Below are 56,718 nucleotides of genomic sequence, written 5' to 3'. Positions count from 1 at the left end.
CCAGTGGGAACGTTGGAAAAGTGGACCGGAATGGAACGCTGACAGCAGGGAGCAGTGTGACATCTGGTAAAGTGACCGCGGTGTTTGGGAAAGCAAAGGCCGATGCAGCTGTCAATATTGGTAAACCTCCAGTCATCATCGAAGGCTTTGAGGATGTGAATTCCCTAACTGGTTCAGCAGTTAAAGCAAAGCCTGCCATTCTGGCTTTATCAAGCAGGCCGAATCCGGTCCGCGAAGGTACGCATGCCCTGTCACTCTCCTATGATTTTACTGGAATGAGCGGCACTTCCACTGCTTACGTGAATTTCAAGGATCAATACGGAAAAGCCGGCAGGACGATCAGCGGCAAGCCGATCAAGCTTGGGCTGTGGGTGTATGGTGATTCCGGAAAACACTGGCTCAGGGCTTCATTTACCGATGGGAAAGGAAAATCATTTGTTACTGATTTTACAGCCCAGGGAAAACTTGATTGGAAGGGCTGGAAGTACGTATACGCAAATATTCCTGCCAGCTCCCCTGGTCCAATCAAATTGAATCAGATTTATGCCGCAGAAACCAATGGCAAAAATAAAAATAAAGGCACGCTGTATTTTGACCAGCTTTCTGCCGTTTACACAAATATCAAGTAGATGTCACGGTCTTGCGGGCATATGGGCCGCAGGCTGAATAAAGGCAATATCCATACAGCCGTATCTGCAGGCACTGTGCAAGTTATACATCCTCCTTTCTTCAATGAAGAGGGGGAAGCAAAAAGCCAAGTCTCATGGAAGACTTGGCTTTTCATTCAATGGATGATCTAAAAATAGCCGGGATGAAGGAAATCTTCACCGGGGATGGGAGAGTAGGATGAAAAAATTATCGGCAAAAGAGGAATTGGGAATCCTTCCATTAAAAGAGAGAGAGGCACTCAAGGATAAATGGCTGGACATTAGACTATCCAGACTGATTCCGGAACTGATGGCCAAGCATAAAGTAGATATGTGGATAATGGGTGGAAGGGAATATAATGAAGATCCCCTTTTAGAAACGTTTTTCCCATCATCGATTGACAGTTCAAGAAGACTGACCCTTATCGTATTCAGCCTGCAGAAGGGGAAGGAAGCTGAGAGGCTGGTCATCCATCAAAATCCGGAATTCAAGCCCTTTTATCACCCTGTCTGGAATATACAGAACGAGGATCAATGGCAGTGCTTAGAAAGAATCATTAAGGAACGGAATCCGGAAAGGATCGCCTTAAATGTATCAGGCACCCATGCTGTCTGTGATGGATTAAGTCATTCGCTTTTTGAAAAAATCAGGCATTATATCCATGAAGCGGGAAGTCCGGAAATCGTTTCTGCAGAAGCCATTGCAGTGGAATGGCTTGAAACGAGACTTTCTGAGGAGCTGGAAACATACGGGGAGATAGCAGAAATGACCCGCAGGATTGCGGCTGAAAGCTTTACAGCCATAATCCCTGGAATCACCAGCACCAGAGATGCAGTGGATTGGATACGCCAAAGAGTTCTGGATCTTGGTCTTAAGACATCATTTTATCCAACCGTGGATGTTCAAAGGAAGGGGAGCATGAACAGCCGGATGAGCGATACGATCATCCGGGAGGGGGACATCGTCCATCTGGACTTTGGAATCCACTATCTTGGTTTTTCTACCGATACACAGCTTCTTGCCTATGCTGCCTCTGAGGGAATCGTCCCTCGCGAGCTTCAGGGTTTGATGGAGAAAGCAAACCGGCTGGAAGACATCATTGGCGAGCAATTTATTTTAGGCAGAACAGGAAATCAAATCTTCGAACATTCTCTGGAACAGGCTAAAAAAGAAGGACTGCAGGCAATGATTTATTCTCATCCGCTGGGATATCAATGCCATGGGGCGGGACCGATTATCGGCCTTTATGATCAGCAGGGGCCGGTCCCGATCCGCGGGGAGTATCCTTTAAGAGATCATACCTGCTTCGCCCTAGAGTTTAATTTGACTCAATTTATAGAAGGGTGGGGTCAGGATGTGATTATGTATATGGAAGAATCCGCGGCCTTTATGAATGGGAAGCTGACATATTTAACTCGGAGGCAGAAGGAATTCTACCTCATCCCAGGAAAATTTTAAAGCTCTGCCTTCTGTCTGAGCAGTTAATTCCGCCTCTTTTTAGGGTATAAAAGTGTTGACAGATCTTTTAAGACAGAAGGGAAATAGTATGAAGAAATTTAATCTGATTATCCTTCCTATATTGCTTGTAATAGCTTGTTTGGCCGCATATATTTTCAACAGGCCGGAGGATGAAAAAGGGAAAAGAGTCATCACGGCATTAGGGGATTCCCTGACTTATGGGCTGGGTGATTCAAAGGGAACCGGCTATGTTAGTTCCCTGGAGAATAAATTGAATCAAAAAAATTCTAAGGTTACATATGACGCCAAGAGCTTTGGGGTCATCGGCCAAAAATCCGGGGCGCTTCTTTTGAGGCTTGCCGAGCCAAAAATGATCAGACAGGTTGAGAATTCAGATTATATTATTCTCTATATTGGCACAAATGATTTAGTGAAGAATTCCCGGAACGATAATCTCAGCGGACTGCCGCCTAAACAGCTGGCACTTGCGAAAAAGGAATACCTTCACAACTTAACTATGATTACAGAGGCGATTCATGTCATGAACCATGATGCCCCCATCATTGTGCTGGGACTTTACAATCCATATCCGAATACAGGAAAGCAGATTGAAACCTATATCGATAATTGGAATGAATCTGTTCAAGGGATGACAAAAGACAAGCAGTATATGACGTTTATCCCTACGAATCAGCTGTTTAAGGGAAAACGGAAAAGAGACTATTTCTATGATTCCTTGCATGTTAATGATAAGGGATATGACCTGCTGGCCGATCATATTTTGAAAAGCTATCATTTCTAAAGGACGAATTGGATTGCTGCATCCAGATATTTAATAGCATATGTGAGGCATGAGCATATCAATTTACAGATTGATATGCTTTTTTGCTGATCCATGAGCATATCCCGCAAGTCCGCGGGAGAACACTTTCCTTTAGAACATGATAGAATAATAGATAGGCAGTCAACTAGAAAGGAACGTTACAGATGAGAAAACCCAAGCCTTTGTTTTTTCTGATGCTCATCATTTTACTGAGTTTTGTGTTTATATATACCGTGAACCAGCATCCTCAAACCTCTTCCTCGATAAAAAAAGAACCTTTGCCTGAGGCGCTGAATCCAAAGGTTGACAAGAAAAAAGATCAGCTGGTCAAGCTGGCTGCAGAAAAAGGAATCTCTGTAGTAATTACGGATGGCTTTCGGAGTGCCGAAGAACAAGACAAGCTCTATAAACAAGGCCGCACGGATTCCGGAAGGATTGTGACCAACCTGAGAGGCGGGGACTCTTACCATAATTTTGGACTGGCCTTTGATTATGCACTGAAAGATAAATCAGGAAATATTATATGGGATATTGAGTATGATGGAAATAATAATGGGAAGGCAGACTGGATGGAGGTTGCCCGTATTGGAAAAAGCCTTGGATTTGAATGGGGAGGGGACTGGAAGAACTTCAAGGATTATCCGCATCTTCAGATGACGTTCGGACTTACCATTCATGATCTGAAAAATGGTGAGCGCCCGGAGTCTGTATAAAAAAAGGCTGTTTCTAAAGAATAGCCTTCTTAAAGAAACAGCCTCTTAGCATTCTGATTTTCGAGTGTCATTCTACAGCTCAAGCGTCTGCGGAGAATTTTCCTTGGCGTTCATAAGCCTTACAGCAGAAGGTGTTATTTCTAATACAATATAATCAGGATCGTCCTTGCCCTTAAACCATGGCTTCATGTGGTCATTCCACAGCTTGTCCTTTATCTCCTGATCCTCCCGGATATAGGCTTTTCCTTCCACCTCCACATAGGAATCTCCGTAGCCGTCACCCTGGTATCCAAGTAAAATATGGACATATGGATTCTTTTCGATTTCTTCTGCCTTATGGGTATCCTTATCTGTTGCTGTATAAAGCTTCAGATTTTCATTAAAAAAAGTCATATAACGGGAATGGGGCTTGTCGTTTTTAACAGTGGCAAGAGTCCCTACCTTGTTATTTTCCAGTATTTCAATGACAGTGGATTTTAATTCTTCCTGACTCAAAAGATCATCTCCTCACTTGATATTCTCTTTATATATTCCATACTTTCACCGAGTCTAAACAATAAAACGATCAATCCCCTGGTTAAAGATTGAGATAATTGGCCATTTTGAGTTATGAAGTCACACAATAAGAAGGTTTATCAGCTGTTCATTTAGAAGATAGAGGGTAAAGAAAATAGCTTGAAGCAGGAGGAATGAAGAAGATGAATGGACATAAGCCAGTTATAGGAATCACCGCTACAACTTTATTTGCGGAAGGGTTCGACTCAGTCTATCTGCATTACAGCTATGTAGAGTCCATCCGGAAGGCAGGGGGCGTTCCAATCGTCCTGCCCACAGGAAGCACTGAAGAGGCCAGGAGCTGGGTAAATCTCTGCGATGGAATCCTGCTGAGCGGAGGGGAGGATTTAAATCCCTTCTATTTCGGTGAAGAGCCTCATCCGAAACTTGGAAGAGTCCAGGCTGAACGGGATGAGACCGAGCTTGACATCATTCTTTATGCATCGAGGCAGAAAAAGCCCATTCTTGGCTTATGCAGGGGAATTCAAGTGCTGAATGCTGCATTTGGGGGGACAATCATTCAGGATATCGAGAGTGAGGTGCCAGGATGCATCAAGCACACCCAGCTTGCGGCTAGAAAAACGGCAACCCATTCCATAACTATTGAAAAGAGCAGTCTCCTTTATGAAATTGCAGGGGAAGAGCGTCTGCTTGTGAACAGTTTCCATCATCAGGCAGTGGGCAGAGTGGCAGATAAACTGAAGGTCACTTCTGTTTCTTCTGATGGGGTCATCGAATCCGTGGAAGCCAAACATCCATCGGAAGGATGGATGCTAGCTGTCCAATGGCATCCTGAGGAAATGATAGGGGAGTCTCCAGTGATGCAGCAGCTCTTTACCGAATTCATCAAGGCGGCATCAAAAAATAACTGAAGCTGGAAAAAATAACAGTTATCGGGAAGTTCAAATACTTCTCATTGGAGAAACAGGTGTTTGAACACATCTAAAAGGGGGGATTAAATAAACAACTTCGGAAAAGGAGATGTTTATTAATGACAAACTTAAATGGAAGCAGCGCAGAAGGCAAGGTAGAAGAAAAAATTCAAAATATGGGTGAAGATAAAAAAGACCAGATTATGTCCAGCTTTGATGAGTTTAAATCCTATCTAAGCGACAAAGTATCCAAAGGAGAAAGCTTAGGCCTTGGAGAAGAACAGTTGGCAAAACTCACAGAAAAAGTAGCAGGATATTTGGCAAAGCATGAGGATCCGCGCAATAGTGAAGAATATCTTCTTCAGCAGTTATGGCAGGCAGGCAATGACGAGGAGCGTCATAAGCTTGCACATATGCTGATTAAGCTTGTGCAGCAATAAGGATTCCTATCCCAAAAGGGAACGGCGGATGCCGGTCCCTTTTTTATAGTCTTCCAGTCAGCTTATATTTTGCAATGGCCAGGTATTCCCTAAGATACGATTTCGGAATGGTGCTGAAAGGGGTACGGGCGGAGAGGCCGTGAACCTTCAGTCCCAGTTTTTCAGCCATCTTTACAGCGCGGTATACATGAAATCCATTCGTCACACACACTACTGTGCTGTTTTTGGGAACGAGTTTCTTTGAAAATTTGATATTTTGGTAGGTTGTCCTGGATCTCGTCTCCAGAAGGATCCGGTCTTTTTCAATTCCTTCACTGACCAGGCCCTTCTTCATGGCTTTGGCTTCAGATATTGGTTCATCCTCCCCTTTTCCTCCCGATACGATCGCTATGGTTTGGGGACTGCTCTTCATGTAGCGTGCAGCAGCATCGATCCTATTTTGCAGAGAAGGCGAGGGCTTTGTCGCTTTAACTTTTGCCCCTAAAACCTAAAACAAGAACGAAATCAGCGCCGTCTGGAACCTTTTTATGTGAATACCGATAAATCATGAATTGAGCCCAGCTGCAGTATATAAACACTATGACAGCTCCAGTAAGAACGATTCTCTTGATCAGGCTCGATTTTGTCTTTTTCATCTGTAAATCGTCCAATGGCCTATATCCGCGAACCCCAGTCTATGATAAATGCTTCCTGCCTTAGGATTGTCATAAAATAAGCATAAGGATTTTTTGTCTTTTCCAAGCACTTCCTGAACAAGGGCTTTAAGGGTATCTGATGCATAGCCTTTATTACGGAAATCAGGATGCGTACATACGCCTACCACCATTGCAGAAATGGAGTTTTCGGCAGAGGTGGAAGAACTGGCCGCCATCTTTCCATTTCGTTCAATATAAAAGGTTCTCCCGGTTCCTTCTTCCATAGCCTGGACCAGGAGCTTGCGGCTTGCTTCTGTTACTCTGAATTCAGAGATGGAAGAACGAAGATCTATGATTCTATCAATATCTTCAAGGGAAGCAATCTTAACCTCGTTATCCAGGTTTCCCGCTTCTTCTGTTTCTTCTGTGCACTCTGCAAAAAAGAATGTACGCTTTTCCCCCAGTTTAAGCTGGGATTTTCCCTCAAAGAGCTCCACTACCTCGGCTTTGCCGGAAAGAGCCACTTTTTCGTTTTTGGGCAGAAGCTCTGTAAATCCATCTACATCAAACTCAGCTATGGCAGACATGATGTAGGAGTCATGGAATCTGAGTAGGACCGCTTTAAGATCTTCAGAATCCCATTCGCCCCACAACTTCTGAAAATCTGTCTTATAGCCGAAGGCTTCAATATCTCCGAGGATAAACAGATTAAAAGATGGATCTTTTTTTAGGAAACACAGAACCTTTTCGTGATCATGCTCTGTCAATTGTCTAATCATCAGCAAAAACTCCCATTTTGTTTTCACTAATCTTATAGAAAATGATGGAAAAAATCAACCGCTTATTGTGTCATATTCCAGGCGCTTCACTATAAGGAAGTTATGCTTAGTTTGGTGCTGACCGCGGCTGTTGCCACGTGGGTTATGATCTGAAAAACAGAATTAATGATTCTTTCAATGAATGATCCTAACTCAACCATTAATGATCCAAAGGGAATATGGGAGGCGTGCCGGGGAATGGAATGGTCCAGTTTAGGTGGAATTGATCAGAAAATCTCAGAAATGATCCGCATATCCCCTTAATCATCGGAAAACTGCCTAAATAATCCGCCGGCCAAATATTGTAAGAGATAATCCGATAAGCCTATTAAAACCAAAACGATTATTGTTTTTACATGAGCCTTATGGGGAAACACTATGAATAGATGAGATAAAAAAATTTTTCCAGTATAATTCTACTGTATCCAATGAGAAATTTTTTTCTTATAATTATGGAGGAAAAACCTTTCAAAAAGATCACACAGCGGGGGTAGACGTAAGATTGAAAGAAATTATTTTGATACTAGTATTGCAGCTTATTTATGTACCCATTTTAACACTTCGTACCATTTTTTTGGTTAAAGGCAAGACGCTCTTTGCAGCCTTTTTTGGCATGGTAGAGAATCTGATTTATGTATTCGGCCTTTCACTGGTATTTTCAGGGAAACAAAGCGGTTTGGCGATGATTGTATATGCCGTTGGATTCGGGCTTGGGATCCTGATCGGGGGCTATGTAGAATCCCTGCTGGCAATCGGTTATACAAATTTAAATGTTAAGCTGGCCAACTATAACTCTGAATTGATTCGAAAATTGCGGGAACTTGGGTTTGGTGTAACAGTGTTTGAGGGTGAGGGCAGAGACGGAAAACGGTACCAGCTCGATATCCTGACCCGCAGGGACCGCGAAAAAGAGCTTATGGGCATCATTGAGGAGCATGAGCCGCGGGCCTTTATCATCTCCTACGAACCAAGAAAATTTAAGGGAGGTTTTCTCTTAAAGGGTATGAAAAAGGGCTGGCATAAAAAGAAATAACGAAAAAGAGGCGGACTCTTAGGTCGAACAAATATGTCCTAAGAGTCCGCCTCTTTTGGTTATTTTTGGGATCTACTGAACACTGATCAGCCGGTTAAACCTTGTGGAAAGCTTTCTCCAGTACTCAGGGTAATGAAAAATGAAATCCTCAATCACACCTTGTGAATGAATTAATAGAAAATCGCAATACAGATCCTTATTCTGCAGATCAAAAAGCAGTGCATGGAGAATGGTATAGTAATCATGAAGCTGATAAGGGTTGATCGTTATGATATGTAAGGAATGGGTGGATATGTATTGTCTGGTGCTCTTGATTTGAATTTCGATGCTTCTTTGTCTGTTCCTTTCCTCCAATTCTATTCTGTTATTAATAAAATAAAGACCCTCCACCATGAATCCTCCTTTAAGAGTTTACGGTGTTAAGATCTTTGACCATTTTATTGCAGGATATACAGAAGGAGTGAAATTAAGCTCATGGGAGTCAGATGTTTAGGAATAAATCGGGATAATCTGTGATGATAATATCAATAGGAAGACCTTTTACTTTTTCGGCGGTGCGTCTGTCATTTACCGGCCATATCATAATGCCCAAGTTGTATGCTTTTATTTTACGTACTGCCGAAGCATTTATAAGAGTCACTTTTGGGCAGATATAAGAGGCATATTTGCTGAGATTTATTAGATTTCTATGCCTAAGGCCAGGAGGAAACCGCCGGATTAATACACCGATCGGAATCTCTGGGCACAATTCATGGAATGTTTTTAGAGATTTCGTATCAAAAGAAAGCACAGTAATGGAAGTTTCCGCTTTGCTGACTCTTGATTGGATCACTTCGGCCAGCTTTTTCTCGATACCGGGATATAGAGATGGCTTTTTCAGCTCAATCAAAAAGCCGGCTTTGCCCAGATACTTGTCCAAAACAGCTTCAAGGCTCTGGATTCTTTCCTTTTTGTATTGCCCGGCCATCCAGCTTCCTGCATCCAGCGAAGAGAGCTGCTCCCAGGTGTGATCCTTTACACGACCCCTCCCGTTCGAGGTGCGTTCAAGAGTTGTGTCATGAATGACTGCGAGTTTTCCATCCTTTGACATCTGTATGTCTAATTCTATCATCTCTGCACCCAGATCGATTCCCTTATCAAAAGCAGCCATTGTATTTTCCGGTCTGTGGCCAGACGCTCCCCTATGGGCGGCAATCCGCGGTTTGATGACCTCAGCAGGAACTATCCTTCTCCTGGAAAAGATTCGTGAGTAGATATTTTTGAAATAGCTTACTAAATTTCCGGCCATCGGCATATCTCCTTTCCCCGTAAAGAAACCAGCCTTATTGTCTAATTTTAGTGAAAAAACAGGAAAAAATGCATTTGCTTTTTCCAATTTAGAGGCATATAATTCTACTTATTAAATAGGAATAAATCAAGTAATTTGCCAATCCAGCCATGGAAAGAGAAGGGTTTGAACATGCCTAATATGAATGAGTTAGTCACGGCTTTATTAAAAAAAGGAATAAAAGCCGAAAAGGTAATATCCAGGAAAAAACTATTTGCAAACCTTCTATCTCCAACGGAGTATAATCTTCTTGCAGATAAAGGGAAGAATAAGCTTAACTAAGAGAATACAGAGAGTATAAGAGGGGCTTGTCCCGTATTGCTGATCCCACGGATCCTACATTCAGCAATGCGGGTCAGGCTCCTTTCATTTAATCTGCATAAATAATTTTCATATTGATGCCCCTTTTATTCTCCAACTCTTTATATAGAGAGTGAAAGGGGGTGAGACAAGATGGCGAATCAAACATTAGTTTCTTCTACATTGCAGTACTCAGTTCAAACCGGGTTAAATGATAAGAACGAACCTGTTCTAAAAAAGAAGACCCTTCCTAATGTTAAGCCGGCAGCTACACCTGATCAGCTGTATCAAACGGCTTCTGCACTTGCCGGGCTCAGCAGATATCCGCTGGCTGATGTCAGCAGGGGAGATCTTCAAAGCGTAAATGCGTAAGCACCACTAAAAAATATGGTAAAAAAGGAGGGAAAGTAGATGAGTAAGACATTAGAACTGATTTTTACAACCTCAGAAGGCAAAAATGCCAGCATATCCATTGCAGATCCTAAGGAGCCCGTTGATATCAATGAGGTGAAGCAGGCGATGGACGCCATTACTTCAGCAAACATTTTTATGACAGGTTCTGGGGATCTGGCTGCCAGAAAAGGTGCACGTTTAATTGACCGGAGCGTAGAGGAATACGAGTTCAACTAAACAGCTGAAAGCCTGCCCCTAAAAAGATCTTCTTGTTAGCGGGCAGGCTTTATACCCTTATACCATGCAGGAGGAATGATGATGGATGTTCTGTTCAGTTTTATAAGCGAGGTAGGCTTTCCCATAGCAGTTTCCATTTATCTGCTGTACCGGATTGAATCCAAGCTGGATGTCTTGATAAAGTCAATCCAGGACCTTCCCGTCCTTTTGAAGCCTGAGGCATAGAATCCGAACCGCCAGCCGGCTGGGTGCAGACCCATGCCGGTTTTTTCTTCGTTAATTTTTTTGTAAAGAATGGTAAAGCAAGCGAGTTTAAGAAGGAATTGCTGGATGGGCATGGAATACAAGTAGGGTGCATGCAATAAATTGGTAGAAAGGGGGAGGAGGGATGGAAATAAAACTCAAAGATGAAGCGAAGGCAGACAAGCGAAGTACCATCAGCTTGTTTTTCACGCTGCCAATTATCTCATGGGCCTTATACGATTTTGCCAATACCATTTTTTCGTCCAATATTAATACAATCTTTTTTCCATTTTACATGAAAGAGCAAATTGGAAGCAATGAGGTGCTGAACCAGCTGGCGAGTACCTTCATCTCCTATGCAAATGCGGCAGCGAGCTTCTTTCTTGTCATTTTTTCACCGCTTTTTGGTGTGATAATGGATAAAAGCGGTCTAAAAAAGAGATATTTAATTCCCTTTACGTTGCTGGCAGTCAGCTGTACGTTTTTGATGGGAGTCTTTGGAAAATGGGAATTATCCACCCAATATGGAGGCCTTCCTGCATCTCTGATTCTGGTCGTTGTTTTCTTTGTTGCAGCAAAGTTCTTTTATAATTCCGGTCTCGTTTTTTATGATGCCATGCTTAGCGATCTTGCAAAAAAGGGCGAATTGCCCCTGATATCTGGATTTGGTGTTGCTGTTGGCTATATTGGGACCTTGGTTGGACTTACTGTGTACCCTCTGGCCAAGGGGGGAAGCGAGAATGCCTTCATTCCTTCCGCTCTTTTATTTCTTATATTCTCCCTGCCATTATTTTTCTTTGTAAAGGAACAGAAAAGGACAGAGAATGGGAAGGCATCTTTTTTCTCGGGATATAAAGAAGTGATCCAGACGTTTAGAGAAGTAAAGAGCTACAAAAATATCTTCACGTTTATGATTGCTTATTTTTTCCTCAATGATGCCATTTCGACAACCATTGCCATGATGGCCGTATATGCAGGAACAGTTATAGGATTTTCCTCGGGAAGCTTTATCCTGTTGTATTTAGTCTCCACCGTTTCCAGTATTGTGGGTTCGTTCATCTTTGGCTATATTACAAAAGCGGCAGGAGCCCGAAAATCGATCATCTATGTGGCCCTCCTTCTCCTGATTGCCCTTCTGATCGCAGTGTTTGCCCTGAGTTCTCTATGGTTCTGGATAGCCGGGAGTTTATTTGGCATATCCCTTGGATCCATGTGGGTGGCGTCAAGGACGTACATCATTGAATTGACACCCGAACATAAGCGGGGACAGTTCTTTGGACTGTTTGCTTTCTCGGGAAAAGTATCCTCGATTGTGGGACCTGTTCTCTATGGCAGCATCACCCTGCTGTTTGCCTCTTATGGGACACTGGCCAGCAGGCTCGCCCTCGGGTCGCTAATGCTGTTGACTTTTGTGGGACTCTTGATCCTGTTTAGATTAAAGGATGAAAGCGTATAGGCAAAAAACAAAGGATGCTGCCAGAAAGGCCGCATCCTGATTCATGATTTTATATAATGGGAGATTATAGCTTTACAACGTTTTTAGCTTGTGGGCCGCGGTTTCCTTCTTCGATTTCGAATTCTACTTCCTGACCTTCGTCAAGTGTTTTGAAGCCTTCGCCTTGGATAGCAGAAAAGTGAACGAATACGTCATTTCCGCCTGGTACTTCGATAAATCCAAATCCTTTTTCGCTGTTGAACCATTTTACTTTGCCTGTTACTGTCATTTTAAAAAATCCTCCTAAAAATAAAAGAAAAATTTTAATATGCTTTTTTTATTTTGAAATAAAATAAAAATTCACACATTATCAAACACAGCCGCCCCTTTAGAAATCTGCCGCACTGTTTGATAATATGCAAATTTCTTAATATGGTATGTTTAGATACTTTTTGGGAAGTGGTTTTAATGGTTTTGAATCATAAAAACAGAGAGTTATATTAACTAAATTATATAATAATTCCTTGAAAATAACAAGGAGATAAAAAGGTTTTCAGTTCGATCGCAGAGGCATTTAAAGCGGTTTCGATATATCTCTTTTTTCGACAAAAATAAACAAAGCTTGACTTTTTAATAATAGTTTTATATGATTTATCTTGTATTCGAGATATTTCTATTTAGAATATAATGAACAATAATTTGAAGAGGTGACATCATGTCTAAAATATTATATGTAAAAGCAAATCCAAAAGAAGACCAGCTTTCTTTTTCTGCACGAGTGGCTAATGATTTTATTGCTGCTTACAAAGAAGCTAACACGGGTGACGAAATTGAAGTTCTAGATTTATATGATACGAATCTGCCATTAATTGATAGAGACGTATTAAATGCATGGGGCAAGCTAGCAGCTGGACAGGAAGTGACAGCAACTGAAGGAGCCAAAGTAAGCAGGCTGGTAGAGTTAGTGGATCAATTCCTTTCAGCTGACAAAATAGTATTCTCCGCACCAATGTGGAACTTTGGATATCCGCCGCTTATGAAAGCATATCTTGATTCATTATGTGTAGCAGGCAAAACCTTCAAGTATACTGAGAATGGACCTGTTGGGCTTGCGGGAGATAAATCTGTTGCATTGATCGAAGCGCGCGGCGGCATTTATTCTGAAGGACCTGCCATGGAAGTGGAACACACTGAGAGCTTCTTTAAAACCATCATGGGCTTCATTGGAATCAACAATGTACAGACTGTACTGGTTGAAGGTGTTGCTGTAGATCCATCAAAAGCTGAAGAAATCGTAAGTGAAGCTTCTTCTAAGGCTAAGGAACTTGCCAAACAATTTTAATGGTATAAAAAACACTTTGGATGAACAACCTGATACTGGTTTTAAATCACTCCAGATCTTATAGGGCAGCGGCCGAAAGCCGCTGCTTTTTCGTTGTGCCGTAAATCCAGTCAAGCCAATATGTGCCCATAGAAAAGTATGTATGAATGTGATATAGTTTTTGAAGGGTATTTGAAGATATAAGATAGGAAGGAAAGAACTAATGAAATCTTCTGTTAAAGATGAAGTACAGTCCAGAAGAACATTTGCGATTATTTCCCACCCGGATGCCGGTAAAACGACACTTACCGAAAAGCTGCTTCTTTTCGGCGGCGCCATCCGTGACGCTGGTACCGTCAAGGCAAGGAAAACAGGGAAATATGCAACAAGTGACTGGATGGAAATAGAAAAGCAGCGTGGGATCTCCGTTACTTCAAGCGTTATGCAGTTTGACTATGACGGATTTCGCGTAAACATATTAGATACACCAGGGCACCAGGATTTCAGTGAAGATACCTACAGGACATTGACGGCTGTAGATAGTGCCGTTATGATCGTGGATTCTGCAAAAGGGATCGAGGAACAAACCATTAAGCTGTTCAAGGTTTGCCGGATGAGAGGGATTCCTATTTTTACGTTCATTAATAAAATGGACCGGCAGGGGAAGCCTCCTCTTGATTTGCTTGCAGAGCTGGAAGAGGTACTTGGAATTGAATCCTACCCAATGAACTGGCCTATTGGAATGGGCAAGGACTTTATGGGGATCTATGACCGATATTTTAACCGGATTGAGCTGTTTAAGGAAGAATCAGACCGCTTCCTCCCTCTTAATGAGGATGGGGAGCTTGAGGATGGCCAGGCGCTGTCCGATTCTCAGCTTTATGAGCAGACTCTGGAAGAGATCATGTTATTGTCAGAAGCGGGCAATGAGTTTTCTGAAGAACGGATTGCCAACGGGACTCTTACTCCTGTATTCTTCGGAAGTGCTTTAACAGCATTTGGTGTGCAGACATTCCTGGATACGTACTTGAAGTTTGCCCCGGAACCGCAGCCAAGAACTTCAACAACTGGAGACATTGATCCTCTCAGTGAGGACTTTTCCGGCTTTATTTTTAAGATACAGGCGAATATGAATCCCAAGCACCGTGACCGGATCGCATTCCTCCGTATCTGTTCCGGCCAGTTTGAAAGAGGCATGACCGTATTTCAAAGCAGGACGGGAAAACCAATCAATCTTTCCCAGTCCACTCAGTTCCTTGCAGACGACCGGAATACGGTCAACCAGGCTGTGAGCGGTGATATTATCGGACTCTATGATACAGGGAATTATCAGATCGGCGATACCATTACGACAAGCAAGGACATGTTCCAGTTTGAACGCCTGCCGCAATTCACTCCGGAAATGTTTATGCGTGTGACTGCGAAGAACGTCATGAAGCAGAAGCATTTCCATAAAGGCATCCAGCAGCTTGTTCAAGAGGGAGCCATTCAGCTGTTTAAATCTGTCCGGATGGAAGAGTACCTTTTAGGTGCAGTAGGGCAGCTTCAATTTGAAGTGTTTGAGCATCGGATGAAAAATGAGTATAATGTCGATGTCCTCATGGAACGGATTGGCACGAAGGTTGTCCGCTGGGTTGAAGATGATAAATTGGATGAAAATCTGTCTAACTCCCGAAGCCTGCTTGTAAAGGACCGCTTTGACAAATATGTTTTCCTATTCGAAAACGAGTTTGCCTTGAGATGGTTCAATGACAAGAATCCGGATATTAAGCTTTATAACCCGATGGATATGAAATAAATGTAAAATGGAAAGAGCATTGGCTGGCTGGCCGCTGCTCTTTTTTTGTATACACATTGATTGGAACGATAGGTGCTGAAGAAGATTAAAAGAAGGGATTAAGTCGCTCGCATGAGTGGCTTTTTTCTGTGAAACCGGTTTATGGGAGAAAGGGATTGACAGAAGGGCAATCCTGTATTATTTTATTATTATACTTTAACACTTAAAAGCGTTTAAGCAATTAAGTAAAATATTCCGCCAGCAGGACCCAGTAGTGATAGTGCGAGCAGAAATCAGAGACCGGATGGAGGGTGAAAATTCGGGCAGCACTGGATCGAAGTACACCGGCAAAAAATGGCGCAAACCAAAAGAGCGGGTAAGCATCGCATGCTTATCAAATAGGGTGGTACCGCGAAGCTTCTTCGTCCCTATACGGATATGAAGGGGTTTTTATTATGCCTTCATGCCAGAAAACATATAGGAAAGGAAGAGCTCGATGTTTAAGGAACCAACTACATTAAAGCCTTCATTCAGAGAGGCTGGATTCATTCTCCTTCTGATCATTGCGCTAATCAGTTTTGGAGTCATAAAAGGGGGACTTGCACCGCAGATACCAATTGCAGCTTCGGTAGTCGTGCTTTTAATTTATGGAAAAATAAAAGGTATTGGCTATAAGGTGATGGAAAAAGGAATGATACAAGGGGCCTCCTCTTCGCTGGGAGCAGTATTTATCTTTATTTTTATCGGTATGCTGATCAGCAGCTGGATGATGAGCGGGACGATTCCAACCCTTATGTATTATGGATTTAACTATCTTCCGGGTTCATCATTTTATGCTTCAGCATTTTTAATTTCCTCACTGGTGGGACTTTGCATAGGAAGCTCATTTACCACATCGGCGACCATCGGCGTGGCCTTTATTGGAATGGCTGGAGCGATGGATATTTCAGCGGCAGTCACTGCAGGCGCCGTGGTTTCCGGGGCCTATCTTGGAGACAAAATGTCCCCTTTGTCAGATACCTGCAATCTTGCATCTGAGACAGTAGGGGTCAACTTATTTGAGCATGTACGGAATATGCTGTGGACGACCATCCCGGGCTTCATTATTTCCTTTGTTGTTTACTGGCTTATATCCCCGGCTGCAGATATCGGGAGGGCAAAGGATATCCATGTTTTTCTGGAGTCCCTGCAAAAGGAAACCCATATCAGCCTGTTTGCATTGATTCCCTTTGTCCTTACTGGGATCCTCGCATTACGGAAAATCCCGGCGGTTCCCGTCTTGGCTTCAGGAACAGCAGCAGCCCTGGCTGTTTCCTTTTTTCAATCAAAACAAACTCTCACTCAGGCTTGCAGCGTCCTTTTTTCGGGCTATAAGCTGGACAGTGGAGTCAAGCAGCTGGATTCCATCCTTTCCAGGGGCGGTATTGAATCCATGATGTTCTCCATTTCCCTTGTCCTTTTGGCCCTTGCTATGGGAGGACTATTATTCCAGCTGGGCATCATCCCTGCACTGCTCGAGAAGGCGGCAGGACAGTTAGTTGACTCAGGCAGGCTGATCACCGCAACAGTCCTTGCCAGCATAGGGGTGAATGTACTGATCGGAGAACAATATTTATCCATCCTGCTTCCGGGGAAAACTTTTCTGGACAGCTATATCAAGGCCGGACTGACAGGGAAAACACTGTCCAGGGCATTAGAGGATGGCGGCACAGTCGTAAACGCGCTTATACCATGGGGAGTTTCCGGTGTATTTTTAACACAGGTGCTGGGAGTGTCCACTATCGAGTATGCTCCTTATGCCTTATTCTGCCTGATCTGTCCCGTCCTCTCGGTCATCAGCGGATTTTCTGGGATTGGCATTTCATTTTCCCGAAGCAAGGCACCGCAAAAAGTTCGGGCTTAAACCCGAGGAACAAGGAACGGTCTGGCTTTGGATGCATATCGTATATAAATTCCCAAAATTATTGATTTATGGATTGATATATAAGGTGATCCACAGTATAATAAGGCTAACAATTAAATAACTTTACTTCTTTCAAAGGGGAGTAGCGTTAGGATTATTCCTAAAGCAAAGTCGTCAATTCATGGTTCGTTGGACCATCGGCTTTGCTGGCATGAATTCATGTTTAGCAAGACCTTTGCCTGGTGGCAGAGGTCTTTTTATATGCGTTCCATATCGCAGGATGGATTTCTACCTCCAGGCAGAGTTAACAAATAAAAGATGGAGGTAGAAAAATGGAAGCATCTATTTTATTGGAGTATGGATGGGTTTTGCTGGTTTTAATCGGGCTGGAAGGGATCTTGGCGGCTGATAATGCAGTCGTGATGGCCGTGATGGTTAAGCATCTTCCGGAGGAACAGCGGAAAAAGGCTTTGTTTTATGGGCTGATGGGTGCATTTGTTTTCAGGTTTGCCAGCCTGTTCTTAATCTCGATCCTGGCAAATGTGTGGCAGGTGCAGGCAATAGGCGCTCTGTATCTTCTCTATATTGCTGGAAGCCACTTATATAAAAAGTTCCGTGGACATGAACAGGAAGCGCACGAACGCGCTGGAAAGAAATCCTCTTTCTGGATGACCGTTTTAAAGGTAGAGGCAGCGGATATTGCCTTTGCTATTGATTCAATGCTTGCGGCAGTGGCCCTTGCTGTAACCCTGCCTAAAACAGGATGGTTTTCATTGGGAGGGGTCGATGGCGGGCAGTTTACAGTCATGTTCCTGGGAGGCATCATTGGAGTGGTGATTATGAGATTTGCGGCCAGTCTATTTTTGCAGCTCCTTCAAAAAAAGCCTCAGCTTGAAACCACAGCCTTTATTATCGTAGGCTGGGTCGGTGTTAAGCTTTCGGTGCTGACCCTGTCACATCCAAAGGTCGGCATTCTGGCTCCTCATTTTCCAGAGTCAGGAGTCTGGAAGTTCCTGTTTTGGGCAGTGCTGATCGCCATTATCCTCATTGGTTTTCTCCTATCTAAAAAAGAGGGAAGGAAAGAAAGTGAGGCTGGCCAGAATTAATTTGTTTTTGGAAATGTGCAGTCCAGAAGGCCGGGTACCCCTTCCTTCTGGACTGCCCCTTTTTATATTGTCCTCTGGACATGATTCCCTTCATGCACGTACAATACGTAATAGCTGAATAAAGTGAGCTGTAACCATTAAAAGGGGAAATTATGCAAATAAGTGAGTTTAAATCATTCATTGAAGGAAGTCTGCTTCCCAATATCCAGCTTAAAACGGTCAGCCCGGTTGAGCCGATCATAGTGGAGAATCACACCGAAGAATGGAAGCTTCTTGGGAAGGGGAATTATGCTGCGGTATTTACCCATCCTGCCATGCCGGATTGGGTGGTAAAGATTTATGGCAGAAATCCAGAAGGACTTCAAAAAGAAATTTTCGTATATGAGAAACTGGGCAGTCATAAAGCCTATTCAAGATTAGGCGGCTATGGCAGGTCCTACTTAATTCTAAAAAGGATCGAAGGCATCACCTTATTTCATGCAATGGTAAAAGGAATACCGATTCCTGTAAGTGTCATACATGACATTGATTCAGCCCTTCAGTATGCCAGGGACAGGGGACTTAATCCATTCGATGTACATGGAAAAAATGTAGTCATGAATAAGAATAGAGGATATATCGTAGACATTTCGGATTTTTATAAAAGCGGTTATTGCAGCAAGTGGGATGATCTAAAAAAGGCGTATTATTGGATATACAGGCCGCTTATTTTAAAATGGCATCCGCCCTTCCCATTTAGGGCTGTAGATTCGATAAGAACCCTTTACCGATTATATAGGAAGCTGAGGAAACGAATAAAAAAAGCGGATTGAACTTTTTTTAGGCTCGTTATGTTAATGCTGCGGAGTAATATACAAAGGGGATTGGAATGATGAGTTCCAATCCCTTTTGATTTAGATGTCTGTTTCAAGTTTGGCTGAAGAAGGTTTGGTTCTTTTATGGAATCCTCTGCCAAAATAAAACGCTATAAGGATGATGATCCAAAGCGGGCCTACAATCAGTGCAATACGCGTGTCAGCTTGAAAGGCCATCAGGATGACCACAAAGGCCAGAAAGGCAAGAGAAAGGTAAGAACTGAATGGATACCATGGCATTTTGTATTCAAGCCCTTTTTCCTCAGCAGGTGAAAGGGTATTACGGAATTTCATCTGAGAGATCAGGATGGTTCCCCAAGTCCAAATGGCTCCAAATGTGGCAATGCTTGTTACCCATGCAAACACTTTATCCGGCACAATGTAATTGAGGAAAACGCCTGCAAGCAGCGCCAGAGCAGATATCAGTACTGCTTTTCCTGGAACGCCATTTTTGTTGGTCCTCCCGCAGCCTTTCGGTGCTTCTCCCTGCTGTGCAAGGTTAAACAGCATTCTTCCTGTACTGAAAATCCCACTGTTGCAGGAAGACAGGGCTGCAGTCAGAACAACAAAATTGATAATACCCGCAGCACCGGGAATACCGATTTTTTCAAATGTAAGAACAAAAGGGCTTCCTCCGTTTGCTCCAATTTCATTCCATGGGTAAATCGACATAATGACAGTCAATGAAATGACATAGAATATGAGAATCCTCCAAAAAACAGTATCGATCGCACGTGAAAGGGATTTTTTAGGGTTTTTGACTTCCCCGGCAGTTACCCCGATCATCTCAATTCCAAGGTAAGCGAACATGACCATTTGAAAAGACATTAATACGCCTGACAGGCCATGTGGAAAGAAACCGCCATGCTTGTACAGGTTGCTGAAACCGATGGCTTCGCCTCCATTGGCCAGACCGAAAATAATCATACATGCCCCGACAATGATCATCAGGACGATTGTTATTATTTTAATCAAAGCAAACCAGAATTCCAGCTCTCCATATGCCTTTACTGCCAGAAAATTAACAGCTGTCATGATGACAAGCGCCGAAAGTGCCCATATCCAGTGAGGGACACCAGGGATCCAGAGATCCATGTATTTTCCTACGGCCGTAATTTCCGCCATACAGGTCACAATCCAGAGAAACCAGTAATTCCATCCAGTTATATATCCGGCCAGTCCCCCGATGTAATTATTGGCATAACGGCTGAAAGATCCGGCTACCGGATTTTTGATCGCCATTTCACCGAGCGCCCTCATAATGAAGAAGATAATAATGCCTCCGGCAGCGTAAGCAGTTAATATTCCAGGTCCTGCTAGTTTAATAGCTGTTGCGGAACCGAGGAACAGTCCGACACCTATTGCCGCTCCCAAAGACATTAATCCTATATGTCTTTCTTCAAGGCCCCGCTGTAAATTATTGTTGTCCATTCTCTCTCCCTCCGAACTCATCTCTCTTTACATTTCATAGTATAAAATTATTTGGAAATAAAAGAAAACGCTTTCACTTAGATAATATCAACAAAAAATATAGATGTCCATTCATATCCAGATGATTTATACGTTTGTAAAAACAATATAGAAAAATAACAATAATGTAAAGGGATGATAGACGAGTTTTAAAAAAAGTCTGCTGAATTCACTATTTTTTTTACCTGCCCCCTAAAAAAATAGAGGGCTATCGTATCTTATAGCAGGACCAAAAAAAGGTCCGGCAGGAGGGATACATGATGCAAATAATAGATATAGACTGGTTATTACATGCAGAGAGTCCTGGACAGGAAAATGAAGACTATTATTTTCCCTGTGTAGATATAGATTCCCTGCTTGAAAATACAAGCGACTGGTAAAAAGGCAAATTGGCACCCGGCTGGAATAATCCAGCATAATATAAAGCTCTGCAGATGGAAGCTTCTGTATGCAGAGCAGGATGCGAATAGAGAGATTAGAATTGTCAGAGAGAGACTAATGGGGATTAGAATGGAAGAACTGCTTATATATGTTGGCTGGGGGTCAAAAGGCGTTGGAAGGCTATGGCAATTTCTCTGCTGTCAGAAATCATGCGGAGAAAGCGTGCATCCAATGTTCTTGGCCCTTTTTTAGCAACCTTTAAATACCTGCCCTTAAGAGGACGCTATGCTATAATGTTCCGTGGGGATGGGGTGAGAGTAATGCTAAGTTTATTATTTGCAGCTTTTAAGAAAAAAGATTCACTGGAGGAAAAGATAGACCGTATCCAAAAGGGAGACAGGCAGCTTAGAAATGAGCTGATTGAAAATTTCAAACCCTTTATAGCGAAAACGGCTTCTTCTGTATGCAAGAAATATATTACGGATTCCGATGATGAATTTAGCATTGGTCTTATAGCGTTCAACGAAGCAATAGATAAATACAGCAGCGAAAAGGGCCGTTCATTAATTGCCTTTTCCGAAATTATGATTAAAAGAAGAGTGATTGATTATCTTCGAGGCCAATCCAGGCAAAAGGAGCTCTTATCTGGTGACATAACCCCAGGTGACGATGAAAAAGGAGAGCATTGGCTGGAAGCGGAAAAATCCTGGGATGATTATAAGGTGAAGCAGGAACAGGAAAGGCGAAGGGATGAAATCCTCAAGTTCCAGGTGCAGCTTAAAGAATATGAGATCCTTTTTGCCGATCTGGTCAAGAACAGTCCCAGACATTCAGATGCCAGGCAGACAGCGATTGAGATAGCCAGTACACTTGCCTCTGACCCAGGGCTGATAGAAATCCTGTTTGATAAGAAGAAACTGCCTATAAAAGAGCTTGAAAGCCGCTTTTCAGTAAGCAGAAAAACGATTGAAAGAAATCGCAGGTATATTATTGCGATTGCGCTTATTCTCTCGGGGGATTATGTATTTCTAAAAGATTATCTTAAAGGAGTGCCAGTAGAATGAAGAAGGGCATTATCATGGATATTGACAGCAGCTTTATTACCTTATTGACCCCTCAAGGAGAGTTTTTAAAGGCAAATAAGAGTAATCGTGAATATCAGCTAGGACAGGAAATATCCTTTACTCCGGCCCGTTTCTGGAAAAATAGTGCCGCTCTTATGTGGATGAGGAAGCCTGCAGTTTTATCTGCCGCTGCAGCCATTCTTCTCCTTTTCACCTTCATTCCTTTCTTTACTGCCGATAAGGTTTCCGCCTATATGACTATAGATATGGATTCCAGCGTGGAACTCGGCCTGAACGAGGATTTAGAAGTTCTGAATATAAAGGGACTGAACCAGCTGGGAAAAGAGCTTGTGGAGAAAGCACACTCCTGGAAAAAGGAACCGGTCAAAAAAGTGGCAGAGAATTTGTTTGCAATCAGCAGCGGAAAAGAAGGTGCTTCAAGGGAAATCCTCGTTTCAACTGTAGCAATTGATAATGACAGTGCAGTAAAGAAAAAACTCGAAAAGATTGTAACTGAAGATTCTCTGGAAAAACAGATGCCTGGAGGGAAAGTGAACGTCATTCAAGCCCGGGACTCTGATCGGAAAAAAGCGGTCAGAGAAGGAGTGTCTACCGGTCTGTATGTAAAAACTCAGGAACATCAGAAAAGCAGCACGAAACATAACGCCAGTGAAACAAAACCAGAAAACAATACAGGGAAAGAACTTGAATCAATGCCTGAACAACGGCGTACAAAGACAGCCCCTGCCGTTCCAAATCCACAGAATCCAGGGAACAAGCAGGTCAGACCAGCTCAGGATAAGCGTGATATATTGAAACAGAATCCTGCAAAGCAAAAACAAGCTCCAAACCTAAAAAGGCAGGTCCCGCCCGTTAAGGAAAAACCCTCTCCTGACATCAAGGCAAGACCAGTTCCAGAGCCAAGAAAACAGGCACCCCCTGGAAAGGTAAAACCGCATGCCACGATGCCACGACAAGGACCTGCCGGTAAAAAATGGCCTTCCAAGCCACCTGGAAACGGGCAAAAAGGGAACCCTCATGGAATTAATCAGAACCAAGGCCGTGGTCCAAATCATATAAATAGAGGTCATGAGAACAAAGCGTGGCATGGAAATAAACAACAAAAAAAATAATCCATTGAAGAGAGGCTGACATGCTTGTCAGCCTCTCTTTTCCAGGCGTCAGCCTTTTATCTTTGTTTATCATATAAACAGAATGTATGGTCTATGCTATGATATAGGCTCTATTTATTATTCACCGCGCAATGCAGATTGTGCCTGGGCAACAAGTCGTTTCGTAATTTCCCCGCCTACAGACCCATTTGCCCGTGAAACGGTTTCAGCTCCCAGCTGCACTCCGAATTCCTGTGCAATTTCGTATTTATATTGATCAATAAATTGTTCAACACCTGGAACAAGTAATGAATTTCTGCTGGCCATCGTTTATACCCCCGGTTCATCAAATCAGAGATTCTCTATCTCTGTAGGTATAGTATGAGGCAGAGTACCATTTTTTATTTTGTTTTCTAAGGAGAAATATTTGGCTGTTTTTCATAAAAATAGCTATGGAAGCTCGGTCATTTCAGTCCTTCCATACTTTAGCAGAATAACCTTCCGTGGCTGAATGCCATCCTAGTCAGTAAAGGAGGGTACGTAATGCCAAAAAGAAAAGCTGAAAAGAATGCTGCTGTAAAATCAAGCAAAACGCCAAAAAAGAATCTGGAAGAGACTGAGTTTTCAACCGAGTTTGCCCATGGTGAGAATGTAATGAAAGGGGCAAACAGGAATTCAAAGCAGGGAAGGAAGGGGCGTTCCTGATGAATAACAAACTTCGTTATCAAAAAGAATATCCGCCTGCGGGCCTGCGGGTAGAGTTTGGGACAGAGCTGACAGGTGATATGAATGCATCCAAAATTTATGACATAACCCAGGCATCCAAAAAAGAGAGGAATGCAGAAAGGACTAAAGACTAAATCATCTGTTCAGAGGGAAACTTGAATCAGGCCTTTAATCAAAAAAAGTCCGAAAAGAAAAGTTCTTTTCGGACAGAATGTTAACGGGATGTTTGAGGAAGAAGAGCTTCTGGGAATGTGAAAATTTCGGCGCCTTCTCCTGATGACGGATAATAGACCAGCAGTATAGATGGTTCTTCCGTTTCCGTTTCAATTTTATCGATCATGGTGTGTTTATGCAGATCTTTCTCCGATAATTGCATGTTTGCAAATTTGTCTCCGAGTATTTCAGGAACCGCAGAGATTTCCGCATAAAGAGCAGACCGCTGTTCCTTGGATAAGCGGGATTCCCACCATGGCTTCCTTGGCTTGTATCTATGGCTTGAGAAATAATCGATCTTCATGAGGCCCTCTATGATATTTAAGCCCGGAGTTCCCCTTTGTTCCAAAAATTCATAAAGCCTGTTGAATAGATCTTCTAGCTGGTGCCCGATTCTGGACCAGCCTTTGTCCTCCCAATAAGTCCCAAAATCCTGGAAAAAGTCAAATGGCGAGGAGAACACATTAGACACTAAGTATTCCACAGTATGATCCATCCGGTGGTCATTCCAATACTTCTCAAGTACATCCTCCACCTGTTTGATACGTACGATGTCCTGGAAGCCAAGCACATGATTACCCAGTATTTCATACGGTGATGTGTCCATATATACATACCCATGCTCTTCGGCACCAATTCTAAGTCCTGTGCCTCGCAGCATTTTTAGGAAACCAAGCTGCAATTCTTCCGGCCTGAGCTCAAATACATCATTGAATGTTTTCTTAAAAGTAGCATAGTCTTCGTCAGGCAGCCCGGCTATCAAATCCAGATGCTGATCAATCTTGCCTCCATCTTTGACCATAGTGACGGTTCTTGTAAGCTTCTGCCAATTCTGTTTCCGCTTAACAAGCTCATTGGTATGATCATTCGTGGACTGGACACCGATTTCAAATCTGAAGAGTCCCTTGGGTGCATGCTGGTTCAGGAACTCGATAACCTCAGGTCTCATAATATCAGCTGTGATTTCAAACTGAAATACAGTCCCCGGTACATGTTCATCAATAAGGAATTGAAACATCTCAAGGGCGTAGCTTCTGCTGATATTGAACGTCCTGTCCACGAATTTAATCGTTTTTGCTCCCTGTTTCATTAAATATCTGATGTCTTCTTTAATTTTTTCCCGATCGAAATACCTTACTCCCACTTCAATCGAGGATAAACAAAATTGACAGCTGAAGGGACAGCCTCTGCTTGTTTCCACATACGTTACCCGCTTAGATAGTGAAGGAATATCTTCTTCAAATCGGAATGGACTGGGAATGGACTTTAAATCCAGTTTCCCATCCTGCGGCTGGAATACTTGTTTTCCATCTTTTCTATAACAGATTCCAGGAACCTCTGAAAGCCTTCGGCTTCCATGAAGCTCTTGAAGAAGCGTTTTAAAGGAAGCCTCCCCTTCACCAATCACGATAAAATCAGCCTCAGGAATCTTATCCAGCCATTCATGAGCATCATAGGTCACTTCAGGGCCGCCCAGGACAATGATTAAATCAGGGTTGATCTTCTTAAGTATCCTGATGACTTTTATCGTTTCCTCTATGTTCCATATATAGCAGCTGAACCCGATGATGTCCGGTTTTCTTTTATATAAATCAGAGACAATATTCATCACGGGATCCTTGATTGTATATTCACAGATCTCCACATCAAATTCAGGTGCCGCATACGCTTTTAGATACCTGATGGATAAGCTGGTGTGAATATATTTAGCATTTAATGTAGTGCAGACAATGTTTAAATTTTTCATAACGTAACTGGGAGAGCACTCCTCTCGAATGATGGATAAACTAACTATTCATTATATCATTTTTTTCAGTGCTATTGCCAGATTAGATGCCGAGAAATTCGTGATACATTAATAAGACTGCAGGCAGCCCTGATCGTTCATCTGGGCTTGTCTGCAGTCTTACAAAAGGATTTGATTAGTTTTGAAACGGCCTGCCCAGCTGGCGTTTATAATATTGGGCATGGATTTTCAGCTTTAGGACCAGGTTTTTGAATCGTGATGTCCTTAGCTCCACAATTGGCTGTGCAAGGGAAGCGATAAAATCGCTTGAGAGCAGGATCGTTAAAATCAGGGCCATACCTGCCAGCATGATGAAGTTCTCAGTGTTCGTAAAGAAACTGTGGACAGAGCTTGCCTTGAAGTATTTGACAAAGAAGCCATGAAGCAGATATACATAAAGAGTCTGTTTTCCGAAATTTGTAAAGAAGTGCTTTTTATTAGGAACAAATGAAAAGAAACTAAGGACCATCATCATGCTCAAACCGTAGAGTCCGAGTCTCTTAAACATTGAAAAGATGCTGATTTGTTCAAGCTCGGAATACGGCTTTGATCCAAGAAGCCATTTATAGTCCACGTTCTTATCCAGATAAAACCAGGTGAATACGACAGCAAAGGCTAAGAAGGAAAAGAGACGGGCCTTATTGTTCATCAGCTTTTTAATGTCTTCCCTGCCTAAGTGGTAACCGAGCAGGAAGATCGGGAAGAACACGAAGGTCCTTGACAGACTTAGATAATTAGAGATGCCATCAAAATATCCAACGCCCAGTGCAAGTGCAAGCGACAGGCCGAGCCCTTTCCATGGAGTAATCCGTGCAAAGAGCGGAAGAGCCAGGTTCCAGCAGAATAAGCTTAATAAAAACCATAGGGCCCATTGCGGATTAAAGAGATTAAAGGTAATTTCATTTTTATTATAAAGATAGTAATAATAAATGGTGTAGATGATTTGAAAGATGACATAGGGCAGGATAAGCTTTTTTGTCAGCTTGCCTGCATAGCCTTTCTCGTAAATCCCTTTGGCAAAGAAACCTGATACCAGGATGAAGCCCGGCATATGGAAGGTATAGATCACCTTGTAAAGGGTATAAACAATCTCGTTGTTTTCTATATAAGTCCTTAAAAGATGACCGAACACAACCAGTACCATTAAAATGAATTTTGCGTTGTCAAAGAAGTAGTCGCGCTGTTTCATAGCACCCTCCGTGAAATGTGGCTGCAGTGCCGTCTGGCTGGCAACAGCCTTTTTTTGTTTTATACCCTAAATAGGACAGCGATTAACGGAGAAGAGCAGATTGGTAAGTTTTTCATATTCCTAAATGGTGATTTAAAGAAAAATCCTGGTTAATTTCTACTGTTTTTAGCAAATTTAATAGGATTTTTGTAAAAGAATGTAGAACTATTTGGAGGACTATGCATGAGCGGGGGATACGTATGTCAAAAACTTTTCAGGATGAATGCCAGGAGGAGCTGAAATCGCTAAGAAGACAGGTGAAAATGTATTATGACTTCTTTGGCGTGATTTCCGAGGCCCTCCTGATTGTTAATAAAGATAATAAGATTGTGTATGTGAATGGGCTTGCATGCAATTTATTCAATCTGAGGGAACGTGAGCTGTACGATTTGTCGCTGGACAAGTTCTTAAAGCCCATGCCAAGGGAAGCCCTCGAAAATCAGAACCGCAGGCTCTCAGCTGAGGGGGTATACTCCGATGAATGGACCATTATGCTGCCGGACGGCACGATTAGATATGTGAATTATGTGGCTACAATCGATCATCTTGAGGGAAAAAGGATTTACCGTATGAAGGATATTACCTCAGAGAAGCAAAAAGAGAAGGAGAGGAATATTTCCGTTCAGATGTTTGCGGATCTCCTTCATCATGCCGTTGATAATATCGTGATTTATAATAAAGATGGGGTCATTATGGATGTGAACCCTTCTTTCTGCCAGACGATCGGGGAGACAAAGGTAAACCTTGTGGGACGCTCCATTGACTCATTTGTCGAGGAAGACAGCCGAGAAGCCTGGGACAGGGGCAGGCTGGAAGTCGAACAGCAGGGATCGGTCAAAGGACAGGTCATATTCAAGCATCCAAAGGGTCTGACCCACTATGAGTATTCTACGAGCACCAACCGCCTGAACGGGCTTTGCATGAGCATCATGAGGGATATCACGGAAAAGCTGATCATAGAGAGGCAGTTAAAGAAGAGTGAAAAGAATTTCACGGACCTTTTCGACCAGGTCCTGGATGCGATTATGTTCTGGGGAAGAGATGGAAAAATCCTGCATGTGAACCAGGCCGCAGCAAAGATCTTCGAGACCAATCGAGAAGATTTAATAGGGATGAATCAATCCGATTTTGTCCTGAACAAGGATGCCCGTTATTACTATTTAATGAATGAGTTATCGGAGAAGAAGGCGATTCGTGCGGAAATGTTCTATTTAATGCCGAACGGGCAGAGAAAGCTGCTGGAATTTACTTCACGGATTCATGAAGATGATGATAAGATTATTACGATCTTCCGCAATGTCAGCGAAAAATACCAGATGGAGCTTCAGCTGCGGAAAAGCGAGCAAAAGTTCCGAAAGGTCTTTGAGGATTCCCTGGACGGGCTGATTCTCTGGGACAACTCTGGAAAGATTGCGGACATTAATGAAGCAGGGAGGAGAATACTTTATATTCCTGGATTCCCTGCCACTTCCCTTTATGAACTGATCAATTATATTCCTGAGAATGCCAGGAATCTGGAGGCATATTTGCAGGATCTAAAGCAGAATGAATACAGCAGCTCGATTATTCCGATTCAATTTAAAAATGGCGTGATTAAACATATTGAATTTTCTACCAGGATTAACACAAGCCTGAATTTGACTATTATGAGGGATGTTACCGAAAGGCTCGAAATGCAGGAGCAGCTAAGGAAGTCGGATACGCTGCATGTTGTCGGGGAGCTGGCAGCGGGGATTGCCCATGAAATCAGGAATCCCATGACAGCATTGAAGGGCTTCATCCAGCTTTTGCAGGGAAGTATTAAGGAGGACTTTACCACTTATTTCAGAGTGATTACCTCCGAGCTGCAGAGGATCGAGACCATCATCACAGAATTTTTGGTGCTTGCCAAACCTCAGGCGGTCAAATTTTTGCAAAAGGATATAAATGCCATTCTTAAAGAAACCATTGAGTTATTGACAGCCCAGTCATTAATGCAGAATATTCAATTCGAAACCAATTATCAAGAAAATCTGCAAAACATCTATTGTGAAGGAAATCAGCTAAAACAGGTTTTCATTAATATCATAAAAAATGCTATAGAAGTCATGCCTAAAGGCGGAATCATTTTTGTTGAAACTGCACGCTATAAAAACAAATATGTCCGAATCTCCATCAGCGATCAGGGCCAGGGGATCCCGGAAGAAAAAATTAAAAAATTGGGAGAACCTTTTTATACGACAAAGGAGCGGGGGACAGGCCTGGGACTCATGGTCAGCTATAAAATCATAGAAGAACACAAAGGCTGGATCGAAGTCGAAAGCACAGTAGGGAAGGGCACGACCTTCCATATCTATCTGCCCATAGATGGGCGGCAGGAGGATAGACATTAAAAACATGTTTTTACACAAATATAACGCACGCGATTTCGGCAGCCTCTATATCACAGCAGATGAGGAGGCCCTGACTGGCATTTACCTTGATGAGGAAGAAATGCTTCAGGCTTTACAAAATCAGGAAGCTGTATGGGAACCCCATCCTATATTGATGGAGCTGTCCAGGATGCTGGATTCCTATTTCTCGGGTGAAGACATTTCGTTTGAACTCCCGCTGAAAATAACAGGGACTCCTTTTCAGAAACAGGTATGGGAGTATATGAAAACCATTCCTTATGGTGAAACCAGATCTTACAGTGACACCGCAGCGGCAGTAGGCAGTCCGAAAGCAGTCAGGGCTGTAGGGCAGGCCAGCAGAAGAAATCCTTTTCCGATCGTTGTGCCCTGCCATAGAATAATTGGGAAAAACGGGGCACTGACCGGATACTCAGGCAGCAAGACCAATCTAAAGGAAATCCTGCTCGGACTTGAGTCGAGGCAATAAGAGGGAGGCTGGCCAGAGGGCCAGCCTCTTTTCTGTTTTGGGATGACGGTCAGGATCACAGATGTAATTTGGATCAAATAATAAAAAAGAAAAGACTTCAGATAAGCCTGTCATTACGAGGGCTCGTCTGCAGCCTGAAGTGAGTTTTTAGGAAAACAGAACCTTCTGGATGTTCTCTGTAAAATCCTTATAAATGATGCCTTTTTCTGTGATGATGCCTGTAATCAGCTCTCCCGGTGTTATATCGAACGCTGGATTGAACACACCTACATGTTCTGGTGCTATCCTCGTTCCGCCGATATGGGTGATTTCTTCCTCTTTCCGTTCCTCGATTGGTATCTCGAGGCCGGAATCTAAGGTCAGATCAAAGGTGCTTGAAGGAGCGGCAACATAAAACGGGATATTAAAATGTCTAGCAAGTACGGCAAGCCCAAAGGTGCCAATCTTATTTGCTGTATCTCCGTTTGCCGCAATCCTGTCCGCTCCGACGATGATGGCATTGACGCCTTTTGTCTTTATCGTATGGGCGGCCATATTATCTGTGATAAGAGTAACGTCTACACCAGCCTGCATCAGCTCCCACGCGGTCAGCCTTGATCCCTGGAGGACCGGCCTTGTTTCACAGGCAAATACTTTTAGAGATATATCTTTCTCTCCTGCAAGATGAAAGGGGGCAAGAGCTGTTCCGTATCTAGCCGTTGCAATGCCCCCGGCATTGCAGATGGTCATGATGGTGTCGCCCGTTTTAAACAGGGATAGCCCGTATTCCCCGATCTGCCGGCAGGTTGCTTCGTCCTCGGAATAGATTTTCAATGCTTCATGGACGAGATTGGTTTTTGCTTCATTTACACTTACCGAGGCAGTTAATTCAGCCTCCATCCGGTTTAAAGCCCAAAAGAGATTGACTGCAGTGGGCCGGGATCCTGCCAGATATGTGATCGCTTCTTTGATTTCTGATTTAAAGCTTTCGGCATCTTCCGTTGTACTGTTGACGGCGGCAAGTGCGGTGCCAAAGGCGGCGGTAATTCCAATGGCGGGAGCCCCGCGGACTTTCAATGTGACAATGCTGTCATAAACGTCTTCTAATGTATAAAGCTCTAAAAATTCTGTTTTTAATGGAAGCTCCTGCTGATTCAATATGGTGATATGTGTATCATTCCACTGGATGGAACAGGGAAGTGCTTGTGAATGGTACTGCATGTATAATCTCCTCTCGTCTTACGATAAGCTTGCTGCCTGGAGCCTGCTTTTTACTATCTGGATGAATCGGTCAAATTGAGTTCCGGATTTACGTTCGAGGATCAATGCCCTTCCTAGTTGAATGGCTGTTTTCTTTGCGGCGAAACGATCATTTTCTGAAGGAATCCCATCGAGATCCTTAACATGGGAAAGACCGATCGTTCTTCTAATCAGTTCACAGCCTGCAAATCCAAGGGAGTCTGAGTAAGTTTTATCCAGCACGTATTGAAGATAGCCGGTTGTTTTACAGTAGGCCTCATTTCCTTCTTCCCAAAGTCTTGAAAATTCTCTGTTAAAAACCGTCCAGACTTCTTCCAAATGAGAATATATTTCCTCCCTTGATTCTTCATCTCTTGAGACAATCTGAAATAAAAGATTGGCCAGATATTGACCTAGGTCAAAGCCTGCCGGACCATAAAAAGCAAATTCAGGATCAATGACCTTTGTCTCAGTACTGCCAGCAAAAATGCTTCCTGTATGCAGATCGCCATGAAGAAGCACTTCTTGTTCGGTCATGAAGCTTTTCTTCAGCTTTGCAGCTTCCAGTTTAAGCTCCTCGTCCTTCCATAAGCGTTCAACTTCCTCTGTCAGGAAGTTCTCAAAATCGTTGGTATCTGCATCAAAGAAAGGATCGGTAAAAACAAGATCTTCCGTGATTTTGCATAGTTCAGGATTGGTGAACTGCTTTGCAAATTCTTTTTTCTTGCCTGGATCCAGGTAGTAATCGGACGTATAAAAAAAGGTTTTTGCCAGGTATTCTCCTATGTGCTTAGAAAGCTGCGGGAATTTCTTGCCCTCGATCAATCCGCTCCTTGCAATGTCCAAATGGGATAAGTCCTCCATGACTGTAACGGCAAGCTGTTCATCCGAGTAATACACCTCAGGGACAAGCTCAGGACAGAAGCTTGCAAAGATTTTTAAAGCATTTGCTTCAATTACCGCACGTTTCAAGGTAAGCGGCCAGCTTTCCCCAACCACCTTGGCATAGGGCAGGGCCTGCTTGATAATGATCCCTTTATTGGTTTTGTGGTCTTTGATATGAAACACATAATTTAAATTTCCATCCCCGATTTCATTGCATGTGAGAGCACTGCCTTCTTCAAATAATCCGAGCCGGTTTGCCAAAGCTATCGCTGAGCCTTCTGTTAATGGCTGATATGTTTGCTGTATCGTTTCACTCATTAGAAATGCCTCCCGATAAAAAAGTAGTCGTATTTTTATAGTCCAATAGCCTGGAAAGTAAAAAGGCCTCTTTCTCACAGAGAAAGAGGCCTGAAGTCAGCAGCTTCACACCTCTTATCTGCCAGAAAACAACTTTCTGGAGGAATTAGCACCGTGCCTTACGAAGATCAGGCGAGAATCGAATCTCGCCCCATTTCACAATGGTATTACGGTCGGTTGCTGGGCTTCATCGGGCCATATCCCTCAGCCTGCTCTTGATAAGAGAACAATTCATGTAATTTTTCAAGTTCGTACTGAATCATAACAATTTTAAAAATATTTTGTCAACCTAAAAATTAAAATATCTAAAATTATTTTGACTAGTCTAAGTTTTTGGTCTTAAACGCTTTTTAACCTTTACAACCAAGTAGTTAAGAGATATCATTTGTGACTGAAATAATCTTCGGGAAGAAGGGAAATGGAATGCACTTTGAAAAATCCCAGCTATTAAAGACGCTGCCTAAACAATTTTTTGCTTCGCTTGTAGAAAAGGTTGGCAATATATCGGCTATGGGGCATGATGTGATCAACCTTGGCCAGGGAAATCCCGATCAGCCTACTCCTGGACACATTGTGAAAAGACTTCAGGAAGCTGCCGAAAAGCCGCTTAATCATAAATATTCCCCATTCAAGGGCCACCAATATCTTAAGGATGCTGCTGCTGAATATTACCGCCGTGAATATGGCGTCAACATAGACCCGAATACGGAGGTAGCCATACTGTTTGGCGGAAAAGCAGGGCTTGTAGAACTGCCTCAGTGCCTTTTGAATCCAGGAGATACGATCCTGGTTCCAGACCCTGGCTATCCGGATTACTGGTCTGGGGTTGCCATGGCTCAGGCAGTCATGGAATACATGCCGCTGACAGAAGAAAATGAGTTTCTTCCAGATTATCCATCAATCGGAGAGGAAGCGCTTCAAAGGGCAAAGCTGATGTTTTTGAATTATCCCAATAACCCAACCGGCGGAACAGCCACCAAGGAGTTTTTCGATGAAACCATAGCCGTGGCGAAAAAACATTCCATCTGTGTGGTCCATGACTTTGCATATGGCGCCATTGGTTTTGATGGGAATAAACCGGTAAGCTTCCTTGAGGCAGAAGGCGCAAAGGAAGTCGGCATAGAAATTTACACTCTCTCTAAAACGTATAATATGGCAGGCTGGAGAGTGGGCTTTGCGGTTGGAAATAAAAGTGTGATAGAAGCCATTGAGCTGATCCAGGATCATCTGTATGTCAGCTTATTTCCAGCCATTCAGGAAGCTGCTGCCACTGCCCTCCTGGAATCTCAGGCGTGTGTGGATGAGTTGGTACAGACCTACGAATCCAGAAGGAATGTATTGATTGAGGGACTCAAGGAAATCGGCTGGGAAGTAACGGCTCCCAAAGGTTCCTTCTTCGCCTGGCTTAAAGTTCCTGAAGGCTATTCATCCCAGGAGTTTGCAGATTATCTGCTGGAGCATGCCCATGTAGCCGTTGCTCCCGGCATTGGCTTCGGTCAATATGGAGAAGGCTATGTCCGTACAGGACTGCTCACATCCGAAGATAGATTGAAAGAAGCTGTCAGACGGATTAAAGAGTTGAATCTCTTTTAAGAAAATATAATCCAGCAAAAATAGTACGAAATTTTTGAATTGACAACCACAAGCTTTACTGTCATAATCCTAATTAATTTGTGTGATTAACTGAAAATAAAAAACTTTTTATATACTTTATATGCAGATTCTTATTAAGAGCAGGTGGAGGGGACTAGCCCGATGAAGCCCGGCAACCGACCGTAATTCCATTGTGAAATGGGGCGAAAAAATTCGCTGGATGATTCCAAAAGGCACGGTGCTAATTCTGGCAGCCCAATGGCTGAGAGATAAGAAGATGGTGGGATAAGCCTCTTCTTATGAAGAGGTTTTTTTATTCGCCTGAAAGATGGATACATGAATTTGGTCTGATGGGTTAGGAGATGTTTGAATGAGTGAAGTAATAGCTACATACCTCTTGCACGATCCTTTGGGGAATCCTGAGAAAAAAGCAGAGGGAATCGCACTGGGATTAACGATCGGCACATGGACCGGCCTGCCTTCCCTTGAGCAGGAACAACTGAAAAAGCATAAAGGAAGAGTGGTTTCTGTTCAGAAGCTTGAGGACCAGGAAACGATAAATTCCTATTTTGGCAGGAAGATGCACCGCTCCCTTGTGAAAATTGCCTACCCGGCAGTGAATTTTTCCAGTGATCTTCCAGCGATTCTGACGACTGTCTTTGGAAAGCTCTCCCTTGACGGAGAAATCAAACTTTTGGATTTGGAACTGACAGGGGCCCTTAAACAGGCTTTTCCGGGACCTCGATTTGGGATTGAGGGAATCAGGGACATATTGGATGTCCATGGACGCCCGCTCGTCATGAGTATTTTTAAAGGTGTAATCGGCAAGGATCTGGATTTTCTGGAAAAACAGCTAAGAGGACAGGCGCTTGGCGGAGTCGATCTTGTAAAGGATGATGAAATCCTTTTTGATAATGATCTTACACCTTTTTCAGAAAGAATTAAGCTCAGCGGGAAAATCTTAAAGAGCGTATACGGGGAAACAGGCCATAGGACGTTATACGCTGTCAATCTCACAGGGCACACCTATGAATTAAGAGATAAGGCCAGAAGAGCAAGAGAAGCGGGGGCGGACGCCTTATTATTCAATGTCTTTTCCTATGGACTGGATGTCCTGCAGGCACTAAGGGAGGACAGAGATATCGGCCTTCCTCTCATGGCACATCCAGCTTTCAGCGGGGGCCTGGCGTCATCAAAGGTTTATGGAGTCTCAAGTCCTCTATTGCTTGGGAAGCTTGTCCGCTATGCAGGAGCAGATTTTTCTTTATTTCCTTCTCCATATGGAAATGTAGCCATACCGAAGGCTGATGCACTGGAAATCCGAAAGAATCTTACAGAAGAAGAAGCGGAGTGGAAGAAGACTTTCCCTGTTCCTTCCGCAGGTATCCATCCAGGCATGGTTCCTGACCTGTTCGCTGATTTTGGCGTCGACAGCATCATCAATGCAGGAGGGGGGGTCCATGGGCATCCAGATGGCGCTGAAGGGGGAGGTAAAGCGTTCCGACAGGCAGTAGATGCTGTCCTGAACCATCAGTCTCTTTGGGATTATGCAGACCATCATCGTGAATTAAAGAAAGCGCTTGAGCTTTGGGGAGGTGTCCCTTCAACAAAATGAAGCCCATTATCTTTTGTGACTTTGACGGAACCATAACCAATTCCGATAATATCATTTCCATCATGAAGGCGTTTGGCCCTGAGGGGTGGGAATCCCTGAAGGATCAGGTACTGAATAAGGAAATTCCGATTTCTGAAGGAGTAGGGAAAATGTTCTCGCTGCTAAAGAGCAGCCAAAAGCAGGAAATCATAGACTTTGCAGTAAATCATTCTGAGATTAGGCAGGGATTCAAGGAGTTTGTGGATTTTGCGGAAGAACATCGTATTCCTTTCTTTGTAGTAAGCGGCGGGATTGACTTTTTTGTAGAACCGATGCTTAAGGATTTTATCCCCATGGAAAAGGTTTACTGCAATAAAGGTAATTTCAATAACGAATTCATACAGATTGAATGGCCGCATTCCTGTGACGAGCTATGCCATAATAACTGCGGATGCTGCAAGCCCTCTATTATGAGGAGTATTGGCAGCCGTTATGACTATAAAATTGTCATCGGCGATTCCATAACCGATCTGGAAGCAGCCAAAAAGGCTGATCTAGTAATCGCGAGGGACTTTTTAATAGAGAAGTGTCAAGAAGAAGGAATTCCCTATAAACCTTTTTCAACCTTTAATGATTGTATCAAAATATTGGAAGATGAGCTGGGGGTGAGAGCGTGACCGTTTATGAGGAAAGATGGGAGGAGCTCGCTGATATAAAGGATGAACTGGCCGTAAGAGATTGGTTTATGGGCACAAGCGGGAATCTATCCATACGGGTCTCTGAAGATCGTTTCTTAGTTACCGCAAGCGGAAAAGATAAGCGGAAAAGAACCAGGGAGGATTTTCTGCTTGTAGATCCGGATGGGAATCCTTCCGAAGAGACTCATTTAAAGCCCTCTGCGGAGACATTGCTGCACTCGGCCATTTACAAGCGGACTTCTGCCGGCTGTGTTCTCCATGTCCACACAACTGAAAATAATGTCATTTCTGAGCTCTATGGTGACGAAGGAGAAGTTGTATTTAAAGGCCAGGAGCTTATAAAGGCGTTCGGAAGATGGGAACAGGATGCTGAATTGCATATCCCGATCATCTTCAATTCAGCGTACATTCCTGCGCTGACCGAAGATTTTATTCCGTATATCACGGAAGATTCAGGCGCCGTCTTGATACGAAATCATGGTATTACAGTCTGGGGAAAGAACGGCTTTGAAGCAAAAAAGCTCCTTGAGGCCGCTGAATTTCTATTCAGGTATCAGCTGCTGCTGGACCAAAGCAGGTTCACCCGGACTTTTAATCAAAATATAGAAATCAAAAACTAGGAGGAAGAAAGATGGCAACTATCACGATTCATGGTTCACAAGAAGAGATCACTAATAAGGAAAGCGTGATTGAGTTTTTGGATCAGCAGACTGTTATTTATGAAGAATGGGATATCACTAAACTTCCTGAAAGCTTAAGAGAAAAGTATGATTTGACTGACGAAGTAAAAGGGCAGATCCTGGATGCTTTTAAGGCTGAAATCGCGGATATTTCAGAGCGCCGCGGCTACCAGGCACAGGATGTGATCTCCCTCTCTGACAGCACGCCCAATCTTGATCAGATGTTGACCAACTTTAAGCAGGAGCATCACCATTCAGATGATGAAGTGCGCTTCATTGTCAGCGGTCACGGCCTGTTTGCGATTGAAGGAAAAGACGGAGTCTGGTTTGATGTGAATCTAAGTCCTGGCGATCTTATCAGTGTACCAGTCAATACACGCCACTATTTCACTTTGCAGGAAGATAGAAAGGTAGTAGCTGTCCGTATTTTTGTAACCAGTGAAGGATGGGTTCCAATCTACGATAAAGAAGAGCTTAAGGCTTAAAACTTTAAACGCAGCAAGGCTGGCCATCCAGTAACCCATATTCAGGGGTTATGCTAAATGGCCAGCCTTTTTAGTTTGCATTATAGAAATTGCCTTCATCCTCAAGAAGTATGCCCCTGAGTTTTCTTCCATTGCTGGAACCGATTTAAATCCGGATCCATTTGACTCACTATGAACCCCAGCACTGCTGCATCGTCCAGAATCCCTAAACCGAACAAGAAATCTGGAATGAAATCAATAGGAGAAACAAAGTAAATGATTCCAATCACAATCATCAGAAGAGAACGGTAGGGTATATCCCGATACCTGCCTGTTGACCAGGCTTTTACAAGTTCAAATAATAGCTGCAGCCTGGTCCAGACTCCTTTTAGTGAAAGCTCGTTTTTTCCAGCCTTTCTTAATGCCCTGGCTAAAAGACCGCTGCCTTTACCATTACTTTTAATATACCGATCCGCCTGGCCTCTAAACAATCGGTAAGCAATCTTCGTGAAAAGCCATCTTCTTAACATATTTCCACCTCTTTTCCGAGATAGTTTACCACCTATCCTCCAAAAACAAACAACTAGGCTGCTGTCGAAGTGGTGATCTGGAAGGGAAATACATGAAATTTTTAGCTTCTTTTGTCTAGTATTGCGATTCTATTTACTTATGGCTGGAAACTTGGCATAATGCTATAGTGTTATATTAATTTAAAAGTCATTTTTTAAACGAAGTTAAAAAAATTTGAATGTACATAAATTCAATGTTGTTCATTAAATATAGTTATATCAAACATAGGGAGGCAGGAAAGTTAATCATGGACTCTACCGAGATTAAAAACATGCAGAAATTGATCCAGCTTAAAAGACAGGATATGATGAATTCTGCCAGAGTGCACGGATTAACTCATTTACAGACCATTCAATACAGCCAGGAATTAGATGAGCTAATCAATGTATATCTCTCCGTCAAAAATACACAAAAAAAAGAAGTTAAATATTCTATGGAAAACATGATTGTCATATTTCAGCAGTCGTTTTCGGATATGGAACTAATCTAAAAAACCTTGTTAAAATGCGCAAGGTTTTTTGTCATGTGCTAAACCTGCAGGAGAAGCATAAACAATTGAATAAAAAGAACTACATTTTGTTTTTAAAATAGCGGTCCGCTCTTCCGTCTGTCTTTTTCTTTATTGCACTTTTCCTTTCCTTATGTCTAAAATATTGGATAAAAGCTTTTACATAGTGGGTGATAGGATGAGAATAGATGAAACGGACCGGAATATTCTGGCGCTGCTGACGGAGAACGCCAGGATGTCCTATGCGGATATCGGCAAGGAGCTCAAGCTCTCCAGGGTCGCTGTCAGAGAAAGAGTCAACCGGATGGAAGAGCTGGGGGTCATAGAAAAATTCAGTGTGGTCATTAATTCAGAGGCAGTAGGCCAGAAGGTATCCGCGTTTTTTGAAGTGGACTGTGAACCGGCCTTTTTAGTGTCGGTAGCCGAAAGCCTCGCTAATAATCCAAGTGTGGCCAGCTGCTATCAAATGACCGGACCAAGTACCCTTCACATGCACGTGCTTGTAGAAGATTTTGCCTCACTCGAAAAATTCATCAATAATGAGCTTTATGCGGTAGAAGGAATATCCCGGGTGGAAAGCCAGATTATGCTTAGGCGCTTTAAAAGCCGGACAGGATTAAAATTATAGGGTTGGTTTGTGAGCCAAAAAAAGATATATAGCAAGAAAGCCTGGCCGCCGGCCAGGTTTTTTTATGTAGAAAAATTACATGTAAATAGAATAGAACAAATTACCCAGCTGATATTCATATTACAAAAAAACTAAAATTCCAACAAATTAATTATAGACAATTTTCTGAATATATATTAAAATCTAAAAATATAAATTCCGTTTGTAAAACAAAATAACTTTTTTGCTTAACAAACGGAAGTAATAGTCTTCTTTTAATGCTATTTGAAAAGGAGATGTTAGATTATTTGACTATTTATCTTGAAAGGGAGGGAGTTAAAAAGTGGCTGGTCTGATTATAAGGAGGGTTTTGCAGCTCATCCTGCTCTTATTGGGTATTTCATTTATTGTCTTTTTGAGCATGCATATTGCCCCGGGTGATCCGGCCGATATCATTGGCGGGCCGACAGCAAGTAAAGAGGATATTGAGGGAATCCGGGAAAGTCTCGGATTGAACGAGCCGCTTATGGTTCAGTATTTTGATTATCTGAAGGGTGTTATACACGGGGACTTTGGATTTTCCTTCCAAACCAAGGAGTCTGTCTCAGAAGCTCTTCTAAGCAGGTTTCCCAATACATTAAATCTAGCGATTGCCAGCATCATCGTAGCTATTGTGATCGGGGTTACTGCAGGGATCATTTCGGCACTTAAGCATAATTCCTGGTTTGATGGTGCGGCTACCGTCATATCCCTGGCCGGTATTTCTATACCGAACTTTTGGCTGGGAGCCATATTGATTCTGGTTTTTGCCGTCAATCTCCAATGGTTTCCGGTAGGAGGTCTAACCGAACCATTTTGGACCGTTGAAGGCATGAAGCAGCTCATCCTGCCGGCTATCACGCTTGGAACAGGATCTGCAGCCATGATTGCGAGAATGAGCAGGTCGGCCATGCTTGAAGTAATTAGGGCGGATTATGTACGGACTGCCCGTGCCAAAGGAGTAAAAGAGAAAACTGTCATCATGGTGCACTGCCTGCGTAATGCGATGATTCCAGTCATTACGGTCATAGGCTTGAATTTTGGATTTCTCTTGGGCGGAACCATTATCACCGAGCAGGTCTTTGCCATAAATGGTGTCGGCCGGCTGATGATTGAATCCATTGCTGCTAGAGATTTCCCTATGGTGCAGGGAGCCGTCCTTCTTGTTGCAACGCTGTTTGTTCTGGTTAACCTGGTGGTTGATATTGTATATGCACTTATTGACCCAAGGATCGGCTTTGAATAATGAATGTAAGGAAAGATCGGACTTACACCTGAAAAGGAGGAAACATAATGCCTGCTGAGACAGCGACAAAAGAGCTTATCCTTCCTGCCAAAAAGAAGGAATGGGAGATAGGCAGGATATTTAAGCGTCTTATCAAGAATAAAGCGGCAGTGATCGGGCTGATCATCATCATCCTGCAGATCGTCCTGGCTGTATTCGCTCCGGCCTTTGCTGCGCATAATCCGGTTAAACAGGATCTTTCCCTGGCAGAACTTCCGCCTGGAACAGATGGCCATTGGCTTGGTACCGATAATTACGGACGGGATATGTGGAGCAGGCTGGTCTATGGAGCAAGGATTTCCCTATTTGTAGGAATTGGGGCCGTAGCATTGGGGCTGGCCGGCGGAATCACCCTGGGATTATTATCGGGGTATTATAGAAAACTTGATGGGATTATCATGAGATTTGTAGATTTATTATTTGCTTTTCCCGGTATCCTCTTGGCTATGCTGATCATCGCAATTCTAGGGACAAGCCTGCTAAATGTCGTTATTGCAATCAGCATCTGGTCCATCCCAACCTGCGCACGGATTGTAAGGGGCAGCGTTTTATCGGTTAAAAAGCAGGAATACATACTGGCCATGAAATCACTCGGAGCCAGCGACACCAGGATTTTAATCAAGCATATTCTGCCGAACTGCATGGCGCCGATCATCGTCTTCGCAACGATGAGAATGGCAACGGCCATCCTTTCAACAGCATCATTGAGCTTTCTTGGGTTAGGGGCACAGCCTCCAACACCTGAATGGGGAGCCATGATTTCGGCGGGACAGGATTTTATGTGGACGTCCCCTCATATGATTGTTATTCCCGGCATTGCCATCATGTGTGTGGTTTTCGCCTTTAACGTTGTGGGGGATGCTTTGAGGGATGCGTTAGATCCAGGCATGAATTTGGAAAATTAAACAATTAGGGAGGATAAACAATGAAAAAGAATTTTTCAGCAAAACTACTCAGCGTTCTTTTAGTTTTTGCTTTTGCTTTAGCCGGATGCAGCGGTAATTCAGCATCTAATTCAGGCGGTAAAGCAGATGCGTCACAGGAAGTTACATATGCAACCACATCCAAGGTAGTCGGACTTTCACCCATTATGACAAATGATTCAGTATCATCTGCCGTCAATGAACAAATCTATGAAACTCTTTTTTACAGGGATACAAAGACAAACGAAATTAAAGGGCTTTTAGCCGAAAAAGCAGAAACACCTGATCCCAATACATGGGTCATCACTTTGAAAAAAGGAATCAAATTCCAGGATGGCACCGAATTTAATGCTGATGCCGTTAAGTATACCTTTGATAAGATCAAGGATCCGAAAACAGCGGCCCCGCGTGCCTCACTTCTTGAACCCATCAAATCGATCGAGGTTAAAGATGAACAAACCGTCGTATTAAAAACTGCCAAGCCATACGGACCGATGCTGGCAGCGCTGACTCATTCAAATGCGGCCATTGTAAGCCCGACAGCCGATAAGAAGCAGGACTTAATGAAGGATCCAGTAGGAACCGGTCCATTCAAATTCAAAGCAAAGGAAAATGGGGAAGACATCGTGTTAGAAGCCAATAAGGATTATTGGCAGGGTGCCCCTAAGCTGAAAAAAGTGACGTATAAAGTAGTCCCAGAAATTACAACTGCTGTTTCCATGCTGCAGACAGGCAAGGTCAATTTCCTTGATGGTGTTACATCAGAGCTGATGCCCCGAGTAGAAAAATTAAAGAATGTAAGCATTGAGAAAAAGAAAGGGACTCCAGTCTACTACATGGCTTTTAACATGGAAAAAGCCCCGATGAACAATCCTGAGTTCCGCAAGGCTGTTGCTTATGCATTGGATACGAAAAGTTATGTCAAAAAACTCCGCGGTCTTGGAGTGGATTCGCGTTCATTCATTGGTCCGGAATTATTTGGCTATGATCCATCATCTGAACAAAAAGCTATTCAATATGATCCTGCCAAGGCGAAAGAAATCGTAAAAGCAAATGGATTTGATAAGCAGCAGGTCACTCTTCTTGCAGCGAATACTGCCAGCTATATGAATATGGCGGAAGTATTTCAGGCTCAGCTTGAAGAAGCGGGCATCAAAGCCAAAATTGAAACCCTTGAGTGGGGAACCTATTTGGAGGCAACCCAGAACGGCAAATTTGATATTACCGTCGCCGGATGGTCAAACGTAACGGGAGACGGCAGCGAGCTGCTGTATCCAAGACTTCATTCTGCAAATTCCGGATCCACCAATATCGGGCGCTACAAGAATCCAGAGCTGGACAAACTCATTGAAGCATCCCGTTCAACGGTTGACCAGGATGAGCGTAAAGCACTTCTTAAACAGGCAAACGAACTTGTCTTAACTGATTTACCAGTCATCCCGCTCTATCATGGTGTCGCATCCATGGCCACAGACAAATCTTTACAGGGAATTAATCTTGAACCTACCGGACAGTGGACGTTATATAAAGCGGAAAGAAAGTAGGGGGAAAAATGGAGAAGACCATTCTTGAAGTAGAAGACCTGGTGACCACTTTCAAAACAGCGGGCGGCGAAGTATCCGCCGTCCGCGGAATCTCTTTTTCTCTTAAAAAAGGAGAGACACTTTGTATTGTAGGGGAATCGGGCTGCGGAAAGAGCATTACAGCCCTCTCAATCATGGGACTTCTTGCAGCAAACGCCAAATCCCGCGGGAATGTACATTTCAATGGAAAAAACCTTCTGGAATTGAAACAGGATGAAATGAGAAAAATCCGGGGAAATGATATATCCATGATATTTCAAGAGCCTATGACAGCATTGAATCCTACATTCACAATCGGTTTTCAGTTATGCGAGCCCTTATTGATTCACAGAAATCTATCCAAGAAGGCTGCAAGGCAGAAGGGGATCGACCTTCTCAAGCAGGTGGGAATCCCCATGCCGGAGAAAAGGATGAAGCAATATCCGCATGAGCTGTCAGGAGGCATGCGGCAGAGAGTCATGATTGCGATTGCCCTGGCGTGCAGTCCCAAGCTGTTAATTGCGGATGAACCCACTACCGCCCTGGATGTAACCATTCAGGCGCAGATTTTGGATTTATTGAATGATTTGAAGGAAGAGTTCGAAACGAGTGTCATCATGATCACCCATGATATGGGGGTTGTGGCAGAGGTTGCCGACCGTGTCATCGTCATGTATGCAGGAGAAGTCATTGAGGAAGGTTCTGTTGAAGAGCTTTTCAATGACCCTCAGCATCCGTACACAAGAGGGCTTCTGGCTTCAGTACCGAATGTAGATGATCCTGAATTCAAACTAAATCCCATTCCAGGCACATTGCCTAACCTGAATGAAGAAATAAGAGGATGCCGTTTTCATCCCCGATGCCCTTTTGCCATGGAGAAATGTGTGCAGGCATCACCTGTCCAAACAAACAGGAAACAAAATCATTCAGTCAGATGCTGGCTGCAGGAGGCGGAAGCGGATGAGTACAGTAAATGTCAGCCATCAAGTGCTGTATAGCTTAAAAAATGTAAAAAAACACTACCCGATCAAAGGGGGCATCTTTAAAACAGTTAAAAACCATGTGAAGGCTGTTGATGGGATTTCCCTGGACATATACAAAGGGGAGACTCTTGGTGTTGTTGGGGAATCCGGCTGCGGGAAGTCAACACTCGGCAGGACGATTCTTGGGTTAGAATCTGCGACTGAGGGAGAAATGGTCTTTAAAGGGGAAAACATCAGCACTAAATCCCAGCGCCAGCTGAAGCCATTCAAACGTGAAATGCAGATGATCTTTCAGGATCCATATGCGTCCTTAAACCCGAAACAGCAGATCGGCCAGGCTATTGAGGAAGCCCTGATCATCCATACAGATTTATCGTCAGCAGAACGGCGGGAAAAAGTGGTACAGCTCTTAAAGGAAGTGGGACTTAAGGAAGAACATTATGAACGATATCCGCATGAATTTTCGGGAGGCCAGCGCCAGCGGATCGGCATAGCAAGGGCAATCGCGATCAATCCTTCCTTTATTGTATGCGATGAGCCTGTATCAGCTCTTGATGTCTCTGTGCAGGCCCAGGTTATCATGCTTCTTGAAGATCTGCAAAAGAAGCATGGCTTGACCTATTTATTCGTATCTCACGATCTGGGGGTAGTCCGCCATTTATGCGACAGAGTATTGGTCATGTATCTTGGTCAGATGGTGGAGCTTGCTCCTGTAGAGAGGCTGTATGAAAATCCTCTTCATCCGTATACGGAGGCCCTGATTTCGGCTATTCCACGTCCGGTTGTCGGGCAAAGGAGGGAAAGGATCCGATTAAAAGGAGATCTGCCCAGCCCGGCGGACCCGCCTGCAGGCTGTGCGTTCCATACACGCTGCCCTCTTGCAACAGAACTGTGCAGGGCAGAGAGACCGGAGTGGAGAGAGGTCGAGGAGGGGCATTTTGCGGCCTGTCATTATAGATAAATCGACTATTTTGGGGAGCCTCATCCCCAAAAATATGGGGCAGCCGATGCGAAGGCTGCCTTATTCGTTTAAAATGAATTATAAGAATTATCAAACTACACAAAATTAAGGAGATCTGTATGCCAAAATATGAATCTTTACATTATCCATATCCTTCCCAGAGGATGGAGAGCATTTCATCACGCGGGATGGTTGCTACTTCCCAGCCCCTTGCTGCCCAGGCAGGACTGGACATTTTAAAAAAGGGCGGAAATGCCATAGATGCTGCCATTGCAACAGCTGCATGCCTGACAGTAGTCGAACCTACATCTAATGGAATAGGCGGTGATGCTTTTGCGATTGTCTGGACAAAGGGTGAATTGTTTGGGCTTAATTCAAGCGGCCATGCCCCAGAAATGTTGAGCATTGAAAATGTAAAAAGCCAGGGGCATGAAGCAATGCCTAAGTTTGGACTTACACCTGTGACCGTGCCGGGGGCACCGGGGGCATGGGCTGCCCTATCCGAGCGGTTCGGGAAGCTGCCTTTAAGGGAAGTCCTGGAACCTGCCATCCAATATGCTGAGCATGGATATCCCGTTTCTCCCACTCTCGGCAAGTACTGGGGAAGAGCAGCGCGCATATTCAAGGGAATTCTTAAAGGGGAAGAATTTCAGCCCTGGTTTGATACTTTTACTGAGGATGGCAGAGCCCCGCGGCCGGGGGAAATATGGAAATTACCGGGCCATGCTGCTGCACTGAGAGAGATCGGCGAAACGAATGCAGAGTCCTTTTACCGAGGAAGACTTGCGGATCAGATAGACGAATTTTCACGCAAACATGGAGGGTTTATCAGAAAAAGCGACCTGGAATCCTTTCAGCCGGAGTGGGTAAAGCCTATCGGTGTAAATTACCGTGGCTATGATGTTTGGGAAATCCCTCCAAACGGTCAGGGTTTAGTCGCCTTGATGGCACTGAATATATTAAAAGGATTCACGTTTCAAGAAAGGGAAACGGCTGAATCGTATCATAAGCAGATTGAGGCCATGAAGCTCGCCTTTATTGACGGCAAGAAGTATATCACTCAGCGGGATAAGATGAGGCATACTACGGAAGCTTTCTTAAGTGAAGAGTATGGGGCAGTACGGAGGAATTTAATCGGCCATGAAGCGCTGGCCCCAGAACCGGGAACTCCTCCATCCGGCGGTACAGTCTATCTGTCGGCAGCGGATGCCGAAGGGAATATGGTTTCTTTTATTCAATCCAATTATATGGGCTTTGGTTCAGGTATCGTCATTCCGGGAACAGGTATTGCCCTGCAGAACCGCGGACACGATTTTTCTCTTGACCCAGATCATGATAATCAACTGGAGCCTGGAAAGAAGACATATCACACCATTATCCCGGGTTTCCTCACAAAGGACGGACAGCCGGTCGGCCCATTCGGCGTAATGGGAGGCTATATGCAGCCGCAGGGACATGTTCAGGTTATTATGAATACCATCGATTTCCACTTGAATCCGCAGGCAGCTTTAGATGCACCTAGATGGCAGTGGATAGAAGGCAAAACAGTTGAAGTAGAACGGGGAGTGCCGCATCATATAGTTGAAGAACTCACCCGCAGGGGGCATGATATTAGAGTGGCTGTTGATTCCGGCGGATTCGGCAGGGGCCAGATCATTTGGAGAGACCAGGCAAACGGAGTGCTGCGGGGAGGCACAGAGCCCCGGACGGATGGAGCCGTTGCAGTCTGGTAATATTTTTGCCTGCATGCTTCCATAGAAGGGCATACATAAAAGCCTAAAACTAAAGGATTTGATTTCATATGAAGCATTGGCATTTATTTTTAGCTTTTTTCAGATCGGGGATGCTTGGATTTGGAGGCGGACCCTCCTCTATCCCTCTCGTTCAAAAAGAAGTGGTCGGTAATTTTAAGTGGATGGATGATGAAGAGTTCGGGGATCTGCTGGCATTGGCCAATACACTGCCAGGCCCCATCGCAACGAAGCTGGCGGGCTATATCGGCTTCCGGGTAGCAGGTCCGGCAGGGCTGATTACCGCCCTGCTTGCTTCGGTTCTCCCTACCATCCTTTTAATGATCGTCCTGCTCAAATCATTATCAGCTTATAAAGAACAGACCTGGGTTCTTGGCATGACAAGAGCTGTTGTACCGGTAGTTGGCGTCATGCTCACAGTGCTGACCTGGCAATTTTTCCAGAATGGCCAAAAAGGACTGGGGTGGAAGGCGAATATCCTTCTGGCAGCCGCTAGCCTGATCATAATGGAGGTGCTTGGACTGCACCCCGGGATTTTAATTGCCATCCTTCTCGGCTGGGCTGTTTTTTCCCCGGAAAAAAAGAAAAAAGGAACAGCTGTGGAGCAGGAATCTGCTGAGAAGAGGAAGACAATATGATTTTACAATGGAAGATTTTTTTAGCATTCTTTATTCCTGGGATCTTAGGATATGGAGGCGGACCCAGTACAATCCCTCTGATTGAAAATGAAGTGGTCGATCGATATGGCTGGCTGACGGTGAAGGAATTCAGTGAGATGCTGGCACTTGGGAATTCTCTGCCCGGACCGATCGCCACTAAGATGGCGGGGTATATCGGCTATGAGGAGGGAGGAGTCTTAGGAGCAGTTACAGCTGTCTTTGCTTCTGTGGCCCCTTCGTTAATCCTGTTGATTGCTCTTGTCGGCCTATTGTATAAATTCAAGGACTCTCCAAGGGTCAAAAAAATGACTTCAATGGTGCGTCCAGCGATCGCGGTCATGCTGGGTGTGATGGCCTGTCAATTCTTTTTCGGATCTTATAAGGACATCGGCTCTATTCAGACACTCATTCTGATGGCCGCCAGCTTTTTCCTTATGGAAAAAGTCAAAGTGCATCCTGCTTTTGTCATTGTCGGTGCACTGGGGTATGGTGCCCTATTTTTGTCGTGACCGAAATATTTTCGTAAACCGCATAAGGAGGTTGTCTGATACGGGTTTTGTACCCAGTACCAGACAGCCTCCTTTTGTGTTTTTTGTCAAACTGATTAAACATACAGCTTCCTCCTCCCCATGCATATATTATTTTGGCTCGTCATATATAGAAGTAGAACTGAGCACTGCACACGTTTTAATTTAACGGATAGGAGTGATACTTCCTTTATGCATATCGTAGTCTGTGTAAAACAGGTGCCGGATACCAAAATCATTAAAATTAATCCGAAAACCAATACTCTGGACCGAAGAAGTGCACCAGCCATCTTGAACCCATACGATGCTCATGCTGTACAGGCAGCCGTAAAAGTCAAAGAAGAATACGGAGGGCTAATCTCCGTACTTTCCATGGGCCCTCCCCAGGCTGTAGAGATCATAAAAAAGAGTGTGGAAATCGGGGCGGATGGGGGGTATTTAATCACAGACAGAGCCTTTGCAGGTGCGGATACCCTGGCTACCAGCTATGCCCTTTTTAAAGCCCTGGACCGGATTTCGAAGGATAAGCCCATCGATCTCATCATTTGCGGAAAGCATGCCATCGACGGGGACACAGGCCAGGTGGGCCCGGGAATCGCCCGCAGGCTGGATATTCCTCCTATCACAAATGTCATTGAAATATCGGATATCGATCTAAAAATACGAAAAGTCAGGGTCAAACGGAAGATCATCAATGGATATGAACGGATTGAAACTGGGCTGCCATGCCTGCTGACTGTAGAAAAAGAAATTAACCCCATTGAGTATTCCCCGCTTCCCAATATGATAAGAGCAGCGCGATATCAGCCGGTGATCTGGGCAGTAAGTGACCTTGACGAAGTGGATCGAACACAGCTGGGGTTAAAAGGTTCCCCAACGATTGTCGGGAAGATGTTCACCCCCCCTAAGCCCGAGGGAGGCCATGTTCTAGAAGGTACGCCTTCAGAGCAGGCAGGACAGATCGTCGAGGTTCTGCTTAAAAATAAGGAACTTTTTTCAGTGAACTAGGTAGGGAGGGAGCTGCCATTTATGCAGGAGAACCGTGGAGTATGGGTTTATATTGAGCAAAACGAAGGAAAGATTGAAGGAGTTTCCCTGGAGCTGCTTGGAGCGGGGAGAAAGCTTGCTGATAAGCTTGAGGTACCACTGGCAGGCGTTATACTCGGGGATTCGATCAGGCATCTTTCCGATGAAGTTATTTACCATGGTGCAGATGAGATTTATGTGATTGAACACAGTGTTTTAAAGCAATATCGTACAGAATCTTATATGAAGGGTGTCATTCAGCTGGCTGAAGCGTATAAACCAGAAATCTTTTTATATGGGGCAACGCCGAACGGAAAAGACGTAGCGAGCGCTGTGGCGACGGATTTAAGCACAGGTCTGACAGCAGATACGACCATGCTTGATGTTGATGTGGAAAAACGCCTTTTAGAGGCCAGCCGGCCGGCTTTTGGGGGAAACATCATGGCAACCATCCTCTGCAAAAAACATCGACCGCAGATGGCTACGGTCCGTCCGAAGGTCATGAAGGCACTGCCAAGGGATTCTTCAAGGAAAGGCAGAGTAATCGAAGAAAAAATGGATCTGCGGGAAGAAGAGATGAGGACAAAGGTACTGGAAATTGTGAAGGATGTCACAAAACCAGGCCTGGCAGATGCACATATCATTGTATGCGGCGGAAAAGGGATGGGGGATGAGCGAGGATTCCAGCTGATCCATGAACTGGCGGATGTTATGGGAGCGGGGGTCGGAGGGACCAGGGATGTGGTGGAAGCCGGCTGGATTGGCCATGACCATCAAATCGGCCAGACAGGGGAGACGGTCACTCCCAAGATTTATTTTGCCATCGGCCTGTCAGGCGCCATCCAGCATCTCGTCGGAATGAAGAATTCGGAAACGATCATTGCCATCAACAAGGATCCCCATGCACCCATTTTTGGTGTGAGCACGTACGGAATTGTAGGCGATGCCCATGAAATTGTTCCTTTATTGATCAAACAGTTTAAAGAGGCTTTCAAAAAGGGCGGTGAAAAAACCCATGCCTGAAAAATTTGATGTCATTGTCGTGGGAGCAGGACCTGCAGGAACATCCTGTGCGTATACCTGTGCCAAAAACGGGCTGAAGGTGCTGCAGATTGAACGCGGAGAATATCCCGGCAGCAAGAATGTAATGGGCGGCGTTTTATACAGGAAGCAAATGGAGGAAATCATCCCGGAGTTCTGGAAGGAGGCACCGCTTGAAAGGCCTGTCGTGGAGCAGCGTTTTTGGATGATGGATAAAGAGTCGGCAGTATCCTTTGGGTATAAAGGGCTGGAATGGGCAAAGGAGCCTTATAATAATTTTACGGTCCTCCGGGCAAAGTTTGATCAGTGGTTCGCTGGAAAAGGCGTAGAAGCAGGTGTGCTGCTTATAAATGAAACCGTTGCCACGGAATGTATTGTAGAAGATGGAAAGGTGGTTGGTATCAAAACCGACAGGCCTGACGGCGAGGTGTATGCGGATGTGACGGTCCTGGCTGATGGTGTAAATTCCCTTCTTGGAAAACAGCTGGGTTTTCACAAGGAATTCCGGCCGGATGAGGTAGCCTTGACAGTCATGGAGGTAATCAATCTTTCTAAAGATAAAATCAACGACCGTTTCAATCTCGAAGATAACCAGGGATGCACGATAGAAATTTTCGGGGATTCTACAAAAGGCAATCTGGGAACAGCCTTTATTTACACCAATAAAGAAAGCATTAACATAGGAGTAGGGACCACTCTTTCAAGCATGATTTCATCAAGGATGAAGCCGTATGACCTTCTTGACTATCTAAAAAACCACCCTATGGTGAGGAACCTGATCGGCGGAGGGGAGCCGGCTGAATATCTGGCCCATCTGATTCCGGAAGGAGGATATCATTCCGTGCCTAAGGTGGCAGGGAATGGAGTCCTTGTTGTCGGGGATGCGGCACAGCTTGTGAATGCCATCCATCGTGAAGGTTCAAATATGGCGATGGCCTCGGGCAGGATGGCGGCTGAAACCATTATGGAAGCACATCAGGCTGGAGACTTCAGCCATGAATTCCTTAATGCTTACAGAGACAAATTATACGACAGCTTTATTATCAAAGATTTAAAGAAATACAAGAATGCCACTCATGTGTTCGAGCATAATCCTCAGTATTTTAAAGAGTATGTTCCCATGTTAAACAGGGCAGCAAGTAAATTCTTCACTGTAGATGGAAGCTCCAAAAAAACAAAACAAAAACAGATCATTAAAACCATGACTTCGGAAAAAGGTACCATAAAGCTGATAAAGGATGTCTATAAAGCATGGAAAGCGGTGAAGTAAATGACTGGAAGCATCGAAGAAAAACAATATCTCGTCCGCTTTAAAGCTGATAAAAAATCTCATCTGACCGTCCTTGATGACGATATCTGCCTGAAAAACTGCCCGGATAAATTATGTACACTTTTCTGTCCTGCCGAAGTCTATAAATGGGAGGGGCTCAGAATGCAGGTAGGATATGAAGGATGCCACGAATGCGGCAGCTGCAGAATCGGGTGTCCCTACCAAAACATAAAATGGGAATACCCAAAAGGGGGCCACGGAATCGTCTTCAGGCTTGCCTGAGAAACGGGAAATGGGGACTCCGCTGGGGGCTGTCCATTTCCCAGTTTATTTCCCAGAGCTGATTAGAGGAATCTGATCGGCTTTTTTAGTTTTAAGAATAGGCCTGTTATGATTCATTATTGGTTTTCGTACATTCAGATAAAAATAAAAAAACCTTATGTATATGTACAAAAGGAGTGATTTTCGTTATGTAGTTTCCTTCACATGGCTGAGTAAAAAGAGAAAAATCATGGAGAACAAGTTTCTCTTTTTGTCTAGCTGATTTGTTCCTCTGGCTGAAGGCCTGCAATCCGGTCATCCCGGGCCATCTCTGTGAAAGCTCTGGACATGTCATACGCTTTATGGATGCAGGTGTACACCTCTGATCTGTAGAAAGGGTGCTCATAATGAAAAGAGCCATGGCTGGTCGCTTCGTAAATCAGGATTTCCCAGGAGTAGAAATCGGAGAAGGGGTCTTTTGGATATCCCTGCAGTGCAATGAGCCAGTGAGTCGGAGCCTCATCTTCTCTTTCATTCTGCCAAGAGGCAGAATCGCTCTGGCCCATTTGAAGAAGTGCGCGCTGATAAAATTCCCCGTATCCAGGAAACCATGCCATTTAGGGGTCACTCCTTTTTTTATTGGATTTATAGTTAGTTTATGCAAGAGTTCCAGTTTTTGAGAATCATTTTTTTAAGTATTTTACTGTTTCCGCAAATTTTCTTCTTTAAAACCGGATTGATGGAGATGAGAGGAGTAACCTTGAGTTACGATGAGCCTGTTTAATATAAAATCCTAACAGCCTGAGACCTTATAAATATAAACTCAGGCTGCCTTTTTTTTGAACTGTTACTTAGCATATTAGTACTTTCGTGAAAAGCTACGCACCACTACTGCTTTTTCACTGCATGAAGCGCAAAGCCTGGCATACTGGATACACGTTTCTAATGAATCATCGGCCTCCATAGGCCACCATCGAACTGCGCCCATAGGGGCTTTTGAGGCAAATATAGAAGGTCCAAAGATTAGAAAATACGGAATCAACTATCAAAAACGGGGCTCCATTATGAGCTCCGTTTTTGATAATTCCATCCCTTTAGTATGCATACATTCGGACATTTATCCCTTTTTTCCTTTTCCGGCGCCGGATTTATTACCTTTAGAGCCATTCTTACCGTGGGACTTATTGCCGTTAGAGCCATTCCTTCTACCGCATTTATTGCATCTACCATTGTTTTTCTGGCCAGACTTATTGCCTTTCCCTTTGGAGCCATTCTTACCATGGGACTTATTGCCGTTAGAGCCATTCCTTCTACCGCATTTATTGCATCTACCATTGTTTTTCTGGCCAGACTTATTGCCTTTGGAGCCATTCTTACCGTGGGACTTATTGCCGTTAGAGCCATTTTTTCTACCGCATTTATTGCATCTACCATTGTTTTTCTGGCCAGACTTATTGCCTTTGGAGCCATTCTTACCGTGGGACTTATTGCCGTTAGAGCCATTTTTTCTACCGCATTTATTGCATCTACCATTGTTTTTCTGGCCGGATTTATTGCCTTTAGACCCATTCCTGCCACCGGACTTACTGCCGTTAGAGCCATTTTTACAACCGGATTTATTCCCTTTACTATCGTTTTTTTCGGATTTATTTTTCATTTGGATTGTTTGAGTATTATAGTCTTTATCAACCGGATTATTAACCATGAATCCTGTAAGGCCATTATGAGCTGCATCTGAAATTGCTTTTACAATATCATAAGTTGCTGACAATAACATTCACCCTTCCTAAATTTTTTACTTTTTATTCATGGTATGAAAATTTTGGTTTGCTGCTTGGACATTAAAAGCCCGCTTATAAAATAATCCATTAGCTGAGGGGTCACCGTTTTACTGGGGTTACATAATTTAGAATCAAAAAAGAGTTTTTAGGGAGAGTTTCTAAAGTGAAGAGTTATAAGCTGTATATTCAACCGGCAGAATTACAAACCTTAAATAAAGATATTTGGAGAGATGACCCGGTTCCGGGAACACTTAAGCATGACGAAAAAAGATATTTAATTGATGTAGCCTACAGGGGAGACTCCATCCGAAAAAATAAAAAAAAATCTTATCAAATTACCTTCAGGAAACCTTATGTTGTGGAGAGGAACCACGTTGTCCATTTAAACAGCGAATATAAAGATCCTTCTCTAATTCGAAATAAGCTGTCCCTGGATTTTTTCAGAAGCCTGGGAATCTTAACACCAAATGCCCAGCATGTTTTATTAATTTTGAATGGTCAATGCCGCGGGATTTATCTTGAGCTTGAATCATTTGATGAATTCTTTCTGAAAAAATGGAATCTTCCTGAAGGAGGAATCTTTTATGCGACTGATAATGATGCCAATTTTTCTTTATTGACTGAAGAAGAAGATGCGAAAACGGAAATTTTACAAGGATATTCTGAAGTATATGATAGTAACGGAAAAGGGGAGCAGCTTCTTTCTGAACTTATATTCAAGATTAACACACTGACAAATCTGGAATTTGAACGAGAAATACCTAAGATGATTGATCTAGAGAAATATTTGAAATGGCTTTCGGGAGTTGTCTGCACACAAAATTTCGATGGTTTTATCCATAACTATGCCCTTTACTGGAATAGTGGGACAGGCCTTTTTGAAATTTCTCCCTGGGATTGTGATGGAACCTGGGGAAGGAATAGGCACGGGGAATTACTGCCGTATGATTATATTCCAATTGAGGGTTACAATACATTATCTGCCCGGATTCTACATCATTCTGCATTTCGAAACTTATACAAGAAAATCATGGAGGATATCCTACTGAATTATTTTACAGAAGACCGGCAAAAACCCTTGATTTATTCAGAAATGGAAAAATTACAGCCCTGGATTGAAAAAGATCCATATATAAAAGAGAAAATGCCGATTTTTTTATCAGAACCCCAATTTATGCTGGATTTTGTCAGAGACAGAAGGGGGTACTTATCAAGGGAGTTAGTTCGCTTATCTTAACTCCTTAGGATTTTTAATAGGCCGTTATTGCGCATTAAATCAGTTCAGTACAAGAAATAGGGCGTTTGTTATAGTACTTTGTCTTAGGTTTAAACATATAGTACAGGGAAACTAATTATTAGGAGGAAAAATGCAGCATGAAAACTGAAATGATGCAAACTTTTGTTGGTAAGACATTGAAAGTGGACAGAGGCGGGCCAGAATCCCGGATTGGGAAACTCCTAGCTGTAGGGGAGGACTTCTTTTCTCTTCTGACCCAAGATGAGGGAGTGATCTTTTACACAACACATCATATCAAAAGCATTACAGAAAATTCGAAAAATAAGTTCGGATTAGAAATAGAAGCCCCACAAGAGTTCGTAGCATTTCCGACCTTTAGAAAAGCAATCAACTCACTCCAATGGCAATGGGTAAAAATCAACCGTGGTGGAAAGGAATCCCTGGAAGGTGTGTTAGAAGACGTAAATGATGACTTTATTACGGTAGTAATGCATGAAGAAATAATCAGGATTTCAATGTTCCATGTACGGAACATCAGCTTGGGTGTGAAGACCGAAGAGAAAAAAGAGGATTCTGAAACAGAAAAAGAAAATCAAAAAGCACAAAATAAAGGTAAAGGTAAAAAAAGGTGAAATGAATAGACCCAATAATGTCGCTTCTCATTAGAAGCGACATAAATTATTTTAAGGAGTATTTCTGTTACAAAGGATGTTCGGGAGGGTCTGCCAGGAAAACCAGCAGTTAAAGTCGCTACGGACACTATCTCCGAAACAAAAGGACGACAGCCCAGCAGATACTAGGAGATCCTGAGTGTGAAAATTCCTTATCAACCACACAGGGATCCCTATATTCCCGCTATTTGTATCGCTGCCGGCCATCCAGTCCAGCTATATATTTTTCGATATTGAGGTTCCTATTGTGCCATCTTACAAGAATATTAAACCCTTTTTTCTCTGCATTCTTTAAAAAAATACATAATCGTCTGCTGCTTCATATTTTTCTTCTTACTTCAGATGGCCGTACACCCCCAATACATAAAGCTTATATACAGAGTTAGCACACATTTTTAAAAAAATATCAGCTATCCTTTCATGTAGTCAGCAACAGAGGCTGACTACAAGTAAGGATAGCTGTTTTTATGAACGGTATTTAGACCTTTTTTCTCTGCCTTCATACTTTCTCTTAAGGAAATTGAATGGTTTTGATGTGCTCTAAATTCCTATAGATGGTTTCTCCCTCAGCTGTAATCAGAATTGCCTGTCTGCCATGAATCTCTTTAAGCAGGCCGATCTTTTCAGGGTTATCCCCTCCATCCAGAATAACTAATTGATTTTCGAATTTTTTCAGCTGTTCACTAAAAGACCGGGATAGTGTAGTGGATACAGTTGGATTAAGCGGAAAATATTGATTGTCTATTGAATAGGGCGTTGAATTGGGTGGATAGGGTATGAGGTATTTTACATGGTTCATTGAAACAAACATAGTCTTGTAGGCAGGAGAGTGAAAAACAAAATAGTCATTCATGATATTGGTTAAATATCCATGAATGGATTTATTTCCGGTTACATAAATTTTGACAAACAATCCTTTTGCGTTCATTAAAATTTTTCTATAGGAGATCGTTTCCATCTCAATTGGCTGCTCTGAAGGAGGGGTATAATAAGCTTCTTCTGTGTTGTTCATTTCCTTTAATCTCTGAACATGGATCAAGGGAATGTATAGAAACGAATTCACTTCTCCTTTATATAGGACGACAAGATCCAAACCAGCATCAATTAATATGCCCTTTTGTAATCTGCCTCCAGAAATCTCAATTTCAATGTTTTTTCCTACTAAATTCTTTAAATCTATGGACATCAATATTCTCCTTTTTCATAAGGTTTTATTTTTCCAGGACCCCGCCGAAAAAAATTGAGACCCAATAATATAAAATGACCAAGGTGAAAAACACAGCAGGCGGTATTACCACCATTGTATGTTTTGTATATTCCCACCAGGTAAATTTTATTTTTCCGCGTCTTAGAAGATGCATCCACATGAGGGAAGCAAGGGTTCCCATTGGGAGAAGCAATGATCCCATGTCACTTCCGATAACAATGGCCAGATACGCTATTTTCATGGAGAGTACATCAAGATTCATATGAGTTAATGTCAGAGTTCCAATCATTAGAGCTGGGTGATTATTAAAAATATTGGACATTACAGTCATGACTGCCCCCATCAAAATGCTTACATGGAGCAGGCTTCCTGAAACCATTGGCTGCATAATATCGATGAGTAAATCCGCTAAACCAATATTTTTTAATCCGTATATGATGGTATACATGCAAAACGCAAAAATGATTATATACCACGGTGTTTTTTTCACCATGTCACCCGGAGGAATCTTTAAATACCACCATCTCCATCCTAAAAGGATGACAGACCCAAGGACAGCCATTATTGAGATTGGAATGGCAAGAAAAGAGGCTGCAAAGAGACTGATACGAACAGCAAGCACGAAAATAA

The 56,718-nt window shown here is 43.4% G+C and carries 62 protein-coding genes and 2 riboswitches (2 of these 64 only partly in view); of the genes, 44 read left to right on the top strand and 18 right to left on the bottom strand.

Annotation, left to right across the window (positions count from 1 at the left end; translation table 11 throughout):
* The 4 genes from H539_RS0102980 to H539_RS0102960 form a co-directional block, all read left to right on the top strand.
* Positions 1–629, top strand: the 3' portion of a protein-coding gene (locus tag H539_RS0102980) for a phosphodiester glycosidase family protein (protein WP_026692285.1). 1,615 nt of this gene lie to the left of the window's left edge; only the last 629 of its 2,244 coding nucleotides appear in the window; its start codon lies off the left edge, out of view; the stop codon is at positions 627–629.
* 217 nt (positions 630–846) lie between these two features.
* Positions 847–2,106, top strand: coding sequence for a M24 family metallopeptidase (locus tag H539_RS0102970; protein ID WP_026692284.1), 1,260 nt, complete (start codon positions 847–849; stop codon positions 2,104–2,106).
* A gap of 88 nt (positions 2,107–2,194) precedes the next feature.
* On the top strand, positions 2,195–2,908 hold the full coding sequence (locus tag H539_RS27620) for a GDSL-type esterase/lipase family protein (protein WP_051348416.1): 714 nt from the start codon (positions 2,195–2,197) through the stop codon (positions 2,906–2,908).
* A 185-nt stretch (positions 2,909–3,093) separates the two neighbouring features.
* Complete coding sequence (locus tag H539_RS0102960; protein WP_026692283.1) at positions 3,094–3,642, top strand: M15 family metallopeptidase; 549 nt, start codon at positions 3,094–3,096, stop codon at positions 3,640–3,642.
* A 72-nt stretch (positions 3,643–3,714) separates the two neighbouring features.
* On the opposite strand, the gene H539_RS0102955 is transcribed toward H539_RS0102960, so the two are convergent.
* Complete coding sequence (locus tag H539_RS0102955) at positions 3,715–4,137, bottom strand: pyridoxamine 5'-phosphate oxidase family protein (RefSeq protein WP_026692282.1); 423 nt, start codon at positions 4,135–4,137, stop codon at positions 3,715–3,717.
* A gap of 203 nt (positions 4,138–4,340) precedes the next feature.
* Between H539_RS0102955 and H539_RS0102950 the strand changes: the two genes are divergently transcribed.
* Both H539_RS0102950 and H539_RS0102945 read left to right on the top strand, forming a co-directional pair.
* The gene (locus tag H539_RS0102950) at positions 4,341–5,069 is read left to right on the top strand and encodes a gamma-glutamyl-gamma-aminobutyrate hydrolase family protein (protein WP_026692281.1); all 729 of its coding nucleotides are present in this window, start codon (positions 4,341–4,343) and stop codon (positions 5,067–5,069) included.
* Between the two features lie 119 nt (positions 5,070–5,188).
* Complete coding sequence (locus H539_RS0102945) at positions 5,189–5,509, top strand: DUF3243 domain-containing protein (RefSeq protein ID WP_026692280.1); 321 nt, start codon at positions 5,189–5,191, stop codon at positions 5,507–5,509.
* A 43-nt stretch (positions 5,510–5,552) separates the two neighbouring features.
* Here H539_RS0102945 and H539_RS27615 read toward each other — a convergent pair whose 3' ends face one another.
* The 3 genes from H539_RS27615 to H539_RS0102935 are packed head-to-tail and all read right to left on the bottom strand — an operon-like array spanning position 5,553 to position 6,923.
* Positions 5,553–5,942, bottom strand: coding sequence for a YdcF family protein (locus H539_RS27615; protein ID WP_425414692.1), 390 nt, complete (start codon positions 5,940–5,942; stop codon positions 5,553–5,555).
* 34 nt (positions 5,943–5,976) lie between these two features.
* Complete coding sequence (locus tag H539_RS33360; RefSeq protein ID WP_425414690.1) at positions 5,977–6,144, bottom strand: hypothetical protein; 168 nt, start codon at positions 6,142–6,144, stop codon at positions 5,977–5,979.
* Positions 6,141–6,923, bottom strand: a complete 783-nt coding sequence (locus tag H539_RS0102935; RefSeq protein WP_026692279.1) for a GNAT family N-acetyltransferase — start codon at positions 6,921–6,923, stop codon at positions 6,141–6,143. Before H539_RS0102935 ends, H539_RS33360 begins: the two co-directional genes overlap by 4 nt.
* Before the next feature lie 541 nt (positions 6,924–7,464).
* Between H539_RS0102935 and H539_RS0102930 the strand changes: the two genes are divergently transcribed.
* Positions 7,465–7,995: a DUF2179 domain-containing protein gene (locus tag H539_RS0102930; RefSeq protein ID WP_026692278.1), complete on the top strand. Its 531-nt coding sequence runs from the start codon at positions 7,465–7,467 to the stop codon at positions 7,993–7,995.
* Positions 7,996–8,067: 72 nt separating this feature from the next.
* Here the strand turns inward: H539_RS0102930 and H539_RS0102925 are convergent, their stop codons facing one another.
* Together H539_RS0102925 and H539_RS0102920 are read right to left on the bottom strand one after the other, a co-directional pair.
* Positions 8,068–8,388: a hypothetical protein gene (locus tag H539_RS0102925; RefSeq protein WP_051348415.1), complete on the bottom strand. Its 321-nt coding sequence runs from the start codon at positions 8,386–8,388 to the stop codon at positions 8,068–8,070.
* A gap of 88 nt (positions 8,389–8,476) precedes the next feature.
* Positions 8,477–9,283, bottom strand: coding sequence for a glycerophosphodiester phosphodiesterase (locus H539_RS0102920; RefSeq protein WP_051348414.1), 807 nt, complete (start codon positions 9,281–9,283; stop codon positions 8,477–8,479).
* Between the two features lie 492 nt (positions 9,284–9,775).
* Here H539_RS0102920 and H539_RS0102910 point away from each other — a divergent pair, with 492 nt between their 5' ends.
* From H539_RS0102910 to H539_RS0102895, 4 genes are all read left to right on the top strand, one after another.
* The gene (locus H539_RS0102910; protein ID WP_026692275.1) at positions 9,776–9,994 is read left to right on the top strand and encodes a DUF1659 domain-containing protein; all 219 of its coding nucleotides are present in this window, start codon (positions 9,776–9,778) and stop codon (positions 9,992–9,994) included.
* Positions 9,995–10,033: 39 nt separating this feature from the next.
* Entirely contained in the window at positions 10,034–10,252 is a 219-nt protein-coding gene (locus H539_RS0102905) for a DUF2922 domain-containing protein (protein WP_026692274.1), read from the top strand.
* Between the two features lie 81 nt (positions 10,253–10,333).
* Complete coding sequence (locus H539_RS0102900) at positions 10,334–10,477, top strand: YvrJ family protein (RefSeq protein WP_026692273.1); 144 nt, start codon at positions 10,334–10,336, stop codon at positions 10,475–10,477.
* 163 nt (positions 10,478–10,640) lie between these two features.
* Positions 10,641–11,951, top strand: coding sequence for an MFS transporter (locus H539_RS0102895; protein ID WP_026692272.1), 1,311 nt, complete (start codon positions 10,641–10,643; stop codon positions 11,949–11,951).
* 64 nt (positions 11,952–12,015) lie between these two features.
* On the opposite strand, the gene cspD is transcribed toward H539_RS0102895, so the two are convergent.
* A complete protein-coding gene (gene cspD, locus H539_RS0102890; RefSeq protein WP_026692271.1) occupies positions 12,016–12,219 on the bottom strand; it encodes a cold-shock protein CspD in 204 nt (67 codons plus the stop codon).
* A gap of 426 nt (positions 12,220–12,645) precedes the next feature.
* Between cspD and H539_RS0102885 the strand changes: the two genes are divergently transcribed.
* The 5 genes from H539_RS0102885 to H539_RS0102865 all read left to right on the top strand — a co-directional run bounded on the left by H539_RS0102885 (position 12,646) and on the right by H539_RS0102865 (position 18,849).
* A complete protein-coding gene (locus tag H539_RS0102885) occupies positions 12,646–13,272 on the top strand; it encodes an FMN-dependent NADH-azoreductase (RefSeq protein WP_026692270.1) in 627 nt (208 codons plus the stop codon).
* Positions 13,273–13,474: 202 nt separating this feature from the next.
* Positions 13,475–15,049: a peptide chain release factor 3 gene (locus tag H539_RS0102880; protein WP_026692269.1), complete on the top strand. Its 1,575-nt coding sequence runs from the start codon at positions 13,475–13,477 to the stop codon at positions 15,047–15,049.
* Between the two features lie 475 nt (positions 15,050–15,524).
* A complete protein-coding gene (nhaC, locus tag H539_RS0102875) occupies positions 15,525–16,931 on the top strand; it encodes a Na+/H+ antiporter NhaC (RefSeq protein WP_026692268.1) in 1,407 nt (468 codons plus the stop codon).
* Positions 16,932–17,263: 332 nt separating this feature from the next.
* Positions 17,264–18,037, top strand: a complete 774-nt coding sequence (locus tag H539_RS0102870) for a TerC family protein (RefSeq protein ID WP_026692267.1) — start codon at positions 17,264–17,266, stop codon at positions 18,035–18,037.
* A 152-nt stretch (positions 18,038–18,189) separates the two neighbouring features.
* Positions 18,190–18,849, top strand: coding sequence for a protein kinase family protein (locus H539_RS0102865; protein WP_035321818.1), 660 nt, complete (start codon positions 18,190–18,192; stop codon positions 18,847–18,849).
* Positions 18,850–18,930: 81 nt separating this feature from the next.
* Here the strand turns inward: H539_RS0102865 and H539_RS0102860 are convergent, their stop codons facing one another.
* Positions 18,931–20,322: an amino acid permease gene (locus tag H539_RS0102860; RefSeq protein WP_026692265.1), complete on the bottom strand. Its 1,392-nt coding sequence runs from the start codon at positions 20,320–20,322 to the stop codon at positions 18,931–18,933.
* 296 nt (positions 20,323–20,618) lie between these two features.
* Here H539_RS0102860 and H539_RS33035 point away from each other — a divergent pair, with 296 nt between their 5' ends.
* From H539_RS33035 to H539_RS0102845, 3 genes are all read left to right on the top strand, one after another.
* Positions 20,619–20,741, top strand: a complete 123-nt coding sequence (locus H539_RS33035) for a hypothetical protein (RefSeq protein ID WP_281171376.1) — start codon at positions 20,619–20,621, stop codon at positions 20,739–20,741.
* A gap of 312 nt (positions 20,742–21,053) precedes the next feature.
* Positions 21,054–21,806, top strand: a complete 753-nt coding sequence (sigI, locus tag H539_RS0102850; RefSeq protein ID WP_026692264.1) for an RNA polymerase sigma factor SigI — start codon at positions 21,054–21,056, stop codon at positions 21,804–21,806.
* A complete protein-coding gene (locus H539_RS0102845) occupies positions 21,803–22,939 on the top strand; it encodes an anti-sigma factor domain-containing protein (RefSeq protein WP_026692263.1) in 1,137 nt (378 codons plus the stop codon). Before sigI ends, H539_RS0102845 begins: the two co-directional genes overlap by 4 nt.
* 117 nt (positions 22,940–23,056) lie before the next feature.
* Here the strand turns inward: H539_RS0102845 and H539_RS0102840 are convergent, their stop codons facing one another.
* Positions 23,057–23,245 carry an alpha/beta-type small acid-soluble spore protein gene (locus H539_RS0102840; RefSeq protein ID WP_026692262.1) on the bottom strand — a complete coding sequence of 63 codons (189 nt, stop codon included), beginning with the start codon at positions 23,243–23,245 and terminating at the stop codon, positions 23,057–23,059.
* A gap of 216 nt (positions 23,246–23,461) precedes the next feature.
* On the opposite strand from H539_RS0102840, the gene H539_RS32385 reads away from it, so the two are divergent.
* Positions 23,462–23,623 (top strand): hypothetical protein, encoded by a 162-nt coding sequence (locus H539_RS32385; RefSeq protein ID WP_169816024.1) that lies wholly within the window; start codon positions 23,462–23,464, stop codon positions 23,621–23,623.
* Positions 23,623–23,778, top strand: coding sequence for a hypothetical protein (locus tag H539_RS31295; protein ID WP_155889926.1), 156 nt, complete (start codon positions 23,623–23,625; stop codon positions 23,776–23,778). Before H539_RS32385 ends, H539_RS31295 begins: the two co-directional genes overlap by 1 nt.
* A gap of 80 nt (positions 23,779–23,858) precedes the next feature.
* Here H539_RS31295 and H539_RS0102825 read toward each other — a convergent pair whose 3' ends face one another.
* A complete protein-coding gene (locus H539_RS0102825) occupies positions 23,859–25,604 on the bottom strand; it encodes a B12-binding domain-containing radical SAM protein (protein ID WP_026692261.1) in 1,746 nt (581 codons plus the stop codon).
* 175 nt (positions 25,605–25,779) lie between these two features.
* Entirely contained in the window at positions 25,780–26,832 is a 1,053-nt protein-coding gene (locus H539_RS0102820) for an acyltransferase family protein (protein ID WP_026692260.1), read from the bottom strand.
* 239 nt (positions 26,833–27,071) lie between these two features.
* Here H539_RS0102820 and H539_RS0102815 point away from each other — a divergent pair, with 239 nt between their 5' ends.
* Entirely contained in the window at positions 27,072–29,243 is a 2,172-nt protein-coding gene (locus tag H539_RS0102815) for a PAS domain-containing sensor histidine kinase (RefSeq protein ID WP_035321817.1), read from the top strand.
* Positions 29,244–29,247: 4 nt separating this feature from the next.
* Positions 29,248–29,730, top strand: a complete 483-nt coding sequence (locus H539_RS0102810) for a methylated-DNA--[protein]-cysteine S-methyltransferase (RefSeq protein ID WP_026692258.1) — start codon at positions 29,248–29,250, stop codon at positions 29,728–29,730.
* A 147-nt stretch (positions 29,731–29,877) separates the two neighbouring features.
* Here the strand turns inward: H539_RS0102810 and mtnA are convergent, their stop codons facing one another.
* A complete protein-coding gene (mtnA, locus tag H539_RS0102805) occupies positions 29,878–30,930 on the bottom strand; it encodes an S-methyl-5-thioribose-1-phosphate isomerase (protein WP_026692257.1) in 1,053 nt (350 codons plus the stop codon).
* An 18-nt stretch (positions 30,931–30,948) separates the two neighbouring features.
* Positions 30,949–32,151, bottom strand: coding sequence for an S-methyl-5-thioribose kinase (mtnK, locus tag H539_RS0102800; RefSeq protein WP_026692256.1), 1,203 nt, complete (start codon positions 32,149–32,151; stop codon positions 30,949–30,951).
* Positions 32,152–32,262: 111 nt separating this feature from the next.
* A riboswitch (SAM riboswitch) is annotated at positions 32,263–32,415 on the bottom strand.
* Between the two features lie 198 nt (positions 32,416–32,613).
* On the opposite strand from mtnK, the gene H539_RS0102795 reads away from it, so the two are divergent.
* From H539_RS0102795 to H539_RS0102775, 5 genes are all read left to right on the top strand, one after another.
* The gene (locus H539_RS0102795) at positions 32,614–33,783 is read left to right on the top strand and encodes a pyridoxal phosphate-dependent aminotransferase (protein WP_026692255.1); all 1,170 of its coding nucleotides are present in this window, start codon (positions 32,614–32,616) and stop codon (positions 33,781–33,783) included.
* 128 nt (positions 33,784–33,911) lie between these two features.
* A riboswitch (SAM riboswitch) is annotated at positions 33,912–34,059 on the top strand.
* A gap of 94 nt (positions 34,060–34,153) precedes the next feature.
* Positions 34,154–35,398, top strand: a complete 1,245-nt coding sequence (gene mtnW, locus H539_RS0102790; protein ID WP_026692254.1) for a 2,3-diketo-5-methylthiopentyl-1-phosphate enolase — start codon at positions 34,154–34,156, stop codon at positions 35,396–35,398.
* Positions 35,395–36,054, top strand: coding sequence for a 2-hydroxy-3-keto-5-methylthiopentenyl-1-phosphate phosphatase (locus H539_RS0102785; protein WP_026692253.1), 660 nt, complete (start codon positions 35,395–35,397; stop codon positions 36,052–36,054). The genes mtnW and H539_RS0102785 overlap by 4 nt, the downstream gene beginning before the upstream one ends.
* Complete coding sequence (locus tag H539_RS0102780) at positions 36,051–36,695, top strand: methylthioribulose 1-phosphate dehydratase (protein WP_026692252.1); 645 nt, start codon at positions 36,051–36,053, stop codon at positions 36,693–36,695. Before H539_RS0102785 ends, H539_RS0102780 begins: the two co-directional genes overlap by 4 nt.
* Before the next feature lie 11 nt (positions 36,696–36,706).
* The gene (locus H539_RS0102775) at positions 36,707–37,240 is read left to right on the top strand and encodes a cupin domain-containing protein (protein WP_026692251.1); all 534 of its coding nucleotides are present in this window, start codon (positions 36,707–36,709) and stop codon (positions 37,238–37,240) included.
* 101 nt (positions 37,241–37,341) lie between these two features.
* On the opposite strand, the gene H539_RS0102770 is transcribed toward H539_RS0102775, so the two are convergent.
* Complete coding sequence (locus H539_RS0102770) at positions 37,342–37,749, bottom strand: YkvA family protein (RefSeq protein ID WP_026692250.1); 408 nt, start codon at positions 37,747–37,749, stop codon at positions 37,342–37,344.
* Between the two features lie 287 nt (positions 37,750–38,036).
* On the opposite strand from H539_RS0102770, the gene H539_RS0102765 reads away from it, so the two are divergent.
* From H539_RS0102765 to H539_RS0102700, 14 genes are all read left to right on the top strand, one after another.
* The gene (locus H539_RS0102765) at positions 38,037–38,279 is read left to right on the top strand and encodes an aspartyl-phosphate phosphatase Spo0E family protein (protein ID WP_035321816.1); all 243 of its coding nucleotides are present in this window, start codon (positions 38,037–38,039) and stop codon (positions 38,277–38,279) included.
* A gap of 196 nt (positions 38,280–38,475) precedes the next feature.
* Positions 38,476–38,925, top strand: a complete 450-nt coding sequence (locus H539_RS0102760; RefSeq protein ID WP_026692248.1) for an Lrp/AsnC family transcriptional regulator — start codon at positions 38,476–38,478, stop codon at positions 38,923–38,925.
* A gap of 322 nt (positions 38,926–39,247) precedes the next feature.
* On the top strand, positions 39,248–40,189 hold the full coding sequence (gene nikB / locus H539_RS0102755) for a nickel ABC transporter permease (protein ID WP_026692247.1): 942 nt from the start codon (positions 39,248–39,250) through the stop codon (positions 40,187–40,189).
* A 47-nt stretch (positions 40,190–40,236) separates the two neighbouring features.
* Positions 40,237–41,133: an ABC transporter permease gene (locus H539_RS0102750; protein ID WP_026692246.1), complete on the top strand. Its 897-nt coding sequence runs from the start codon at positions 40,237–40,239 to the stop codon at positions 41,131–41,133.
* Between the two features lie 20 nt (positions 41,134–41,153).
* Positions 41,154–42,695, top strand: coding sequence for an ABC transporter substrate-binding protein (locus tag H539_RS0102745; RefSeq protein ID WP_026692245.1), 1,542 nt, complete (start codon positions 41,154–41,156; stop codon positions 42,693–42,695).
* Positions 42,696–42,703: 8 nt separating this feature from the next.
* Positions 42,704–43,711, top strand: coding sequence for an ABC transporter ATP-binding protein (locus tag H539_RS0102740; protein WP_026692244.1), 1,008 nt, complete (start codon positions 42,704–42,706; stop codon positions 43,709–43,711).
* A complete protein-coding gene (locus H539_RS0102735) occupies positions 43,674–44,657 on the top strand; it encodes an ABC transporter ATP-binding protein (protein WP_026692243.1) in 984 nt (327 codons plus the stop codon). Before H539_RS0102740 ends, H539_RS0102735 begins: the two co-directional genes overlap by 38 nt.
* 119 nt (positions 44,658–44,776) lie before the next feature.
* On the top strand, positions 44,777–46,390 hold the full coding sequence (locus tag H539_RS0102730; RefSeq protein ID WP_026692242.1) for a gamma-glutamyltransferase family protein: 1,614 nt from the start codon (positions 44,777–44,779) through the stop codon (positions 46,388–46,390).
* A gap of 68 nt (positions 46,391–46,458) precedes the next feature.
* Positions 46,459–47,046, top strand: coding sequence for a chromate transporter (locus tag H539_RS0102725; protein ID WP_026692241.1), 588 nt, complete (start codon positions 46,459–46,461; stop codon positions 47,044–47,046).
* Positions 47,046–47,576, top strand: coding sequence for a chromate transporter (locus tag H539_RS0102720; protein WP_026692240.1), 531 nt, complete (start codon positions 47,046–47,048; stop codon positions 47,574–47,576). The genes H539_RS0102725 and H539_RS0102720 overlap by 1 nt, the downstream gene beginning before the upstream one ends.
* A gap of 210 nt (positions 47,577–47,786) precedes the next feature.
* A complete protein-coding gene (locus tag H539_RS0102715) occupies positions 47,787–48,602 on the top strand; it encodes an electron transfer flavoprotein subunit beta/FixA family protein (protein WP_026692239.1) in 816 nt (271 codons plus the stop codon).
* A 21-nt stretch (positions 48,603–48,623) separates the two neighbouring features.
* Positions 48,624–49,643, top strand: coding sequence for an electron transfer flavoprotein subunit alpha/FixB family protein (locus H539_RS0102710; RefSeq protein WP_026692238.1), 1,020 nt, complete (start codon positions 48,624–48,626; stop codon positions 49,641–49,643).
* On the top strand, positions 49,636–50,931 hold the full coding sequence (locus tag H539_RS0102705; RefSeq protein WP_026692237.1) for an FAD-dependent oxidoreductase: 1,296 nt from the start codon (positions 49,636–49,638) through the stop codon (positions 50,929–50,931). The genes H539_RS0102710 and H539_RS0102705 overlap by 8 nt, the downstream gene beginning before the upstream one ends.
* A complete protein-coding gene (locus H539_RS0102700) occupies positions 50,932–51,213 on the top strand; it encodes a ferredoxin family protein (RefSeq protein WP_026692236.1) in 282 nt (93 codons plus the stop codon).
* A 254-nt stretch (positions 51,214–51,467) separates the two neighbouring features.
* Here the strand turns inward: H539_RS0102700 and H539_RS0102695 are convergent, their stop codons facing one another.
* Positions 51,468–51,809 carry a hypothetical protein gene (locus H539_RS0102695; protein WP_026692235.1) on the bottom strand — a complete coding sequence of 114 codons (342 nt, stop codon included), beginning with the start codon at positions 51,807–51,809 and terminating at the stop codon, positions 51,468–51,470.
* A 445-nt stretch (positions 51,810–52,254) separates the two neighbouring features.
* Entirely contained in the window at positions 52,255–52,761 is a 507-nt protein-coding gene (locus H539_RS31290; protein WP_155889925.1) for a hypothetical protein, read from the bottom strand.
* Positions 52,762–53,136: 375 nt separating this feature from the next.
* Here H539_RS31290 and H539_RS0102685 point away from each other — a divergent pair, with 375 nt between their 5' ends.
* The gene (locus H539_RS0102685) at positions 53,137–54,210 is read left to right on the top strand and encodes a CotH kinase family protein (RefSeq protein WP_026692233.1); all 1,074 of its coding nucleotides are present in this window, start codon (positions 53,137–53,139) and stop codon (positions 54,208–54,210) included.
* A gap of 137 nt (positions 54,211–54,347) precedes the next feature.
* Positions 54,348–54,842 carry a hypothetical protein gene (locus tag H539_RS0102680; RefSeq protein ID WP_026692232.1) on the top strand — a complete coding sequence of 165 codons (495 nt, stop codon included), beginning with the start codon at positions 54,348–54,350 and terminating at the stop codon, positions 54,840–54,842.
* 550 nt (positions 54,843–55,392) lie between these two features.
* Here the strand turns inward: H539_RS0102680 and H539_RS0102675 are convergent.
* Positions 55,393–56,067 carry a hypothetical protein gene (locus tag H539_RS0102675; protein ID WP_035321813.1) on the bottom strand — a complete coding sequence of 225 codons (675 nt, stop codon included), beginning with the start codon at positions 56,065–56,067 and terminating at the stop codon, positions 55,393–55,395.
* Positions 56,068–56,092: 25 nt separating this feature from the next.
* Positions 56,093–56,718: the end of an ArsB/NhaD family transporter gene (locus H539_RS0102670; RefSeq protein WP_180321039.1), read on the bottom strand. It continues 736 nt past the right edge of the window; 626 of the gene's 1,362 nt are visible here — the last part of the coding sequence; the start codon falls outside the window, past its right edge — the gene reads right to left on this strand; its stop codon occupies positions 56,093–56,095.

Origin of the sequence: Peribacillus kribbensis DSM 17871, from assembly GCF_000430765.1 — a bacterium.
GTDB lineage: Bacteria > Bacillota > Bacilli > Bacillales > DSM-1321 > Paraperibacillus > Paraperibacillus kribbensis.
The sequence above is the reverse complement of the archived record's forward strand: the minus strand, read 5'-3'. Positions and strand labels throughout refer to the sequence as shown.

Bases quoted from the DNA above. Each gene is read 5' to 3' on its own strand.
- mtnW (WP_026692254.1), top strand. From the start codon at position 34,154: ATGAGTGAAGTAATAGCTACATACCTCTTGCACGATCCTTTGGGGAAT.
- H539_RS0102705 (WP_026692237.1), top strand. From the start codon at position 49,636: ATGCCTGAAAAATTTGATGTCATTGTCGTGGGAGCAGGACCTGCAGGA.
- H539_RS0102960 (WP_026692283.1), top strand. From the start codon at position 3,094: ATGAGAAAACCCAAGCCTTTGTTTTTTCTGATGCTCATCATTTTACTG.
- H539_RS0102880 (WP_026692269.1), top strand. From the start codon at position 13,475: ATGAAATCTTCTGTTAAAGATGAAGTACAGTCCAGAAGAACATTTGCG.
- H539_RS0102810 (WP_026692258.1), top strand. From the start codon at position 29,248: ATGTTTTTACACAAATATAACGCACGCGATTTCGGCAGCCTCTATATC.
- H539_RS0102775 (WP_026692251.1), top strand. From the start codon at position 36,707: ATGGCAACTATCACGATTCATGGTTCACAAGAAGAGATCACTAATAAG.
- H539_RS0102740 (WP_026692244.1), top strand. From the start codon at position 42,704: ATGGAGAAGACCATTCTTGAAGTAGAAGACCTGGTGACCACTTTCAAA.
- H539_RS0102695 (WP_026692235.1), bottom strand. From the start codon at position 51,809: ATGGCATGGTTTCCTGGATACGGGGAATTTTATCAGCGCGCACTTCTT.
- H539_RS0102680 (WP_026692232.1), top strand. From the start codon at position 54,348: ATGAAAACTGAAATGATGCAAACTTTTGTTGGTAAGACATTGAAAGTG.
- H539_RS0102760 (WP_026692248.1), top strand. From the start codon at position 38,476: ATGAGAATAGATGAAACGGACCGGAATATTCTGGCGCTGCTGACGGAG.
- H539_RS0102785 (WP_026692253.1), top strand. From the start codon at position 35,395: ATGAAGCCCATTATCTTTTGTGACTTTGACGGAACCATAACCAATTCC.
- H539_RS0102710 (WP_026692238.1), top strand. From the start codon at position 48,624: ATGCAGGAGAACCGTGGAGTATGGGTTTATATTGAGCAAAACGAAGGA.
- H539_RS27620 (WP_051348416.1), top strand. From the start codon at position 2,195: ATGAAGAAATTTAATCTGATTATCCTTCCTATATTGCTTGTAATAGCT.
- H539_RS0102770 (WP_026692250.1), bottom strand. From the start codon at position 37,749: ATGTTAAGAAGATGGCTTTTCACGAAGATTGCTTACCGATTGTTTAGA.
- H539_RS0102815 (WP_035321817.1), top strand. From the start codon at position 27,072: ATGTCAAAAACTTTTCAGGATGAATGCCAGGAGGAGCTGAAATCGCTA.
- H539_RS0102870 (WP_026692267.1), top strand. From the start codon at position 17,264: ATGGAAGCATCTATTTTATTGGAGTATGGATGGGTTTTGCTGGTTTTA.
- H539_RS33360 (WP_425414690.1), bottom strand. From the start codon at position 6,144: ATGAAAAAGACAAAATCGAGCCTGATCAAGAGAATCGTTCTTACTGGA.
- cspD (WP_026692271.1), bottom strand. From the start codon at position 12,219: ATGACAGTAACAGGCAAAGTAAAATGGTTCAACAGCGAAAAAGGATTT.
- mtnK (WP_026692256.1), bottom strand. From the start codon at position 32,151: ATGAGTGAAACGATACAGCAAACATATCAGCCATTAACAGAAGGCTCA.
- H539_RS0102795 (WP_026692255.1), top strand. From the start codon at position 32,614: ATGCACTTTGAAAAATCCCAGCTATTAAAGACGCTGCCTAAACAATTT.
- H539_RS32385 (WP_169816024.1), top strand. From the start codon at position 23,462: ATGCCAAAAAGAAAAGCTGAAAAGAATGCTGCTGTAAAATCAAGCAAA.
- H539_RS0102820 (WP_026692260.1), bottom strand. From the start codon at position 26,832: ATGAAACAGCGCGACTACTTCTTTGACAACGCAAAATTCATTTTAATG.
- H539_RS0102950 (WP_026692281.1), top strand. From the start codon at position 4,341: ATGAATGGACATAAGCCAGTTATAGGAATCACCGCTACAACTTTATTT.
- H539_RS33035 (WP_281171376.1), top strand. From the start codon at position 20,619: ATGATGCAAATAATAGATATAGACTGGTTATTACATGCAGAGAGTCCT.
- H539_RS0102825 (WP_026692261.1), bottom strand. From the start codon at position 25,604: ATGAAAAATTTAAACATTGTCTGCACTACATTAAATGCTAAATATATT.
- H539_RS0102860 (WP_026692265.1), bottom strand. From the start codon at position 20,322: ATGGACAACAATAATTTACAGCGGGGCCTTGAAGAAAGACATATAGGA.
- H539_RS31290 (WP_155889925.1), bottom strand. From the start codon at position 52,761: ATGGGTCTAAAGGCAATAAATCCGGCCAGAAAAACAATGGTAGATGCA.
- H539_RS0102885 (WP_026692270.1), top strand. From the start codon at position 12,646: ATGTCTAAAATATTATATGTAAAAGCAAATCCAAAAGAAGACCAGCTT.
- H539_RS0102765 (WP_035321816.1), top strand. From the start codon at position 38,037: ATGGACTCTACCGAGATTAAAAACATGCAGAAATTGATCCAGCTTAAA.
- H539_RS0102840 (WP_026692262.1), bottom strand. From the start codon at position 23,245: ATGGCCAGCAGAAATTCATTACTTGTTCCAGGTGTTGAACAATTTATT.
- H539_RS0102900 (WP_026692273.1), top strand. From the start codon at position 10,334: ATGGATGTTCTGTTCAGTTTTATAAGCGAGGTAGGCTTTCCCATAGCA.
- H539_RS0102895 (WP_026692272.1), top strand. From the start codon at position 10,641: ATGGAAATAAAACTCAAAGATGAAGCGAAGGCAGACAAGCGAAGTACC.
- H539_RS0102725 (WP_026692241.1), top strand. From the start codon at position 46,459: ATGAAGCATTGGCATTTATTTTTAGCTTTTTTCAGATCGGGGATGCTT.
- H539_RS0102745 (WP_026692245.1), top strand. From the start codon at position 41,154: ATGAAAAAGAATTTTTCAGCAAAACTACTCAGCGTTCTTTTAGTTTTT.
- H539_RS0102935 (WP_026692279.1), bottom strand. From the start codon at position 6,923: ATGATTAGACAATTGACAGAGCATGATCACGAAAAGGTTCTGTGTTTC.
- H539_RS0102925 (WP_051348415.1), bottom strand. From the start codon at position 8,388: ATGGTGGAGGGTCTTTATTTTATTAATAACAGAATAGAATTGGAGGAA.
- H539_RS0102730 (WP_026692242.1), top strand. From the start codon at position 44,777: ATGCCAAAATATGAATCTTTACATTATCCATATCCTTCCCAGAGGATG.
- H539_RS0102845 (WP_026692263.1), top strand. From the start codon at position 21,803: ATGAAGAAGGGCATTATCATGGATATTGACAGCAGCTTTATTACCTTA.
- mtnA (WP_026692257.1), bottom strand. From the start codon at position 30,930: ATGCAGTACCATTCACAAGCACTTCCCTGTTCCATCCAGTGGAATGAT.
- H539_RS0102945 (WP_026692280.1), top strand. From the start codon at position 5,189: ATGACAAACTTAAATGGAAGCAGCGCAGAAGGCAAGGTAGAAGAAAAA.
- H539_RS0102970 (WP_026692284.1), top strand. From the start codon at position 847: ATGAAAAAATTATCGGCAAAAGAGGAATTGGGAATCCTTCCATTAAAA.
- H539_RS0102910 (WP_026692275.1), top strand. From the start codon at position 9,776: ATGGCGAATCAAACATTAGTTTCTTCTACATTGCAGTACTCAGTTCAA.
- H539_RS31295 (WP_155889926.1), top strand. From the start codon at position 23,623: ATGAATAACAAACTTCGTTATCAAAAAGAATATCCGCCTGCGGGCCTG.
- H539_RS0102700 (WP_026692236.1), top strand. From the start codon at position 50,932: ATGACTGGAAGCATCGAAGAAAAACAATATCTCGTCCGCTTTAAAGCT.
- H539_RS0102715 (WP_026692239.1), top strand. From the start codon at position 47,787: ATGCATATCGTAGTCTGTGTAAAACAGGTGCCGGATACCAAAATCATT.
- H539_RS0102865 (WP_035321818.1), top strand. From the start codon at position 18,190: ATGCAAATAAGTGAGTTTAAATCATTCATTGAAGGAAGTCTGCTTCCC.
- H539_RS0102920 (WP_051348414.1), bottom strand. From the start codon at position 9,283: ATGGCCGGAAATTTAGTAAGCTATTTCAAAAATATCTACTCACGAATC.
- H539_RS0102675 (WP_035321813.1), bottom strand. From the start codon at position 56,067: ATGTCCATAGATTTAAAGAATTTAGTAGGAAAAAACATTGAAATTGAG.
- nhaC (WP_026692268.1), top strand. From the start codon at position 15,525: ATGTTTAAGGAACCAACTACATTAAAGCCTTCATTCAGAGAGGCTGGA.
- H539_RS0102735 (WP_026692243.1), top strand. From the start codon at position 43,674: ATGAGTACAGTAAATGTCAGCCATCAAGTGCTGTATAGCTTAAAAAAT.
- H539_RS0102905 (WP_026692274.1), top strand. From the start codon at position 10,034: ATGAGTAAGACATTAGAACTGATTTTTACAACCTCAGAAGGCAAAAAT.
- H539_RS0102750 (WP_026692246.1), top strand. From the start codon at position 40,237: ATGCCTGCTGAGACAGCGACAAAAGAGCTTATCCTTCCTGCCAAAAAG.